The sequence below is a fragment of the Erythrobacter sp. JK5 genome (genome assembly GCF_018205975.1).
GTDB lineage: Bacteria > Pseudomonadota > Alphaproteobacteria > Sphingomonadales > Sphingomonadaceae > Erythrobacter.
Genome location: NZ_CP073577.1, coordinates 901,614 through 959,004 on the forward strand (window position 1 = coordinate 901,614; position 57,391 = coordinate 959,004).

At 63.7% G+C, this 57,391-nt stretch carries 52 protein-coding genes, 1 tRNA gene and 2 pseudogenes (2 of these 55 only partly in view); 33 read left to right on the forward strand and 22 right to left on the reverse strand.

Translation table 11 applies throughout. The annotated features are described in order from the left end of the window. The 13 genes and pseudogenes from nuoG to KDC96_RS04440 form a co-directional block, all read left to right on the forward strand. Positions 1-244, forward strand: a pseudogene (gene nuoG, locus KDC96_RS04380) (NADH-quinone oxidoreductase subunit NuoG) (it extends 1,774 nt beyond the left edge of the window). 100 nt (positions 245-344) lie between these two features. Continuing rightward, entirely contained in the window at positions 345-1,391 is a 1,047-nt protein-coding gene (gene nuoH / locus KDC96_RS04385) for an NADH-quinone oxidoreductase subunit NuoH (protein WP_212451011.1), read from the forward strand. After that, the gene (locus tag KDC96_RS04390) at positions 1,388-1,765 is read left to right on the forward strand and encodes a hypothetical protein (RefSeq protein ID WP_212451013.1); all 378 of its coding nucleotides are present in this window, start codon (positions 1,388-1,390) and stop codon (positions 1,763-1,765) included. The genes nuoH and KDC96_RS04390 overlap by 4 nt, the downstream gene beginning before the upstream one ends. Beyond that, positions 1,762-2,250, forward strand: coding sequence for an NADH-quinone oxidoreductase subunit NuoI (nuoI, locus tag KDC96_RS04395; protein WP_212451015.1), 489 nt, complete (start codon positions 1,762-1,764; stop codon positions 2,248-2,250). The genes KDC96_RS04390 and nuoI overlap by 4 nt, the downstream gene beginning before the upstream one ends. 144 nt (positions 2,251-2,394) lie before the next feature. Further along, the gene (locus tag KDC96_RS04400) at positions 2,395-3,018 is read left to right on the forward strand and encodes an NADH-quinone oxidoreductase subunit J (RefSeq protein ID WP_212451017.1); all 624 of its coding nucleotides are present in this window, start codon (positions 2,395-2,397) and stop codon (positions 3,016-3,018) included. Continuing rightward, the gene (gene nuoK, locus KDC96_RS04405) at positions 3,015-3,320 is read left to right on the forward strand and encodes an NADH-quinone oxidoreductase subunit NuoK (protein WP_212451019.1); all 306 of its coding nucleotides are present in this window, start codon (positions 3,015-3,017) and stop codon (positions 3,318-3,320) included. The genes KDC96_RS04400 and nuoK overlap by 4 nt, the downstream gene beginning before the upstream one ends. A gap of 6 nt (positions 3,321-3,326) precedes the next feature. Next, positions 3,327-5,321 carry an NADH-quinone oxidoreductase subunit L gene (gene nuoL / locus KDC96_RS04410; protein ID WP_212451021.1) on the forward strand — a complete coding sequence of 665 codons (1,995 nt, stop codon included), beginning with the start codon at positions 3,327-3,329 and terminating at the stop codon, positions 5,319-5,321. An 11-nt stretch (positions 5,322-5,332) separates the two neighbouring features. Then, on the forward strand, positions 5,333-6,868 hold the full coding sequence (locus tag KDC96_RS04415; RefSeq protein ID WP_212451023.1) for an NADH-quinone oxidoreductase subunit M: 1,536 nt from the start codon (positions 5,333-5,335) through the stop codon (positions 6,866-6,868). Beyond that, a complete protein-coding gene (gene nuoN, locus KDC96_RS04420; RefSeq protein WP_212451024.1) occupies positions 6,868-8,346 on the forward strand; it encodes an NADH-quinone oxidoreductase subunit NuoN in 1,479 nt (492 codons plus the stop codon). The genes KDC96_RS04415 and nuoN overlap by 1 nt, the downstream gene beginning before the upstream one ends. A gap of 10 nt (positions 8,347-8,356) precedes the next feature. Next, positions 8,357-9,079: a biotin--[acetyl-CoA-carboxylase] ligase gene (locus KDC96_RS04425; RefSeq protein WP_212451025.1), complete on the forward strand. Its 723-nt coding sequence runs from the start codon at positions 8,357-8,359 to the stop codon at positions 9,077-9,079. Between the two features lie 9 nt (positions 9,080-9,088). Further along, entirely contained in the window at positions 9,089-9,880 is a 792-nt protein-coding gene (locus KDC96_RS04430; protein ID WP_212451027.1) for a type III pantothenate kinase, read from the forward strand. Positions 9,881-9,908: 28 nt separating this feature from the next. Further along, entirely contained in the window at positions 9,909-11,564 is a 1,656-nt protein-coding gene (locus KDC96_RS04435) for a ribonuclease J (protein ID WP_212451029.1), read from the forward strand. Beyond that, positions 11,564-11,854, forward strand: coding sequence for a DUF1467 family protein (locus tag KDC96_RS04440; RefSeq protein WP_212451031.1), 291 nt, complete (start codon positions 11,564-11,566; stop codon positions 11,852-11,854). The genes KDC96_RS04435 and KDC96_RS04440 overlap by 1 nt, the downstream gene beginning before the upstream one ends. Positions 11,855-11,857: 3 nt before the next feature. Here KDC96_RS04440 and KDC96_RS04445 read toward each other — a convergent pair whose 3' ends face one another. Beyond that, positions 11,858-14,260 (reverse strand): ATPase, encoded by a 2,403-nt coding sequence (locus KDC96_RS04445; protein WP_249171919.1) that lies wholly within the window; start codon positions 14,258-14,260, stop codon positions 11,858-11,860. A gap of 254 nt (positions 14,261-14,514) precedes the next feature. On the opposite strand from KDC96_RS04445, the gene KDC96_RS04450 reads away from it, so the two are divergent. The 4 genes from KDC96_RS04450 to KDC96_RS04465 all read left to right on the forward strand — a co-directional run bounded on the left by KDC96_RS04450 (position 14,515) and on the right by KDC96_RS04465 (position 18,590). After that, positions 14,515-14,826 carry an Hpt domain-containing protein gene (locus KDC96_RS04450; RefSeq protein ID WP_212451035.1) on the forward strand — a complete coding sequence of 104 codons (312 nt, stop codon included), beginning with the start codon at positions 14,515-14,517 and terminating at the stop codon, positions 14,824-14,826. An 89-nt stretch (positions 14,827-14,915) separates the two neighbouring features. Next, the gene (locus KDC96_RS04455) at positions 14,916-16,115 is read left to right on the forward strand and encodes a hypothetical protein (RefSeq protein ID WP_212451037.1); all 1,200 of its coding nucleotides are present in this window, start codon (positions 14,916-14,918) and stop codon (positions 16,113-16,115) included. A 39-nt stretch (positions 16,116-16,154) separates the two neighbouring features. Next, positions 16,155-17,114, forward strand: a complete 960-nt coding sequence (locus KDC96_RS04460) for a hypothetical protein (protein ID WP_212451039.1) — start codon at positions 16,155-16,157, stop codon at positions 17,112-17,114. Positions 17,115-17,117: 3 nt separating this feature from the next. Further along, the gene (locus tag KDC96_RS04465; protein WP_212451041.1) at positions 17,118-18,590 is read left to right on the forward strand and encodes a sensor histidine kinase KdpD; all 1,473 of its coding nucleotides are present in this window, start codon (positions 17,118-17,120) and stop codon (positions 18,588-18,590) included. Between the two features lie 167 nt (positions 18,591-18,757). Here the strand turns inward: KDC96_RS04465 and KDC96_RS04470 are convergent, their stop codons facing one another. Then, positions 18,758-20,044, reverse strand: a complete 1,287-nt coding sequence (locus KDC96_RS04470) for a citrate synthase (RefSeq protein WP_212451043.1) — start codon at positions 20,042-20,044, stop codon at positions 18,758-18,760. Positions 20,045-20,073: 29 nt separating this feature from the next. Continuing rightward, on the reverse strand, positions 20,074-21,516 hold the full coding sequence (gene gltX / locus KDC96_RS04475) for a glutamate--tRNA ligase (protein WP_212451045.1): 1,443 nt from the start codon (positions 21,514-21,516) through the stop codon (positions 20,074-20,076). A gap of 231 nt (positions 21,517-21,747) precedes the next feature. On the opposite strand from gltX, the gene KDC96_RS16365 reads away from it, so the two are divergent. Both KDC96_RS16365 and KDC96_RS04480 read left to right on the forward strand, forming a co-directional pair. Beyond that, positions 21,748-21,969, forward strand: coding sequence for a hypothetical protein (locus KDC96_RS16365; protein WP_249171920.1), 222 nt, complete (start codon positions 21,748-21,750; stop codon positions 21,967-21,969). Next, positions 21,966-23,807, forward strand: a complete 1,842-nt coding sequence (locus tag KDC96_RS04480; protein ID WP_249171921.1) for a ComEC/Rec2 family competence protein — start codon at positions 21,966-21,968, stop codon at positions 23,805-23,807. The genes KDC96_RS16365 and KDC96_RS04480 overlap by 4 nt, the downstream gene beginning before the upstream one ends. 24 nt (positions 23,808-23,831) lie before the next feature. Here the strand turns inward: KDC96_RS04480 and lexA are convergent, their stop codons facing one another. The 9 genes from lexA to KDC96_RS04525 form a co-directional block, all read right to left on the reverse strand. Next, positions 23,832-24,521 carry a transcriptional repressor LexA gene (gene lexA / locus KDC96_RS04485; RefSeq protein ID WP_212451048.1) on the reverse strand — a complete coding sequence of 230 codons (690 nt, stop codon included), beginning with the start codon at positions 24,519-24,521 and terminating at the stop codon, positions 23,832-23,834. 224 nt (positions 24,522-24,745) lie between these two features. Next, positions 24,746-25,933, reverse strand: coding sequence for a molybdopterin molybdotransferase MoeA (locus tag KDC96_RS04490; RefSeq protein WP_212452399.1), 1,188 nt, complete (start codon positions 25,931-25,933; stop codon positions 24,746-24,748). A gap of 5 nt (positions 25,934-25,938) precedes the next feature. After that, the gene (gene moaC, locus KDC96_RS04495) at positions 25,939-26,415 is read right to left on the reverse strand and encodes a cyclic pyranopterin monophosphate synthase MoaC (RefSeq protein WP_212451050.1); all 477 of its coding nucleotides are present in this window, start codon (positions 26,413-26,415) and stop codon (positions 25,939-25,941) included. A gap of 156 nt (positions 26,416-26,571) precedes the next feature. Next, complete coding sequence (gene trpC / locus KDC96_RS04500; RefSeq protein ID WP_212451052.1) at positions 26,572-27,360, reverse strand: indole-3-glycerol phosphate synthase TrpC; 789 nt, start codon at positions 27,358-27,360, stop codon at positions 26,572-26,574. 4 nt (positions 27,361-27,364) lie between these two features. Beyond that, positions 27,365-28,357 carry an anthranilate phosphoribosyltransferase gene (gene trpD, locus KDC96_RS04505; protein ID WP_212451054.1) on the reverse strand — a complete coding sequence of 331 codons (993 nt, stop codon included), beginning with the start codon at positions 28,355-28,357 and terminating at the stop codon, positions 27,365-27,367. Beyond that, positions 28,354-28,965, reverse strand: a complete 612-nt coding sequence (locus KDC96_RS04510) for an aminodeoxychorismate/anthranilate synthase component II (protein ID WP_212451056.1) — start codon at positions 28,963-28,965, stop codon at positions 28,354-28,356. The genes trpD and KDC96_RS04510 overlap by 4 nt, the downstream gene beginning before the upstream one ends. Next, positions 28,962-29,804 (reverse strand): phosphodiester glycosidase family protein, encoded by an 843-nt coding sequence (locus KDC96_RS04515; RefSeq protein WP_249171922.1) that lies wholly within the window; start codon positions 29,802-29,804, stop codon positions 28,962-28,964. The genes KDC96_RS04510 and KDC96_RS04515 overlap by 4 nt, the downstream gene beginning before the upstream one ends. Next, positions 29,801-31,189, reverse strand: coding sequence for an anthranilate synthase component I (gene trpE, locus KDC96_RS04520; protein ID WP_249171992.1), 1,389 nt, complete (start codon positions 31,187-31,189; stop codon positions 29,801-29,803). Before trpE ends, KDC96_RS04515 begins: the two co-directional genes overlap by 4 nt. A gap of 163 nt (positions 31,190-31,352) precedes the next feature. Beyond that, positions 31,353-33,287: a SurA N-terminal domain-containing protein gene (locus KDC96_RS04525; RefSeq protein ID WP_212451062.1), complete on the reverse strand. Its 1,935-nt coding sequence runs from the start codon at positions 33,285-33,287 to the stop codon at positions 31,353-31,355. A gap of 213 nt (positions 33,288-33,500) precedes the next feature. Here KDC96_RS04525 and tpiA point away from each other — a divergent pair, with 213 nt between their 5' ends. The 3 genes from tpiA (at position 33,501) to KDC96_RS04540 (ending at position 36,481) form a co-directional block, all read left to right on the forward strand. Next, a complete protein-coding gene (gene tpiA, locus KDC96_RS04530) occupies positions 33,501-34,277 on the forward strand; it encodes a triose-phosphate isomerase (RefSeq protein WP_212451064.1) in 777 nt (258 codons plus the stop codon). 63 nt (positions 34,278-34,340) lie between these two features. Beyond that, complete coding sequence (gene secG / locus KDC96_RS04535; protein WP_212451066.1) at positions 34,341-34,745, forward strand: preprotein translocase subunit SecG; 405 nt, start codon at positions 34,341-34,343, stop codon at positions 34,743-34,745. Between the two features lie 101 nt (positions 34,746-34,846). Next, positions 34,847-36,481, forward strand: coding sequence for a CTP synthase (locus KDC96_RS04540; protein ID WP_212451068.1), 1,635 nt, complete (start codon positions 34,847-34,849; stop codon positions 36,479-36,481). 363 nt (positions 36,482-36,844) lie between these two features. Here the strand turns inward: KDC96_RS04540 and KDC96_RS04545 are convergent, their stop codons facing one another. Beyond that, complete coding sequence (locus KDC96_RS04545) at positions 36,845-37,324, reverse strand: Hsp20 family protein (protein ID WP_212451070.1); 480 nt, start codon at positions 37,322-37,324, stop codon at positions 36,845-36,847. 199 nt (positions 37,325-37,523) lie between these two features. On the opposite strand from KDC96_RS04545, the gene grxC reads away from it, so the two are divergent. The 4 genes from grxC to KDC96_RS04565 all read left to right on the forward strand — a co-directional run bounded on the left by grxC (position 37,524) and on the right by KDC96_RS04565 (position 39,218). Next, a complete protein-coding gene (grxC, locus tag KDC96_RS04550; protein ID WP_212451072.1) occupies positions 37,524-37,787 on the forward strand; it encodes a glutaredoxin 3 in 264 nt (87 codons plus the stop codon). A gap of 9 nt (positions 37,788-37,796) precedes the next feature. After that, positions 37,797-38,627 carry a carbon-nitrogen hydrolase family protein gene (locus KDC96_RS04555; protein WP_212451074.1) on the forward strand — a complete coding sequence of 277 codons (831 nt, stop codon included), beginning with the start codon at positions 37,797-37,799 and terminating at the stop codon, positions 38,625-38,627. Then, positions 38,624-39,106, forward strand: a complete 483-nt coding sequence (locus KDC96_RS04560) for a DUF1178 family protein (protein ID WP_212451076.1) — start codon at positions 38,624-38,626, stop codon at positions 39,104-39,106. Before KDC96_RS04555 ends, KDC96_RS04560 begins: the two co-directional genes overlap by 4 nt. Positions 39,107-39,142: 36 nt before the next feature. After that, positions 39,143-39,218: transfer RNA gene (locus tag KDC96_RS04565), tRNA-Arg, on the forward strand. 261 nt (positions 39,219-39,479) lie between these two features. Here the strand turns inward: KDC96_RS04565 and KDC96_RS04570 are convergent. The 3 genes from KDC96_RS04570 to KDC96_RS04580 are packed head-to-tail and all read right to left on the reverse strand — an operon-like array spanning position 39,480 to position 42,505. Further along, complete coding sequence (locus KDC96_RS04570; protein ID WP_249171923.1) at positions 39,480-40,676, reverse strand: MFS transporter; 1,197 nt, start codon at positions 40,674-40,676, stop codon at positions 39,480-39,482. After that, positions 40,673-41,587, reverse strand: coding sequence for a haloalkane dehalogenase (locus tag KDC96_RS04575; RefSeq protein ID WP_212451078.1), 915 nt, complete (start codon positions 41,585-41,587; stop codon positions 40,673-40,675). Before KDC96_RS04575 ends, KDC96_RS04570 begins: the two co-directional genes overlap by 4 nt. Before the next feature lie 45 nt (positions 41,588-41,632). Next, a complete protein-coding gene (locus tag KDC96_RS04580) occupies positions 41,633-42,505 on the reverse strand; it encodes a mechanosensitive ion channel family protein (protein ID WP_212451080.1) in 873 nt (290 codons plus the stop codon). Positions 42,506-42,702: 197 nt separating this feature from the next. Between KDC96_RS04580 and KDC96_RS04585 the strand changes: the two genes are divergently transcribed. The 3 genes from KDC96_RS04585 to KDC96_RS04595 all read left to right on the forward strand — a co-directional run bounded on the left by KDC96_RS04585 (position 42,703) and on the right by KDC96_RS04595 (position 45,605). Further along, positions 42,703-42,975, forward strand: a complete 273-nt coding sequence (locus tag KDC96_RS04585; RefSeq protein ID WP_249171924.1) for a septum formation initiator family protein — start codon at positions 42,703-42,705, stop codon at positions 42,973-42,975. 153 nt (positions 42,976-43,128) lie between these two features. Further along, positions 43,129-44,253, forward strand: a complete 1,125-nt coding sequence (pdhA, locus tag KDC96_RS04590) for a pyruvate dehydrogenase (acetyl-transferring) E1 component subunit alpha (RefSeq protein ID WP_212451084.1) — start codon at positions 43,129-43,131, stop codon at positions 44,251-44,253. After that, positions 44,253-45,605, forward strand: a complete 1,353-nt coding sequence (locus KDC96_RS04595; protein ID WP_212451086.1) for a pyruvate dehydrogenase complex E1 component subunit beta — start codon at positions 44,253-44,255, stop codon at positions 45,603-45,605. Before pdhA ends, KDC96_RS04595 begins: the two co-directional genes overlap by 1 nt. Positions 45,606-45,651: 46 nt before the next feature. Here the strand turns inward: KDC96_RS04595 and KDC96_RS04600 are convergent, their stop codons facing one another. Genes KDC96_RS04600 through KDC96_RS04610 form a run of 3 tightly spaced genes read right to left on the reverse strand, consistent with a single transcriptional unit; the run spans position 45,652 to position 48,937 of the window. Next, complete coding sequence (locus tag KDC96_RS04600; protein ID WP_212451088.1) at positions 45,652-46,353, reverse strand: TadE/TadG family type IV pilus assembly protein; 702 nt, start codon at positions 46,351-46,353, stop codon at positions 45,652-45,654. Further along, on the reverse strand, positions 46,350-46,949 hold the full coding sequence (locus KDC96_RS04605) for a TadE/TadG family type IV pilus assembly protein (RefSeq protein WP_212451090.1): 600 nt from the start codon (positions 46,947-46,949) through the stop codon (positions 46,350-46,352). The genes KDC96_RS04600 and KDC96_RS04605 overlap by 4 nt, the downstream gene beginning before the upstream one ends. Then, entirely contained in the window at positions 46,946-48,937 is a 1,992-nt protein-coding gene (locus tag KDC96_RS04610) for a Tad domain-containing protein (RefSeq protein ID WP_212451092.1), read from the reverse strand. The genes KDC96_RS04605 and KDC96_RS04610 overlap by 4 nt, the downstream gene beginning before the upstream one ends. Before the next feature lie 280 nt (positions 48,938-49,217). Between KDC96_RS04610 and KDC96_RS04615 the strand changes: the two genes are divergently transcribed. Further along, positions 49,218-49,808, forward strand: a complete 591-nt coding sequence (locus KDC96_RS04615) for a hypothetical protein (protein ID WP_212451094.1) — start codon at positions 49,218-49,220, stop codon at positions 49,806-49,808. A 39-nt stretch (positions 49,809-49,847) separates the two neighbouring features. After that, a complete protein-coding gene (locus tag KDC96_RS04620; protein WP_212451096.1) occupies positions 49,848-50,312 on the forward strand; it encodes an EF-hand domain-containing protein in 465 nt (154 codons plus the stop codon). On the opposite strand, the gene trmFO is transcribed toward KDC96_RS04620, so the two are convergent. Next, positions 50,313-51,698 (reverse strand): methylenetetrahydrofolate--tRNA-(uracil(54)-C(5))-methyltransferase (FADH(2)-oxidizing) TrmFO, encoded by a 1,386-nt coding sequence (gene trmFO, locus KDC96_RS04625; RefSeq protein WP_212451098.1) that lies wholly within the window; start codon positions 51,696-51,698, stop codon positions 50,313-50,315. Positions 51,699-51,749: 51 nt separating this feature from the next. Here trmFO and KDC96_RS04630 point away from each other — a divergent pair, with 51 nt between their 5' ends. Beyond that, positions 51,750-52,397 carry a lysoplasmalogenase family protein gene (locus KDC96_RS04630; RefSeq protein ID WP_212451100.1) on the forward strand — a complete coding sequence of 216 codons (648 nt, stop codon included), beginning with the start codon at positions 51,750-51,752 and terminating at the stop codon, positions 52,395-52,397. Here the strand turns inward: KDC96_RS04630 and KDC96_RS04635 are convergent. Next, positions 52,394-53,230, reverse strand: a complete 837-nt coding sequence (locus tag KDC96_RS04635) for a TauD/TfdA family dioxygenase (RefSeq protein ID WP_212451102.1) — start codon at positions 53,228-53,230, stop codon at positions 52,394-52,396. The two genes, KDC96_RS04630 and KDC96_RS04635, sit on opposite strands and share 4 nt — an antisense overlap. A gap of 2 nt (positions 53,231-53,232) precedes the next feature. Beyond that, positions 53,233-55,988: pseudogene (gene gyrA, locus KDC96_RS04640) on the reverse strand (DNA gyrase subunit A). Between the two features lie 373 nt (positions 55,989-56,361). Here gyrA and KDC96_RS04645 point away from each other — a divergent pair. Continuing rightward, positions 56,362-57,391: the 5' portion of a hypothetical protein gene (locus tag KDC96_RS04645; RefSeq protein WP_212451104.1), read on the forward strand. Its footprint extends 314 nt past the window's final position; the window shows 1,030 of its 1,344 coding nt (coding positions 1-1,030); the start codon lies at positions 56,362-56,364; its stop codon lies beyond the right edge, outside the window.

Here is a 57,391-nt window from a genome sequence, read left to right on the forward strand (position 1 = left end):
CGACAGCTTTGGCGAGTTGCAGAGCAAGATGATCGTAGAAGTCCCTGCGCTGGGTGAGGAAGGCCTGGCAGATTACGGAGCGCTGCCCAAGGCGGACAGCGGCGCAAAGTTCGAAGGCGCGATCAGCGCCTACCCGATCGCCGATTTCTACCTCACCAACCCGATCGCCCGTGCGAGCGCGGTGATGCAGCAATGCTCGGCCGAGCTGCTGCACGCCGACGAGATCAAGGAGGCGGCGGAGTGATTTCGATGCCCTGCACAATTTCCTGCGAACGCAGGAATCCAGCTTCCAACCTCGCAGCTAGGCTCCTGCTTTCGCAGGAGCTCACAAAGGGGAATTGCGAGTGACCGAATTCTTCCAATCCTTCGGCATGCCCTACGAATGGGCTTGGACCGTCGCGACGCTGACCGGGATTATCGTGATCTCGCTGCTGGTCATGTTCGCCGTCGCGATGGTGATCTATGTCGACCGCAAGGTGCTGGGCGCGATCATGTTGCGGCGCGGGCCGAACGTGGTCGGGCCGTTCGGGCTGCTCCAGTCGTTTGCGGACGGGCTCAAGGTGTTCCTGCAGGAAACCATCATCCCGAGCGCAGCGAACAAGGGCATCTTCCTGCTCGCGCCGATCATCACTTTCACCGTCGCGCTCGCCGCTTGGGCGGTGATCCCGTTCGATGCAGGCATGGTGCTGGCCGACATCAATGTCGGGCTGCTCTACATCCTCGCGATCTCCTCGCTCGGCGTTTACGGCGTGGTGATGAGCGGGTGGGCGTCGAACTCGAAATATCCGTTCTTCTCCGCCATGCGCGCCGCCGCGCAGATGATCTCCTACGAGGTCTCGATCGGCTTTGTGCTGGTTTGCGTCGTGCTGTTTGTCGGCTCGTTCAACATGAGCGAGATCGTGATGAGCCAGAAGGGCTTCGGCCTCGGCATCGTCAACGCGCATTTCGTGCACCCGCTGTTGTTCCCGATGTTCGTGGTGTTCTTCATCAGCGCGCTGGCCGAAACCGCGCGCGCGCCGTTCGACCTGACCGAGGCCGAATCCGAGCTCGTCGCCGGGTACCAGACCGAATATTCGAGCATGGCCTTCGCGCTGTTCTGGCTCGGCGAATACGCCAATATCCTGCTGATGTGCTCGCTGTGCACGCTGCTGTTCATGGGCGGATGGCTGCCCCCGATCGAGTGGGCGCCGCTGTATTATGTGCCTGGGATCGTGTGGTTCCTGCTCAAGACGTTTTTCTTCTTCTTCCTGTTCAGCTGGATATGGGCGACCGTCCCGCGGTACCGCTATGACCAGCTGATGCGGTTGGGCTGGAAAGTGTTCCTGCCGATGAGCCTTCTCTTCGTTGCGCTGATCAGCGGCTACCTGATGGCTACGGGGCATTTCGGATGATTGGCATCTCAATTCTCGCCTCGGCTGCCATTCTTTTGCAATGTAGCGGAACAGAGACATCGGGCGCTTTGCAGGATGAGCGTGAAGTCTCTTTTGCTCTTAGCGCAAAAGATCAGAAGTTCGCGGGAAAGGGCGGTCCTTTTGCAGGAACGATAGGGCAAAGGAGCCACCAACAGTCAAACGGGAACATGCTGGTCTTGGCTGACTATGCAGATATGCCCACTGCTCAACTTCAGCTCACTTTGGACTCTGATTGGTCGAAGGTCACTTGGATGCTGATCGACTATCGAGGAAGGAACGGCGAAGGTGTTGTTGCATCTCAAGGGCATGCCACTTGTGTGAATTCGAATAACGGGAAGGCCGATCAGGCATGACCACCGCAACCCAGCTCCTCAAATCGTTCACCCTGTGGGAATTCCTCAAGGCGCACGCCAAGACCTTGAAGTATTTCTTCAAGCCCAAGGTGACGATCAACTACCCGTTCGAGAAGAACGCTCTGAGCCCGCGCTTTCGCGGGGAGCATGCGCTGCGTCGCTATCCCAATGGCGAAGAGCGCTGCATCGCCTGCAAGCTGTGCGAAGCCGTCTGCCCCGCGCAGGCGATCACGATCGAGAGCGAACCGCGCGAAGACGGCAGCCGCCGCACCACGCGTTACGACATCGACATGACGAAGTGCATCTATTGCGGCTTCTGCCAGGAGGCCTGCCCGGTCGATGCGATCGTCGAGGGACCGAACTTCGAATACGCCACCGAAACCCGCGAGGAGCTGCTCTATGACAAGGCCAAACTGCTCGCGAATGGTGACAAATGGGAACGGGCCATCGCGGCCAATCTTGAAGCCGATGCGCCCTATCGCTAGGGGCGTGCGCAAGACGCAACAGGGGTACTCACGAGTCTTTCATCGTCATCCCGGCGCAGGCCGGGATCCAGCTAACCAGGGATCACATTGCCGCTTTCTGGACCCCGGCCTTCGCCGGGGTGACGGGACCGGCCAAGACACACCATGATACAGGCCATCGCCTTCTACCTTTTTGCAGGCCTCGTGATCGCCAGCGCGGTCATGGTCATCATGTCGCGCAACCCAGTGCACTCGGTGCTGTGGCTGATCCTGGCCTTCTTCAACGCGGCCGGGCTGATGGTGCTGGTTGGCGCAGAGTTCATCGCGATGCTGCTGGTGATCGTCTATGTCGGCGCGGTCGCGGTGCTGTTCCTGTTCGTGGTGATGATGCTCGATATCGACTTCGCCGCGATGCGCGCGGGGTTCGTGAAGAACTTTCCGTTGGGACTGGCTGTCGCAGCGATCCTGCTCGCCGAGCTGATGCTCGGTATCGGAGCTTACAGCGCGGGCGGACTGGAGCTGGGCTCCGCCGACAGCGTGGCGGTGCAAGGTCCGGGTGAAAGCAATATCGAGGCCATCGGGCGGTTGCTCTACGGCCCCTACATCTTCCTGTTCGAAGTCGCCGGGATCATCCTGCTGGTGGCGATGATCGGCGCGATCGTGCTGACCCACCGCGAACCCAAGCAGGGTGCCCGCGCGCGGCAGGATATCGGCAAGCAGATCAGCCGCCGCCCCGAAGATGCCACCGTCATGAAGAAGCCGGAAATCGGGCAGGGGGTCGAGCTGTGATCGGGATCGAGCACTACCTCGTCGTCGGCGCGATCCTGTTCGTGCTCGGCGTGCTGGGCATCTTCATCAACCGCAAGAACGTGATCGTGATCCTGATGTCGGTCGAGCTGATCTTGCTCGCGGTGAACATCAATCTCGTCGCGTTCAGCGCCTTCATGGACAATCTGATCGGTCAGGTGTTCGCGATGCTGGTTCTGACCGTCGCCGCAGCCGAAGCTGCCATCGGGCTGGCGATCCTTGTCATCTATTATCGCGGGCGCGGAACCATCGCGGTCGACGATGTGAACCGGATGAAGGGATAAGCACCGGTGCAGACCCAAATCCTCCTCATCGTCTTCCTGCCGCTCATCGCCTCGATCGTCGCAGGGCTGGGCAACCGGATGCTCGGCAATGTCGCGGCCAAGTCGATCACGACCGGCGCGCTGTTCGTTTCCGCGATCCTCAGCTGGCCGATCTTCCTCGGGTTCCTGGGCGGGACCCAGGCGGCCGAAGTGGTGCCGGTGCTCGAATGGGTGAAGTCGGGCACGCTGACTTTCGACTGGGCGCTGCGCGTGGATGCGCTCACCGCCGTGATGCTGGTCGTCATCAACACCGTCTCGGCGCTCGTGCACCTCTATTCGTGGGGATACATGGAGGAAGACCCGGATCAACCGCGCTTCTTCTCCTACCTCTCGCTGTTCACCTTCGCGATGCTGATGCTGGTGACCGCCGACAACCTCGTCCAGATGTTCTTCGGATGGGAAGGTGTGGGCCTCGCGAGCTACCTGCTGATCGGCTTCTGGTTCAAGAAGCCGAGCGCCGGGGCTGCCGCGATCAAGGCTTTCGTGGTCAACCGAGTGGGCGATCTCGGCTTCATGCTCGGTATTTTCGGCACCTATCTGGTATTCCAGACGACCTCGATCACCGAAATCCTCGAAGCCGCGCCTGCCATGTCGGGCGCGACCATCGGGTTCCTCGGCGTGCGCCTCTACACGATGGATATCCTGTGCATCCTGCTGTTCATCGGCGCGATGGGGAAATCGGCGCAGCTGTTCCTGCACACCTGGCTGCCCGATGCGATGGAAGGGCCGACGCCGGTTTCCGCGCTGATCCACGCAGCGACGATGGTGACCGCAGGCGTGTTCATGGTCTGCCGCCTTTCCCCGATGTTCGAAACCGCGCCGACCGCTCTGGCGATTGTGACGGTCATCGGAGCGGCCACCTGCTTCTTCGCCGCGACCATCGGCACGACGCAATGGGACATCAAGCGGGTGATCGCCTATTCGACCTGCTCGCAGCTGGGCTATATGTTCTTCGCCGCTGGTGTCGGTGCCTATGGCGTTGCGATGTTCCATCTGTTTACGCATGCATTCTTTAAGGCGCTGCTGTTCCTTGGTGCAGGCTCGGTCATCCACGCGATGCACCACGAGCAGGACATGCGGTATTACGGTGGCCTGCGTAAGCAGATTCCCTTCACCTTCTACGCCATGCTGGCGGGTACACTCGCGATCACCGGGCTGGGCGTTTATCACCTCGGCGTCGGTTTTGCGGGTTTCTGGTCGAAGGATGCTGTGCTCGAGGTCGCGTTTGCGCGCGGCACCGACATCTCGGTCATGTCGTTCTGGCTTGGCGTTACCGCCGCTCTGCTCACGAGCTTCTACAGCTGGCGGCTGATGTTCCTTACCTTCTGGGGCAAACCGCGCTGGATCGAGAGCGAGCATATCCAGCATTCGGTCCACAAGACGCCCGAAGAAGCGGGTGCGGACACGACCGGCGGCTACCACCCGCACGAAAGCCCATACTCGATGCTGGTCCCGCTCGCCCTGCTGGCGGTTGGCGCTGTCGCCGCCGGGCAGGTCTTCGCACCCAGCTTCCTCGACGATGCGGCATTCTGGGCCGGTTCGATTTTCTACAACGAGAACCTGATCCACGCGATGCATGCCGTGCCGTATTGGGTGAAGTACTCGGCGTTTGTGGTGATGATCCTCGGCTTCGCAGGCGCCTATTATGCCTATATCGCCAAGCCCGAGATCCCCGCGAAGTTCGTCGCGACCTTCCCGTGGCTGCACAAGTTCGTCTTCAACAAGTGGTACTTCGACGAACTCTACGACGCGATCTTCGTGAAGCCCGCATTCTGGATCGGTCGCCAGTTCTGGAAGCTCGGCGATATCGGCACGATCGATCGCTTCGGGCCCAACGGCGTCGCCTGGGCAGTGCAGCGTGGCTCGGTCGCGGCCAAGTCGATCCAGTCGGGCTATCTCTACACCTATGCGCTGATCATGCTGCTTGGGCTGATCGCCGCCGTCACCTACGTGCTGTTGTAGGGGGCGGGGCAATGGAAGGTCTTCCCATTCTTTCGGTCATGATGCTCGTTCCGCTGGCCGGTGCGCTGGCCTGCCTGTTCGCCGGGTCCGCCTCGCGCTGGATCGCGCTGGGCGCGACGCTGGTCACCTTCGTGCTCGGCTGCCTGCTGTGGGCGACTTACGAGATCGGCGGGGCGCAGTGGCAGTTTACCGAGCGCGCCGAGCTGTTCGCGGGCTTCAGCTATGCGCTGGGGATCGACGGGATCGCGCTGATGCTGATCATGCTCAGCGTGTTCCTGATGCCGATCTGCATCCTGGCCAGCTGGACATCGATCACCAAGCGCGTGGGCGAATACATGGCGGCGTTCCTGTTCATGGAAACGCTGATGATCGGCACCTTCGCCGCGCAGGACCTGTTCCTGTTCTATGTGTTCTTCGAGGCGGGCCTGATCCCGATGTACCTGATCATCGGCGTCTGGGGCGGCGATAACCGGATCTACGCGAGCTACAAGTTCTTCCTCTATACGCTGCTCGGATCGGTGCTGATGCTGATCGCGATGTTCTGGATGGTGGCCGAAGCGGGCACGTCCGACATTCCGACGCTGATGCAGTACGATTTCCCGGCGGGCGCGCAGACATGGCTGTGGCTGGCCTTCTTCGCGAGTTTCGCCGTGAAGGTGCCGATGTGGCCGTTCCACACCTGGCTGCCCGATGCGCACGTCCAGGCGCCGACTGCGGGTTCGGTGATCCTTGCCGGGGTGCTGCTGAAGCTGGGCGGATACGGCTTCATCCGCTTCAGCCTGCCGATGTTCCCGGAAGCTTCCGCGCAGCTCGCATGGTTCGTCTTCGCGCTGTCGATGGTAGCGGTGGTCTACACCTCGCTGGTGGCGCTGGTTCAGCACGACATGAAGAAGCTGATCGCCTATTCGAGCGTGGCGCACATGGCGATCGTGACGGTCGGCCTGTTCGCGTTCAACATTCAGGGGCTAGAGGGCGCGATGATCGTGATGCTGTCGCACGGCCTCGTGTCGGGCGCATTGTTCCTGTGCGTCGGCGTGATCTACGACCGGCTGCACACCCGCGAGATCGAGCGTTACGGCGGCCTGTCGATCAACATGCCGTATTACGCACTGTTCTTCATGCTGTTCACCATGGCGAGCATCGGCCTGCCGGGCACCAGCGGCTTCGTCGGCGAATTTCTGTCGCTGGCGGGCATCTACCAGGTCTCGACCTGGGTGGCGCTGATCTGCACCACCGGGATCATCCTGGGCGCGGCCTACATGCTCTATCTCTATCGCCGGGTCGCGTTCGGCATTCAGAAGAACGAGGATGCCGCCGCCATGCCCGACATTTCACCGCGCGAATGGGCGATGATGGCTCCCATTGCTGCGGTGGTGCTGTGGATGGGTGTCTATCCCGAGAGCTTCCTGGCCCCGATGCGCGCCGACATCGCCGCGCTCGACGCGCGGATCGCTTCGGCTGCTCCGCCGAGCGACAGTCAGCTCGCGCAGGGCGAGCCGCGTGCCGAAGCGGCAAATTTCATTGACCATGCGGAGGGAGACCACTGATGGACTTCGCCGCATCCTTCACGCTGATCGCGCCTGAATTGCTCATCACGGGCGCGGGCCTGATCCTGCTGCTCGCCACCGCATGGGGCGGGGACATGGCCGCTCGCCCGATCGCAATCGCCGCCGCTGCCGTGCTGTTCGGCGCGGGCTTCATGCTGGTTCCGGGTCTTCACTTCGGCACCGACGGCCCCGACACGATCGCGTTCGGCGGGCTGCTGACCGTCGACAGCTTTGCAATGTTCGCCAAGGCGCTGATCTATCTCGCCGCGATCGGCTGCCTGATGGTCGCCGCACCGTTCTTCGCCAGCCCGTCTGCCGGGCCGGAGCGCGGGATGCGCGCGGAGTATCCGGTGCTGATCCTGTTCGCGGTGCTGGGCATGAGCATCATGGTTTCGGCCACCGATTTCATGACGCTCTACATGGGCCTCGAACTCAACAGTCTTGCCGCCTATGTCCTCGCCGCGATCCTGCGCCGGGACACACGCTCTGCCGAAGCGGGTCTGAAATACTTTGTCCTCGGCGCGCTCGCATCGGGCATCCTGCTCTACGGCATGAGCCTGTTGTACGGGTTCACCGGCGGAACCGATTTCGCAACGGTGCGCGAAGGGCTCAGCGGCGAGCTCGCCACCGGTGCGCTGTTCGGGCTGATCTTCGTGCTGGCAGGCCTCGCGTTCAAGATCGCCGCAGTGCCGTTCCACATGTGGACCCCGGACGTATACGAAGGCGCACCGACGCCGGTCACCGCGTTCTTCTCGACCGCGCCCAAGGTGGCTGCCGTGGCGCTGACCGCGCGCGTAGTGTTCGACGTGTTCGGTGGGCAGACATTGGCATGGCAGCAAATCGTGATGTTCGCGGCGCTCGCTTCGATCGTGTTCGGTGCATTGGGAGCGATCGGTCAGGAAAACCTCAAGCGCCTGCTCGCCTATTCCTCAATCAACAATGTCGGCTTCATCCTGCTCGGACTCGCGGTCGCGAACGAGGCGGGGGCCAGCGCAATGCTGGTCTACCTGTTCATCTATGTCGCGATGAGCCTCGGCAGCTTCGTGGCATTGCTGATGTTACGCAGCGACTCGGGCGAACTGTTCGAGACCTTCGGCGATATCCGCGGCCTCGCGGTGACCCAGCCCGCGATCGCCTGGGCGCTGCTGCTGCTGATGTTCAGCCTCGCCGGCATCCCGCCGCTGCTCGGTTTCTACAGCAAGTTCGTGATCTTCCAGGCAACCGTCGAAGCGGGCCTGATCGCCTTTGCCGCGATTGCCATCGCCGCAAGCGTGATCGGCGCGTTCTATTACATCAAGTTTGTTAAGGTGATGTTCTTCGACGAACCCGTCGATCTCGTCACCGGCAAGAGCGGCCCCGCGCATTGGGTGCTGCTGTTCCTGACCGCCGCGATCATATCGCCGCTGGGATATCTGCTGACGCCGTCGCTGACCGATCTCGCCGACAAGGCCGCTGGCGCTTTGTTTCTCGCGGTGTAATCTGGAGCGCATGAGCACTCGCCAAAAGTACATTGCGGAAACGGGTTCGACCAATGCCGACCTGATGGCGGCGCTGCGCGCGCATCAGAAGCTCGAGGAAGGGTACTGGCTGATCTCCGACCGCCAGACCGCCGGGCGCGGACGGCAGGGGCGAGGTTGGGAAGATGGCGCGGGCAACTTCATGGGCTCGACCATAGTCACGCTGCAGAGCGGCGAATATCCCGGAACGTGGCTCAACCTGCCGATCAGCCTCGCGGTGCGCGAAACGCTGGCCGAATTCCTCGGTGACGCGAGCGAACTGATGATCAAATGGCCCAACGACGTGCTGCTGCGCGGGGCCAAAGTGTGCGGCATCCTGATGGAGCTGTTCGAATTTCAGGTCGTCATCGGGATCGGCGTCAACCTCGCGATTGCTCCGGACATCGCCGGGCGCAAGACCATCGCTCTGGCTCAGGTTTCAGAGGAACCGCCCTCGCGCGACCGGTTTGCCGCGCGGCTGATCCACCATGTCGGGCGCGAGCTGGAACGCTGGCGCACACTCGGGGCCGAAGCGATGCGGGTCCGCTGGCTCGGTCATGCCCATCCCAAGGGTACGCCGCTCGCCGTGCACGATGGCGATGGCAAGGTGATCGAAGGCGTGTTCGAGGGGATCACCGCCAACGGGGCCTTGCTGCTGGAAATGCCCGACGGCGCAATCCGGCAGGTCCATGCCGGCGACGTGGTTCTAGAATAGGATACAATCATGCTGCTCGCTGCCGATGTCGGAAACACCAATGTCGTGTTCGCACTGTTCGATCCCGATGGCGAAGGCGGCTATTCGGTCCGTGCCCGCTGGCGGATCGCGACCGATCCGCGCCGCACGGGTGACGAATACGCGGTGTGGTTGCTGCAACTTCTCACGATCGAAGGGATCAGTCGCGAAGCCATCACCCGGATCGTGTTCGCATCGGTTGTTCCGCGTGCCGATCACAACCTCACTGTTCTGGCGCAGAAATATTTCGGCATCACCCCGCTGTTCGCCGGCCAGGGCAAGGCGGCATGGCGGTTCGCCATTGATGTCGATCAGCCCAGCTCGCTCGGCGCCGACCGGGCGCTCAACATTCTCGCCGCGCATCACAAGTACGGCGGCGACCTGATCGTGATCGATTTCGGAACCGCGACCAAGTTCGAAGCGATCGATTTCAACGGCACCTACAAAGGCGGCTCGATTGCGCCCGGTATCAATCTTTCGCTCGATGCACTGGTGGGCAAGACCGCGAAGCTGCCGCGCATCGCGATCCGCGCGCCCGAGAGCAAGAGCGTGATCGGGCGCAACACCGAAGACCAGATGCTGATCGGGGTGTTCTGGGGCTATGTCGCGATGATGGAGGGCATGGTCGAGCGCATGAAGGCCGAAATAGGACGGCCGGCAAAGGTTGTAGCGACGGGCGGGCTCGCCATATTGTTCGATGACGCCACCGACATCTTCGATCATGTCGATGCGGATCTGACAATCGAGGGTCTCGGGATCATCGCTGCACAGGCGGCCGAATGAGACCTCCTCCTCTCACAATCGAGAACTCGTGAAAAAGAACTATACTCCTGAAAAAGAGCTGCTTTTCCTTGCACTAGGCGGCTCGGGAGAGATTGGCATGAACGTCAATCTCTATGGCTGCGATGGCAAGTGGCTGATGGTCGACCTCGGCATGACCTTCTCCGGAAACGAATATCCCGGAGTCGATCTCGTCTTCGCGGACCTCGAATTCATCGAGGAACGCAGCAAGGACCTGCTCGGCATCGTCCTTACCCACGCGCACGAGGATCATATCGGCGCGGTCCCCTATTTCGCGGGCGAGCTGGGCGTGCCGCTCTATGCCACGCCGTTCACCGCCGATCTCGTCGCCCGCAAGCTCGAGGAGGCGGGCCTGCTCGGCCAGGTCGAACTCAACATCATCGAGGAAGACCACGGGCATATCGAAATCGGCCCGTTCGACGTCACCTACATCCCGCTGGCGCACTCGATCGCGGAAGGCAACGCGCTGCTGATCGACACGCCCTATGGCCGTGTGTTCCACACCGGCGACTGGAAACTCGACGAAGACCCGATCATCGGCGAGCCGACCACCGAAAAGGAACTGCGCGAGATCGGCGACGAAGGCGTGCTGGCGCTGGTGTGCGATTCGACCAACGTGTTCAATCCCAACCCCTCCGGATCGGAAGGCGCGGTGCATCGCGCGTTGATGGAGGAAGTCGCCCGGCACGAGGGCAAGCGCGTGCTCGTCACGACCTTCGCCAGCAACGTCGCTCGGCTCCACACGCTGGGCGAAGTCGCGCGCGAAACCGGCCGGCAACTCTGCGTTGCGGGCCGATCGCTCGACCGCATCATCGAGGTCGCGCAGGACAATGGCTATCTCGCCGATTTCCCGACGCCGGTCGATTTCGACACGGCGATGGGCCTGCCGCGCGGCGAGGTTCTCATCCTCGCGACTGGCGGGCAGGGCGAGCCGCGCGCCGCGCTCGCCCGCATCGCCGAGCAGAACCACCCGCTCGAACTCGTCGGCGGCGACGTGGTGCTGTTCTCCTCGCGCCAGATTCCCGGCAACGAGATCGCGATCGGTAAGGTTCAGAACGCGCTCGCCGCGCGCGGCATCACCATGGTGACCGACCGGCAAAGCCTGATCCACGTCTCGGGCCACCCGGGTCGACCCGAGCTCGAGGCGTTGTATTCATGGCTGCGCCCCGAAGTGCTCGTTCCGGTCCATGGCGAGATGCGCCACATGCGCGAACAGGCGCAGCTCGGCAAAAGCTGCCAGATTCCGAGCGCGGTCGTGCAATCGAACGGCGATATCGTGCGCCTCGCACCCGGCGAACCCGGAAGGCTCGCACAGGTCAGGGCCGGGCGGCTCGTGCTGGATGGCGACATCATCGTGCCCGCTGACGGCGAAGCCGTGACAATGCGTCGCAGGATCGCGTTCGAAGGTGTGATGGTCGTGGTGCTGGCACGCGGCGAGCGACCCTATATCGAAGCGATCGGCCTACCGCTCGATGAAGACATGACCGATTTCATCGAGGAAACGCAGGACGATATCCTCAAGGCAATCGGCAAGCTGCGGGGCAAGGATGCGCGCGATCCCGCGGCGGTTCACGAGGCAGCGCGCCTTGCCGCGCGTCGGGCGGCGCGCCGCTGGGCCGGGAAAAGCCCGCAGGTGCGCGTGGTCATGCCGGGAGCCAGCAACTGATGCAGTGGACTTCGATCCTCGCGATCTATTTCCTGTTTTGGGTGATGAGCGCGTTCGTGTTGCTGCCCTTCGGGGTGCGCACCGCGGACGAGGCCGGCGTCGCAAAAGTCGCCGGTCAGGCCGAGAGCGCGCCGGTCAATTTCCGACCGGGCCGCTTGGTTATCCGCGCGACCGTGATCGCGACGGTGCTGACGACGCTGTTCGTGCTGAACTACGAATTCGGCTGGATCGGCGCGGATGATCTCGACATCCTGCCCAAACCGCCGAGCCAGACCGGGTCGCCCGGCTAGAGCCTAATTGCGGAACCGCTCGATCGATTGCGCCAGCGCCACGTAGAGCTTGCCCATGTCGGACCCGAGTATCGTGACGCTCAGCGCGTTGCCGTTGCGGGTTGACAGCATCGATCGGAGCATGGCTTCGAAATCGTGGATGTAGCGGCTGACATTGCCACGGAAGCTTTCGTCCGATTGATACAGCTCCGCGATTTCGCGCGCCTGGCCACTGTCCACCAGGCGTACGGCTCGGCGTGTAAAGATCCCGCGATCGCCCTTGAGATATGCGTCCCACGCGGTGTCGCTGATCTCGGCAGAAAGCGCGCTGGTAATATCGATCGCGTTCGAATTCAGGCTGTCAGTAATCAAGGCCATCCGCCGCGAGAAATCGTTGTTGACCTGTTCTTCGGCCAGTTCGCGTGCACGGAAGACGCGCTGTTCGAGGTTCCCGGTCAGCTCGTTCACCATCGCCAGCTGATCGCGCAACTGGATCGTGGCTTCGCGACCCACACCCGAAGCGTGCGCTGCCGCCTGTTCGAGCGCGCCGATCGTTTCGGCGGTTTCGTTGCGCAGCGATCGTTCGAATGCCTCGATCGCCTCGCCGCCGATCGTCTCCGCCAGCGCGCCGACCTTTTCGCGGGCGCCGGTGTCGAGCGCCTCGAACGCGGACTTCGTTGCCTGCTCAAGCGAATCGAGTGCCTCGCGCAGTCGTTCCAGCGTGTTCTCGGCAAAGCTTTCGCCCGAGGCAGCGAGCCGATCGAGCCCGCCGCGAAGCCCCTGCAGCTTGGCGAGCGTGTCCTCGGCCTGTTCCGAAAGGCGCGATTGCAGCATCTGGAGCGAACTGTCGGCGCTTTCGATTTCCTCGCGGGTCGTCGCAAGGTAATGCGACAGTTCCCCGCCATGCTGCGTGGTCTTGAGCATCATGCCTTCCAGCGTCGTCGCTCGCTTTTCGACCTTGCCGAGATCCATCGCGGCTTTCTCGATCGCCTGCGGCAGGTCTTCGCGGCTCTGCCGTGCGCCGGACTGGATGATTTCGAGCAACCGGATACTGGCATCGGTCAGCTCTGACAGCTGGGTTTCGGTTTCGGCCAGAGCGCTGCGTTTGGCAGCCAGTTGCTCTTCAAGCGCGGCGAGGCCTTCGCCCAGGCTCGACCGTGCGCCATCGCCCGCTTCCCCGATCCGGGCGATCAGATCGTTGAGTTCGCCCAGCTGCGCCCCCATCGCCGTGCTTTGCGCCACCAGCTTCTGGGTTTCGACGGTCTGCGCCTCGCGCCGTTCCGCCAGCGCTTCGTCGAGCTCGGCTAGGCGCTGCGACAGGATTTCGGTCGACTGTGCCTCACGGGTGTCGAATTCGTCCTGTCGGCGGGCAATTTCCTCCTGGAACTTGATGTTGCGCTGGGCCAGGCGATGGTCGAAGCGCGTGGCCTCCTCGTTCAGTTCACGCACGCGCTGTTGCGACGCGGTTACCGCATCGTGATCGAGCCGGGCGAGCGATTCGACCATCGCCGCGATCTCTTTGTGCATCGTCTGCTTTGAGCCGCGAATCTGCTCCATCGCCGCATTCTCGGCCTCGCTCAGCGCGACCCCGATCGCCTTCGTCTCGCTCTGCAGCAGAGCAATGCGCTCGTTCATTGCCGCCAGCGCCTGGTTCTCGCTTTCGCCGATGCTGGCGCGATATTCCTCGGCCTGCTGCGACAACGCTTCGAACCGGCCCGAAACCAGATTTTCGATCCGTGACAACTGGGTTTCGAACCGGGTCAGGATATCCGCCACCTGGCCGCCAAGCGCCGAGACCTGCGTTTCGCTGCTCTGGCCGAACGCATTGAGACGCTCGAACCCGTCCACCAGCTTCTCGAGCTGTTCCTGCGCCGTGCGCCCGGCATTGCCGACCTGGTTTGATACATCGCGGGCCGAATTGGCGATCACCGGAAGATCGTCGCGCAGGCTTGCCATGTTGGCGAGTGCGGTTTCGCTGGCGCTGCCAATGGCGTCGACCTGCGCGCCATTGCTCTGGATCAGCTGTTGCAGCTCGCCGGCATGCGTCGAGATCCTCTCGCTGGCGATGCGGCCCAGCGATTCCAGGTCGCGCGATTGCGAGGCAAGAAATTCACGCGCGAGGCTGAGTTCGCGGTTGACCACGGTGAGGCGGTTTTCGAGCTCGGCGCTTTCGCGGCTTAGCATCGCCGCCGTGGCACCGAAACGCGATGCTTCCGCGCGGGAGTTGCGCAAAAACAACAGCCATGCGACCCCGATCAGCAGGACCGGCACCGACCATTCGACCACCCAGGCGATCCAGTTGCGCGGTCCGGAACCGGTCGCGGCGAGCAGTTCTGCGTTGGTTCCCCAGAGGAAAAAGCCGGTCCAGGCCAGCACCGCGATACCGGCCAGTACCGGCGCGATCCAGGGCCGTGACGCATCCGGCATTTCATCGTAATATTCTAGGTTTAGCTCGGAGTCCTCATAATCCACGACAACATCGTCAAGCGCGGTGCCGGGCTCCGGTAACGGTTCCGATCCAGCTGTGGTTGGGGTCTCGACGTCCGCTGCCGCGTTCGCCTTGCTTTCGCTTCCGTCGCCAACGGCGCGAATATGATTTCCTCCGCTCATGAGCGGATAAATACCACACCCGGACTCAGGATAAACCCCGCTTTAACCCTTCCGGCTGTATCGCGGCACGCATGGTCTACGAAGCCGGAGCCCTCGATGCCACACTGGCCGCTGCCGCAGGCGATGATGCCGCGCTAATGCGCGAGCTGCGCGGCGCCTTCATGGAAAGCGCCGCCAAGCAGCTCGATCTGCTCAGGCGCTCGCGGTGCGACGGCAACTGGACCGTGGCGGCGATGCGGCTCAAGGGGCTGGCCGCGAGCTTTCACGCCGAAGACCTGTTGCATGCTGCGGAAGACGCGCTGCAATCCGCGCCGGGCGAACCCGCCGCGATCCGCAGCATTGAACAGGTCCTGGCCCGCTTTTCCGGCGCCGCCCGCGCTTAACCCCCCGATTTTCGCGACGATGGCAGCCCGCGCCGCTTGAATGACGCGGCATGCTGGCATTACCCATGCGCATCCATGGGAGAGCAGGCGTGCGCACGGCCTTGGTGGCGGCACTCAAACACAGCGAGAATGGCGATCGGCGCGCGTTGATGCCGTTGGCGGGGCGCACCGTGCTGGGCTGGCAGGTCGATTTCGCCCGGCGGATCGGTTGCGAACGGATCGTCTGCATCTGCGAGAGCACCGGCCCCGAAATCATCGCTCTGCAGCGCGAAACCGAACTGGCCGGTGGCGAATTCCTTGCGATCCGCGGCCACCTGCAGCTGGGTTCTCTGCTGCGCACAGATGAGAAGCTGGTTGTCCTGCTCGACGGATTGTTGATCGATCGGTCATGGGCGGAACGCCTGTGCCCGGAAGACGCCCGGTTATTGCAATGCGTCTATACCCTCGCGCCAGACCACTCGTTGGCCAAGAGCCACCCGGAGCATTTCGAACGGATCGACGCCGCACGAAGCTGGGCGGGGCTGGCGATCGTGCCGGGTTCGGTCGCGCAGCGGATTGCAGACTACCCGCCCGACGGCGAGGCCGCATCCCTGCTGGTGAGGCTGGCGCTGCAATCGGGTGTGCCCTGTGCTGAACTGCCGCTCGATAAAGGCGGCGCAAACGGCGGATGGCAGTTTGCCGAATCGCCCGACATGCTCGTGCGGCGCGAACGCGACCTGATCGATGGGCTCGTCAGCACAGCGAACTGGCTGGCGCCAGGCGATGCTTTAGCCGGCGAAGTGGTGCGCCGGTCGGCCTCCTGGGGCCTCGCGCATGGGAGGCTCTTGGCCGCGTCAGGAGCAGCGCTGCTGGCCATCGTCGGCATCGCACTGGCGTGGTTCGGTTATGGCGTAGCGGGCCTGGCGATGGTCGGTGTAGCCGCATTCGCAGCGTCTTTGGCGCAAGCATGGATTCGGCTTCGCGCGAGCCTGTTCGGGAACCGGCCTGGCGTCTGGGCATGGCTTGCATCGCGGGCGGTCATCGATACGGCTGCGATTACCGCGCTGATCGGTGCGCTGGGAGGACTTGCTGCGGCGCCTGAGCGCCTCGCGCTGCCAATATTCGTCATCGGGCTGGCACGGATCGCCGCCCGCGATCCTGATACGCGGCTCGGTCCGTTCTGGGCGGACCGGACGACGCATATCCTGGCGCTTGCGGTCTGCGCGGGATTCGGCGCGCTTTCTTATGCTCTGGTCGCATTCGGTCTCGCCGCGCTCGCCCATAAACTGCTCCCAATACGTCGGATTTGAGCTAACGCGGGCTTAACTATAGCGCTGTAAGGCAGCGGGATGGGCGAATTGGCGAGCGATCAGGCACCGGCTTCGCGCGAGGCACCGTATGTCGAGACTGTCCTGAAGGACGGGCTCGCACGCGGCGATCGCGCGCTCAGCGGCGTTGCGCCGGTGTTGGCGCATCTGCTCGCGAGCAATGGCCATTCGCTCGTCAGTGACGCTATCGTCGCGCGATTGAGCGGCATGCTTATGGATATCTCCCGGCAGCTGCTCACCACCGACGGCGGATCGCCGGACATGCCCGACGAGGCACTGCTCGATCAATTGTCTGATCATCTCGGAGGCGACAGCGCCGTTTTGAGCCATTGCTACGCCATCGCGATGGAAGGCCTGCTGACCGAGCGTTTCGAACATCGTTCCTCGATCGATCCCATTCTGACCCCGTTGCTGCAGGAGCTTATCGCATCCGATCAGCCTGCGGTGGCCGAATTGGCAATGGCGGCGCTCGCCGCACAATCGCGCTTCATGCAGAGCCAGCGCCGCATGGCCCTGCCGTTGAGCGAATTGCCTGCGGAACTGTTTCACGCGGTCCTGAAGCGCTGGCAAAGCTTCATGAAGCGGATCGGCCAACCTCCGTCGGGGGAGGTTATCCAGTCGATCAAGCAGAGTTTCGACGAGGGCGCGAGCCGGGTCGGAGTGCTCGCCCGCCTCGTATCATCGATGCGGGGCGGGGCTGCGGCTGCGCTCGAGCTCGACCATGCCGGCCTCGCACTGTTCGTTTCCGGGTTGAGTGCGCTGACCCGGCAGCCACGCGAGCTGGCGGTGCTGGCCTGCCACGAACAGCAAGCCGCGCGGCTCGCGCTCAGCCTGCGCGCTGCGGGCCTTGATCCGCCGGCAATCGAGCGCCAGTTCGCCGCAATTGAACCGCTTGAACGGCTTCCGCATGGGCTAGGCGACCTATCGCCGCAACGTGCGCTGGCACTGCTGCGCCATTCCAACGCGAGCGCGGCGGGCTAGACCATGGCGCTCGAGCCCAACCAGACCCTGCTTGCCGCGCGTGGGCTGACCGACGATCGCGATCGCTTGCTGACCGCAGACGAGCCTCTGGCGGACCTGCACGAGCGCTGCGGCGGCAGGATCCCCGGCACGCTCGCCGTGCCCGAACTGCTCGACCTGGTGCGCCAGGGCCGGGAAATGGGGTTGCGGATCGCGCGAGAATTCACCGCTTTCGACGGCGACGGAATGGTGAGCGGCTTCGTGCGCGTGCATCCGCTCGGCACCGAGGCCGGGGGCGGTTGCGAATTGCTGGTCGAAAACTGGCAGCGTGGGCCGCAATCCCCTGAGAATGCGCGCGACTTCGCCGAGCGGCTCGATGCGATTGACCGGGCCACCGCCGAAATCGTGGCGCGGCTGGATGCCCGGCAACGCGTGCAGGTTCTGAACGCGACCGCACCCGATGCGCGAGCGCTTCAAGAAGCCTTTCAAGAAGAACCGGGGAAATTCTGGTCGGACTATATCGAGCTCGTCGGGATCGCTTACCGACAGCCGCTGCACTGGCGGCTGATCGACGGGTCCCGCTGCCGGATTCCTGGCTCGGACCGTCAGTGGCGCCTGCGCCTGATGCCGCTCGGGCCGGTGAACGGCGGACCCCGCGGGTTCGAGATGCTGCTGATCGCCGAAGAACCGCTGACCCCCAGCGACGCCGATGGCGCGGATTCGCCGGAAGACGAACGCGCCGATGCTCGCATGATCGGGAGCGCGCTGACGCCGGTATTGCGCCAACCGATCGCGCGCATCGTCGCCAATGCCGAAACGATCCGATCTCGGCTCGCGGGGCCGCTTAAGCCGGAATACAGCGAGTATGCGGGCAACATTGCGACGGCCGGCAAGCACCTGTCGGCCATGCTCGATGATCTCGCCGACCTCGAAGTGGTCGAAGCGGCCGGGTTCACAACGATCGCGGAAAAGGTCGACCTCGGCGACGCGGCCCGGCGCGCAGCGGGAATTCTGGGCGTGCGGGCACAGGATCGATCGATCGTGCTCGACATCGTCGGCGAGGCGGATGGAATCGTCGCCGTCGCCGAATTTCGCCGCGTGCTTCAGATCCTCATCAACCTGATCGGCAATGCGATTGCCTATTCACCCGAGGACAGCACCGTCACCATCGCGGCGAAGCGGGCTGCCAATGGCCGAGTGGAAGTCAGCGTCAGCGACGAGGGGCCCGGCGTGGAGGCCGGCCAGGTCGAGCAGGTGTTCGAGAAGTTCGAGCGTCTGGGCCGCGACAACGATGGCGGTTCGGGGCTCGGACTCTATATTTCGCGCCGCCTCGCACGCGCGATGGACGGCGACCTGACGCTGGCGAGCCAGAGCGGGGCGGGGCGGAATTCACCCTGTCGCTGCCCGAGGCCGGGTAGCCGGGGTCAAGGCCGTGGCCCAAGCCGGGTTGCGGCCCAGACCAGTATCGCTCCGATAGCTGCAGTGATCGCGCCGTAGAGGCCCCATTCGCGCTGTGCGAGCATGAAGCTGCCCTCGGGCCACATCAGGATGCCGAGCCCCTGAAGCGCCCACATCACGCCCGAAAACAGCAACGCACCCCCGGTCACCGTCAGCAACAACCTGGCGAGGGACCGTCCCACTCCTGTTCGCCTGCGGGCGCGGATCTAGCGCTTGTCGACCGGCACGTAGTCGCGCTGCGTCGGGCCGGTGTAGAGCTGGCGGGGACGACCGATGACCTGTGCCGGGTCGGAGATCATCTCGTTCCACTGCGCCACCCAACCGACGGTGCGAGCGAGCGCGAACAGCGCGGTGAACATCGTGGTCGGGAACCCGATCGCCGACAGGATGATGCCGGAATAGAAGTCCACGTTCGGGAACAGCTTCTTTTCCTTGAAGTAATCGTCGTTGAGCGCGATTTCTTCAAGCTGCAGCGCAGTCTCGAATACCGGGTCCTTGACGTTGAGCGCCTCGAACACTTCGCGCACGGTCTTTTGCATGACGGTCGCGCGTGGATCGTAGTTCTTGTACACGCGGTGGCCGAAGCCCATCAGGCGGAACGGATCGTTCTTGTCCTTGGCGCGCTCGATATAGTGCGGGATCTTGTCGGGGGTGCCGATTTCGCGCAGCATGTTGAGCGCGGCCTCGTTGGCTCCACCATGCGCCGGACCCCACAGGCATGCGATACCGGCAGAGATGCAGGCGAACGGGTTCGCGCCCGACGAACCGGCAAGCCGCACGGTCGAAGTCGAGGCGTTCTGTTCGTGGTCGGCATGCAGGATGAAGATCCGATCCATCGCCTTTTCGACTGCCGGGATCACCTCGTATTCTTCGGCCGGAACGCCGAAGGTCATGCGCAGGAAATTGCCGGTGTAGCTGAGATCGTTCTTGGGCTGCATGAAGGGCTGCCCGATCGCATATTTGTAGGCCATCGCGGCGATCGTCGGCATCTTGGCGATGAGGCGATGCGAACTGATCTTGCGGTGCTCGGGATCGGAAATGTCGGTGCTGTCGTGGTAGAACGCCGACAGCGCGCCGACGACGCCGCACATGATCGCCATCGGGTGCGCATCGCGGCGGAAACCGCGGTACAGCACAGAAAGCTGCTCGTGCAGCATCGTGTGACGCGTAATCGTGTAGGTGAAATCGTCGAGCTCGTCCTTGTTCGGCAGCTCGCCGTTGAGCAGCAGATAGCTGACTTCCATGAAGCTCGAATGCTCGGCCAGCTGCCCGATCGGGTAGCCCCGATGCAGCAGAACGCCCTCGTTGCCGTCGATATAGGTCAGCGCGCTTTCGCAGCTGGCGGTCGACTTGTACCCGGGATCGAACGTGAACGCGCCGGTCTGGCCATAGAGCTTGCGGATATCGACTACGTCAGGGCCGGTGCTGCCTTCGAGCACGGGAAATTCGTAGGTTTTACCGCCGAGCTCCAGTTTGGCGTTCTTGTCTGACACAGATGGTCTCCTGTCCTATTCCTGCCCTCTCAGCTCGTCGCGGCTTGCGCGTCGAGCCGTGCGAGGGCCTCTTCCCGTCCCAGAAGGACCAGAACATCGAAAATTCCGGGCGAGGTCGTCGTTCCGGTAAGTGCAGCACGCATTGGCTGCGCCAGCTTTCCGAGACCCAATCCCAGGTCCTCGGCGAGCGCTTTCGTAGTGGCTTCGAGCGCTTCGATTGTCCAGTGATTTTCCTGCCCAAGCCGCTCCGAAATGGCTGCGAGCCGCGCGCGCCCTTCGTCGTCCAGAAGCGCGGCAGCCTTGTCGGTCATTTCCAATGGACGCTTGGCGAACAGGAATTGTCCCCCTTCAACCAGTTCGTCGACGTTCTTGGCACGTGTCTTGAGCACGGGGATCGCCCGTTCGAGGAGCTCTGGATCGGCTCGCTCAGGGAGTCTTGGTAGCATCAGATCGACCAGCGTGCGATCGTCGGCAGCCCGAATATAGTGGCCGTTGAGGTTCTCCAGCTTCTTCAGGTCGAACCGCGAAGGGCTCTTGCCTACGCCCGACAGGTCGAACAGTTCGATCGCTTCCGCGCGGCTGATCTCCTCGCGATCGCCGTGCGCCCAGCCCAGCCGCAGGAGGTAGTTGAACAGGGCATCGGGCAGGATCCCCATCTCGTCCCGGTACGCCTCGACCCCCAACGCCCCATGCCGCTTGGAAAGCTTGGCCCCGTCCGATCCGTGGATCAGCGGGATATGGGCATAGACCGGCCCCGCCCAGTCGCCTTCGATTTCGGCCATCGCGCGATAGATCGGCAATTGCCGGAACGCGTTGTTGAGATGGTCGTCGCCGCGGATGACATGGGTGACGCCCATGTCGCGATCGTCGACCACCACCGCGAGCATGTAGGTCGGTGTCCCATCGGCGCGCAGGATGACGTAATCGTCGAGCTCCTCGTTGCGCACGGTGACCTTGCCCTGGACCTCGTCGATGATCGTCGTCTCCCCCGTTTCCGGGGTCTTGAGCCGAACGACGAACGGTGATCCCGGGGGCGCTTCGGACGGATCGCGGTGGCGCCACCGCCCGTCGTAGCGGATCGGCTGCTTCGCGGCCCGCTGGGCAGCGCGCATCTCCTCGAGCTCTTCCTGGGTTGCGTAGCACTTGTACGCATGCCCGTGTTCGAGCAGCTTTTCCGCGACTTCGACATGGCGCGATCCGCGTTCCGACTGGAACACCGGCTGCTCGTCGTAATCGAGCCCGAGCCAGGCCAGCCCGTCGAGAATGGCGTCGATGGCTTCCTGGGTGGAGCGCTTGCGATCGGTGTCTTCGATCCTCAGCAGAGCCTTGCCGCCATGGTGGCGGGCATAGAGCCAATTGAACAAAGCCGTGCGTGCGCCGCCGATATGCAGGAAACCCGTGGGCGAAGGCGCGAACCGGGTGACGACACGGTTGGGAGTTTCAGAGCCGTTCGGGCCGGTTTCGCTTGCCATAAACCGTTAATTCCTTTTCATTTCGCGTCTCGCCGAATGACGGGCCGGGGGGAGTCGATGCGCGACGCGCCGATCATACCGATGGGGGAGGGGGCCGAAGCTGGACCCGCCAGCGGCGGTGGTGCGGCCCGTAAATCCGCAGCGCGCGCTTGGCAATGGGGCGTTCACCGGTCGAGAGTTTTCGACACTGGTCCCGAAGACCTCTCGGGACGTGCCGAAAGCTTCCTGCAAATGGCAGGATTCGATCGGGCTCCATGGCTCGCGGCGATATTCGCGGGCGGGATCCTGTGCTGGTTCGCGCTCGCAAATCCGTGGCAATGGGTGACGGCGATCGCCGGTGCGGTGCTGCTGGCGCTCGCGGCCCTCGCGCTGTGGCGCGATGTGGATGAACGGGCGCATCTGCGACGCGCGATCATCGCCGCCGCTCTGGTTTTCGCCGGGGGATCGCCGTGATCTGGCTGCGATCCGAAGTCGTCGGCGCCGATCCGATCGCGCGACCCGTGGTCGAGCGGGTGCAGGGGTTTTTGCTCGAACGCGAGGATCAACCAGCGCAGGATCGCACCCGCCTCACGCTGGCGGTGCGCGATGCGGAAAGCGGCGAGAGCCGCAAGATCAGGATCAACGTGCCGCTCGAACAGGCGGGCGAAGGGCTCGCCGAAGGGGCGATCGTGCGGGCGCGCGTGCGGCTGATGCCGCCGGCCAGCCCGATGCTGCCGGGTTCGTACGATTTCGCGCGCGCGGCGTGGTTCATGGGGCTTGCCGCGACCGGCAGCGTGATCGGCGAGGTGTCACTGGTAGAACCCGCGCCCGAAGCCAGCGGTCTTGCCACGATCCAGCGCGCGCTTTCGGGACATGTCCGCGAGCGGGTCGAGGGTTCGGCCGGCACCATCGCCGCCGCCTTTGCCAGCGGCGATCGCGGCTCGATCACCGAGGCCGATGAAGACGCGATGCGCGATGCGGGCCTCACGCACCTGCTTTCGATCAGCGGCCTGCATGTCAGCGCGGTGATAGCAGCGGCGTACCTGGTGGCGCTGAAACTGCTGGCCCTGTTCCCGGCGATTGCCCTGCGAGTGCGCCTGCCGATCCTCGCTGCGGCGGTCGGAGCGGTGGCCGGAATCGGCTATACGCTGCTGACAGGGGCGGAGGTGCCGACGGTGCGCAGCTGCGTTGCCGCGATGCTGGTGCTGATAGCGCTGGCGCTGGGACGCGATGCATTGTCCCTGCGGATGGTGGCGGTGGCGGCGATGTTCGTTCTGCTGTTGTGGCCCGAAAGCGTTGTCGGGCCGAGCTTTCAGATGAGTTTTTCGGCGGTGATCGCGATCGTGGCGTTGCATACCAGCGCGCCGGTGAAGTCGTTTCTGGCAGCGCGAGAGGAAAGCTGGCGGGCGCGCGGCGGGCGGCGGGTCGCGATGCTGTTCCTCACCGGGCTGGTGATCGAGATCGCGCTGATGCCGATCGTGCTGTTTCATTTCCACCGGGCCGGGGTCTACGGGGCCTTCGCCAATGTCGTGGCGATCCCGCTGGTCACTTTCATATCGATGCCGCTGATCGCGGTGGCACTGCTGCTCGACCTGGTCGGGCTGGGCGGTCCGGCCTGGTGGCTGGTGGAAGCCTCGCTCGAGCTGCTGCTTGCCATCGCGCATGTGACTTCTGCGCAGCCGGGGGCGGTGAAGCTGATGCCGCAGATGGGCACAGCCACGATCGCACTGTTCGTGACGGGTGGCCTGTGGCTGGCGCTGTGGAGCGGGCGGGCGAGGCTGCTCGGGTTTGTGCCTGCGGCAGTTGCAACCGCGATGCTGATCGCTACACCGATCCCCGATGTCCTGATCGGGCGGGAGGGACGCCACGTCGGGATCGTCCTCGATCGGCCCGGCGGAGGAAAGGAACTGCTCTCGCTGCGCGACACAAGGTCGGACTATGCGCGCGACAACCTGCTCGAACTGGCTGGCGTCACCAGCGATCCGATTCCGATCGCCGGATGGCAGGGTGCGGAGTGCTCGCCCGAATTCTGCCTCGTTACGATCGCGCGCGGCGGGCGGGACTGGCAGCTGCTGCTGGCCCGCAATCGCGATCTCGTGGAAGAACGGGCGCTCGCTGCCGCGTGCGAGCGCGCGGACATCGTTGTCGCCGACCGGTTTCTTCCGGCCTCATGCAAGCCGTTATGGCTCAAAGCCGACCGGCGGTTGCTACAGCGCACCGGCGGGCTGGCGATCGACCTCGAAAACGAGCGGATTGCGACCGTTGCCGCGGGGCAGGGCGAACATGGCTGGTGGCGCGGAACCGGCGACTGATCGCCAGCCCCGCGCCCCCCAGCGTCAATGATAACGCCGCAACAGCCCGGCCAGCTTGCCCTGGACCTGGACTTCGCCGGACGGGTAGACCTGCGGCGAATGCGTGGCGTTGGCCGGATCGAGCCGCACCATTCCGCCATCCTTGTGCAGATACTTGAGCGTGGCTTCCTCGCCCCGAACCAGCGCGACGACGATTTCGCCATCGCGCGCGGTGTCGGTGCGCTTCACCAGCGCAAAATCCCCGTCGAAAATACCCGCCTCGATCATCGAGTCGCCGGATACTTCGAGCGCGTAATGCTCTCCCGGGCCGAGCAGCGCCGCCGGGACCGGCAGCGAACTCTGTCCTTCCAGTGCCTCGATCGGCGCGCCGGCTGCGATCCGTCCATGGAGCGGAATCTCGATCACGTCGTTGGCCGGTTCCGGGGCGGACTTCATCACCGCCGACCCTCGCGCGACCGAATCGTTCGCGATCCGCGTTGCGCGCGGTGTTGGTGTCGCGTCTTCGGGTTGCCGGATTACCTCGAGCGCGCGCGCCCGGTTGGGCAGGCGGCGGATGAAGCCGCGTTCCTCGAGCGCGGAGATCAGGCGATGCACCCCCGATTTGCTCTTGAGGTCGAGCGCTTCCTTCATTTCCTCGAAACTCGGGGAAATGCCGGTCTCCTCCAGTCGCTGCTGGATGAACCGGATCAATTCGTGCTGCTTGGCTGTCAGCATGGATATCCTCCCATGGCCTGCCCGGAAGACCCGCCGCCCAGAGGCGTCGAGACCTGCGGGCAGCGCAGGATCAAATAGGCGTACCGCAAGAGGCATAGCGAACGCGGGAGCGCGTCGATGCGTTACCGGCACTGTTCCGCTCGCCGATATGGTGAACGAATGCGGAACAATTAGGCAACTGTTCGGACCGAGTCAAGCGGCTCGCACCGCCAGAACCCCGCAATTCAGCCATTCTGGAGCATGTACACCGGAACAGGCTCGCCCGCGCTCACCGCCGGAGCTCCTGCGGGCCGATCGATCAGGCAATTGGCCGCTGCCAGCGCCAGCAGGGCGGAGGAATCCTGCGACGCGGCGAGGCGCACCCTCGCACCGTCGCTCACCGCGCGCAGGAATTCGCGGCGAGAGCCGACCGCGGGCAGGTCCTCGGATGCGATACGGGTCTCCGCTTTGGGCAACGGATCGGAAACGCCCGCGACCGCGCGGACCAGGGGAAGCACGAACAGGAAGCAGGTGACGAAGCTCGACACCGGGTTGCCCGGCAGCCCGACAATCACCTGGATGCCCGACTCGCGCCGCCGGGTCGCCACCATCAGGGGCTTGCCCGGCTTGATCGCGACCTTCCAGAACGCCAGCTCCGCACCCCAGTCGATCAGCGCCCGCTGGATCAGGTCGTGATCGCCCACCGAAGCACCGCCCGAGGTCACGAGGATGGGGTGGTCCGCTTTCTCCAGCGCCGCCGCAAGGGCAGGGAGATCGTCCGGCACCGGGCCGAGCAGCTGGACCGATCCCACATGCGGGGCCAGCATGGCGGCGATCATCGTCCCGTTGCTCGCCGGGATCTGGTCGGCGCCGCATTGCGACCCGGGTCGAGCCAGCTCGTCGCCGCTGTCGAGCACCTGAACCGTCGCGGGTTTGACGATCGGCACCGTATCGTGCCCGGCAGCTATCGCCAGCGCGAGTTGTGCCGGTCCCAATCGGGTTCCCTTTGCCAGCACGGTGTCGCCCCGCCCGAAATCGAACCCGGCCTTGCGCACGTGTCGACCCGGGGGAGGTGGATCTTCGCCCTCGGCCAGTGCGATCAGGTTGCTGTCTGCTTTCGCGTTTTCCTGAATGAGCACCCGATCGGACCCGGTGGGCATGTGCGCCCCGGTCGAAATCCGCGTGCACTGGCCGGGCGCGAGCGATCCGGCGAAAGGCATACCGGCGCGGCTTTCGCCCACACGCTGCCAAGGGCCATCGCCGCAGACGGCGTAGCCATCCATGGCCGAAAGGTCGGCTGCCGGTTGCGTGCGCAGCGCCGTGAGGTCGCGAGACAGGTATCGACCCAGCGCCGATTGGCATTCGATCTCGATCGCTTCCTGCGCGGGATCCAGCGCCAGGAGTCGCGCCTGCGCCTCTTCGAGCGTCAGCATCGCGCTCACAGGTCGGCGGCTTTCCAGTGCCCCGACTTGCCGCCGCGCTTTTCGATCAGGCGGACCTCGCCGATCACCATGCCTTTGTCGATCGCCTTGGCCATGTCGTAGATCGTCAGCAGCGCGGTCGACACCGCGACCATCGCTTCCATCTCGACCCCGGTCTTGCCCGTCAGCGATGCGGTGGCAGTGGCCCGGATCGCGCCGGCTTCGAACGCGAAATCGAGCGTTACCGCGTCGAGCGCCAGCGGATGGCACAGCGGGATCAGCTCGCCGGTGCGCTTGGCGGCCATGATTCCCGCGATACGGGCGGTGCCGAGCACGTCGCCCTTGGGCGCGTCGCCCGCGCGGATCGCATCGAGCGCCTGCGCCGACATCGCAATCCTCCCCGAGGCCATCGCCACGCGCGCGCTTGGCGGTTTCCCGCCGACATCCACCATCCTTGCTGCACCGTCTTCGCCAAGATGAGTGAGGTCGCTCATGGTCGAAACCCTACCGGATGGAACGCGTGGAACACAGTCCTGACGTTCGGAATCCCGAACGCCAGCGGACACGGCGTGTCAAAGATGGCGAGAGGGAATCCGGCGGTCATTCCGCAGCTTCTGGCACGATTCCGACGAGCAGGACACTGGCGGATTTCACCCTTCGAGGAGGGAGCGCGTCGCCGCCGCCAGATCGTCCGCGCGCATCAGGCTTTCGCCGACCAGGAACGTGCGCACCCCCGCTTTGGCCAGGCGTTGGCAATCGGCGTGTGTCGCGATGCCGCTTTCGCCGACCAGCAGCGCACCCTCGGGCGCCAGCGGTGCCAGCCGTTCGGTGGTGGTAAGCGAAGTGGTAAAGGTTTTGAGATCGCGGTTGTTCACTCCGATCAGGCGTGATGCGAGGTGCTTGGCCGCGCGTTCGAGCTCCGCCTCGTCATGCACTTCCACCAGTACGTCCATATCGTGTTCGCGCGCCGCCGCTTCGATCTCTGCCATCAGGCCATCTTCGAGTGCGGCTACGATGATCAGGATCGCATCTGCTCCGATCGCGCGCGCCTCGAGGCATTGCCACGGATCGACCATGAAATCCTTGCGCAAGACCGGGAGCGAACACGCTGCGCGCGCTTCGACCAGATTATCCTCGTGACCCTGAAAGTAGGGCGCATCGGTCAGCACCGAAAGACACGCCGCGCCGCCTGCTTCGTAATCGCGGGCATGATCGGCAGGGCGGAAATCTTCGCGGATCAGACCCTTGGACGGGCTCGCGCGCTTGATCTCGGCGATCAGCGCAAAGCCGGATTCGGATCGGCGGCGCAGCGCATTTTCGAACCCGCGCGGCGCGGTCTGGATGCGCGCTGCCTGTGCCAGTTCGGCGAGTGGCACTGCCGCTTTCCGCGCGGCGACCACTTCGCGTTTTGCGGCGCATATTTCCTCGAGCTTGTTCACCGGTTCACACAGCCATCGCGATCCAGCGACCCAGCAGCTGTGCGGCGTCGCCGCTATCAAGCGCTCGTTCGGCCAGTGCGGCGCCCTCGATCCAGTCCTCCGTCTTGCCCGAAACCACCAGCGTTGCAGCAGCATTGAACACCACCGCGTCGCGATAGGGGCCGGGGGTCCCGCCCAACAGTGCCTTCAGCGCTTTCGCGTTGTGCAGGGCATCGCCACCTCGGATGGCTTCGACCGGGGCATGAGCGATATCGAATTCCGCTGCGTCCACGCGGCGCATTTCGAACTCGTTGCCGGTAACGTCCGCAAGCTCGTTGCCACCCGCAAGGCTCAGTTCGTCCAGACCTTCGTCGCCGGAGACGATGAATGTGCGGGTCGTACCCAGCCTTGCCTTTGCCTGGGCGTAAATCGGAACATAGCCGGGGCGAGCGATCCCGATCAGCTGCCGCTTCACGCCGGCGGGGTTCGACAGCGGTCCCATCAGGTTGAAGATCGTGCGTTTGCCGAGTCGCTGACGAATGGGCTGGATGCGGCCCATCGCCGGGTGGTGGTTTTTCGCGAACAGGAAGCAGATGCCGATTTCCGCCAGTGTCTTTTCGGCGGTGCGACCGGCGGCATCCATATCGAGCCCCAGCGCTTCGAGCGTATCGGCCGCGCCCGACTTGGACGACGCTGCGCGATTGCCATGTTTGGCCACCGGAACGCCGCAGGCCGCGACCACAAGGCTGACGGCGGTCGAGACGTTCAGTGTATGGTGGCCATCTCCGCCGGTACCGCAACAATCGACGGCATCATCGGGTGCCGCGATCGGAATCAGGCGCGCGCGCAACGCCCGCGCCGCGCCTGCGATTTCTTCGGCGGTTTCGCTGCGATCGGTCATCGCCAGCAGGAACCGGGCAATTTCCTCGTCGCTCGCCTCGCCATCGAGGATCCAGCCGAACACTTCCTCGGCCTCGGCCTCGGTCATGTGCGGCACGGCAAGCGGCAGGATTTTCATGCGCGGAGTCTTTCGGGCAGCTGGGTTTCGATGCCGCACAGCTTCAGGAAATTGGAGAGCAGCGCGTGGCCGTGTTCTGTGGCGATGCTTTCGGGATGAAACTGCACGCCGTGGATCGGCAGGGTCTCGTGCCGATAACCCATGATGCTCGCATGGTCGCCGCCCGGGGTTTCGGCATGGGCATTGGCGACCAGCGCGGCGGGCGTATCGACCACTTCGAGGCTGTGATAGCGCGTGGCGGTGAAGGGCGAGGGCAGACCGGCGAAGATACCCGTCCCGTCATGCGTTACCGGGGAGGTCTTGCCGTGCATCAATCCGCCGCGCACCACCGCGCCGCCGAAATGCTGCCCGATCGCCTGGTGGCCGAGACACACGCCCAGCAGCGGCTTTTCGGCATCGGCGCAGGCGGCGACCAGATCGAGGCTGATTCCGGCCTGGTTGGGCGTGCAGGGTCCCGGCGAAATCAGGAAACCGGCAGCGTTGCTAGCCACCGCCTCGCGGGCGCTGAGCGCATCGTTGCGTTCGACCCGAACCTCGACCCCGAGCTCCATCAGGTAGTGGACGAGGTTGAAGGTGAAGCTGTCGTAATTGTCGATGACGAGGATCATTCGGCAACCTCGCGCCTGGTCACGACGATCATCGGGCCGATCAGCCCGCGATCGAGCCGGTTCGTGGCCGGATCCCACAACGAGGACACGTTGCCATCGAGAAACAGCGCGTTCGGCGTTTTCAGCTCGTCGCGGAAATAGCGGGCGAACTGTCCGAAACTGATCGAGGCGTTCGAGATCACGAAATGCGCCTTTCCGTCAGCGCTCACGCCGACACCGTTGCGCACCGCCCGCGAAGGCCCGTCATCCTGGAAATCGGGATGCAATTTGCCGTCGATCACCAGCATCGGCCCGGATTGCGTGCCGAAATTCGGGCGATCGCGCACGCTCGAAAAGAACCGATCGGCGCTGAGCACGCTCCACGATCCGCCGGTGCCGTAGAACACTCCGTTGGGCTTCATGTGGAAGTTGCCGGGGCCATCGGCGCGATTGAGTTCCTTCAACCGCTCGCCGTCTTCGACGTAATAGCCGATCGGCTTGATATCGTCGCCGTACATCCCGGCATTCATGGCGAACGCAATCGTATTCTTGTCGACCGTATCGGCGAAGGCCGCAAGCGATCGGAACGGTCCGCTGCCCGCTTCACCGAGCCGGGTGACGATCCGATGCTGGGCCGGGTCGGCGACGCAGTGGGTCAGCGGGATGTTTTCGAACGTGACGTCGCTGCAGGCCGAAACGACTTGCGGTGCGTCCTCGGGGGCATCGGTCGGCGATGCATCGGGCGCGTTTTCGGTCGGCACGGCATCGCCCAGCTGGGTGCGGACGATCGGTTGCCCTTCGGGCTGCCGGTCGCAGGCGGCGAGCGCCAACACGCTCAAGACGATGGCAAGCCGCTTCACTGGCCGAAACCCGGCTCGCTCGCGACCCGCACCGCTTCGCGCGCGGCGGCGATCAGCGCGCCGGCCTTGGCGCGGCATTCGGCGAGTTCGTAATCGGGATCGCTGTCGGCGACGATCCCGGCACCGGCCTGAACATGCATGATTCCATCCTTTACCACCGCAGTGCGCAGCACGATGCACGAATCGACCGAACCATCGGGCGCGAAATATCCCACGCCGCCAGCATAGGCTCCGCGCGTTTCGGGCTCGAGCTCGGCAATGATCTCGCATGCCCGGATCTTGGGCGCGCCCGACACGGTGCCCGCAGGAAAGCCCGCGAACAGGGCGTCGAGCGCATCGCGCCCCTCGGCAAGCTCGCCGATCACGTTGCTGACGATATGCATGACGTGGCTGTAGCGTTCGATCGTGAAGCTGTCAGTGACTTCGACGCTGCCGCGCGCAGCCACCCGGCCGACATCGTTGCGACCCAGATCGAGCAGCATCAGGTGCTCGGCGCGTTCCTTGGGATCGGCCAGCAAGCTCGCTTCGTTGGCGCGATCCCCGGCAGCGTCCGCGCCGCGCGGGCGCGTCCCGGCGATCGGCCGGATGGTGATTTCGCCGTTGCGCACGCGCACGAGGATTTCCGGGCTCGACCCGACGATGGCGAATCCCGGCAGGTCGAGGAAGTACAGGAACGGCGACGGGTTGACCCGACGCAGCGCGCGATAGAGCGCCAGCGGCGGCAATTCGAACGGGCAGGTAAAACGCTGCGCGAGCACCACCTGAAAGATGTCGCCGGCAACGATGTAGTCCTTCGCGCGCGCCACCAGATCCTTGTAGTCTTGCTCCGCCATGACCGGCGCAAGCTCGGGTTCCTCCGCCGTGCCTTCGAGCCGGGGTTCCGGCGGTCGCGGCTGTCCGAGCGCACGCAGAGTCTCGTCGATCCGGTCTCCGGCGTGATCGATCGCAGCCCCGGGCTCGTCCGAGGCCCAGATCGGCGCGATGCAGAACAGCTCGTCGGTCAGCCCGTCGAACACCAGAATGATGGTCGGCCGCACGAATAGCATGTCGGGCAGCGCAAGCTCGCTCGGTGCGGCGCGGGGCAGGCTCTCGACCAGTCCGATCGTCTCGTAGCCGAAATAGCCGACCAGGCAGGCGAGGGCGGGAGGCAGCGCCTCGGGCACGTCGATCCGGCACGCAGCCGCCAGCGCCCGCAGTGCGCTCAGCGCATCGTCGGCGCACGGTGCGAAGGCAGCCACGTCGTGTTGCCACCGGCGATTGATCTCGGCGGTGCCATCGCTTGCGCGGAACACCAGATCGGGATCGAGCCCGAGCAGGCTGTAGCGCCCGCGCGTTTCCCCGCCTTCGACCGATTCGAGCAGAAAGTCCCCGCGCCCCGGCTTCATCAGACGCCGGGCCGCACCAACCGGCGTGTCGCTGTCGGCGATGGCCCGTCGCCATACGAGCGTCGGGGAGCCGCTCGCCAAGGCGTCGGCTGCTGCTGCTGCATTCTCCAGCGAAACTTTATCCCGATCGGGTTGGGTCACAGGCGGTCTGCGGACGGCCCGCTCAGGATTCGCCCGCCAGCTGCTTGCGCACCGCGTCGATCGCGGTGGCATTGAGCTCCACTTCGATGTCCTTGCGGATCGCAGTGGTCAGCTGGTCGGTGTATTCGTTGATCAGTGCGGGGGCGAGCTGTTGCCGCGTCTGCGCCAGGACCGGATTGTCCTCGGCCAGCGGTTCGGCCGAAATCTCGTCGAGATCGACCACATACCAGCCCAGATCGTTAGGGGCCTCGAGCAGCTTGGTCGATCCTTCGGCCATGCTGAACAGCAGCACCAGCGGCGCGGGCACGCCGCGGCCCTGCCTTGCGAGCAGCTGGCGGCGTTCCAGGTCGACCCGCTCGATCCCCGGGAACGGCCGGTCCTCGCCATCGAGCGCAGCGCTGAGCGTCGTGTCGCCGCGCACCGCCTTGAGCACCCGGTCGGCGGCGGCGCGCGCCGCCTTGCTGCCCTCGTAAAGCCGCCAAGCTGCCGCCACCTCTTCGCGCACTTCGGCGATCGGGGGGGCAGCCGCCTCGATAATCCGTTCGACATCGAACACGACGAATTGCGCACCGGGTACGATTTCCGCGAGTTGCGGCTCGCTCTCTTCCATCTGGAACGCGGTGTCGAGCGTGCTCGCCAAGGCCGGCCCGATATCGAGTTCGCCTTCGCCGAACACCCGCCCATCGGCCATCAGCTGCGGCGTGATCGTCACTTCCAGACCATAGGCGCGGGCGATTTCCGTCAGCGCGGTGCCGCTGTCCACTTCCTCTTCGATCCGCGCGCTCAGATCAGCGAGGGCGGCGGCGCGCTTTTCGGTGGTGAGCTGTTCGGTCAGTTCGGGACTCGCCTGCGCCAGCGTACGGGGCGGCGTGCGGGTCACGTTATCGACCCGCGCGATGTAGAAACCCAGCGCACTGCGCGCGGGATCGGCAACCTGGCCGCGCGGCGTCTTGAACACCGCCTCGGCGACCGCGGCGCTGGTCACCCCTGCGAGTTCCGCGCGGGTGCGGTTTTCCACACTTGTGACGCTGAACCCCGCCTGCTGGGCTGCGGCCTCCAGCGACATGCCGCCGCGAATCCGCGCGACAATCGAGCTGGCTGCATCCTGGGTGGGAACGAAGAACGACGAAACGCTGCGGGTCTCGCTCGCGGCGAAGCGCGCCGGTTCGGCGTCGTAGCGCGCTTTGATCTCGGCGGCGGTGGGCGTGAGGTTGGCCGTCAGCTTGTCGGCGCCGAAAGTCGCGAACCGGATCGTGCGGCGTTCAGGCCGCACGAAGCGGTTGCGGTTGTCGGAATAGAATTTCGTGAGCTGCGCCTGCGTCGGATCGGCCTTGGGCGCGAACGCTTCGCTCGGGATCAGCGCGATCTGTCCGCGCCGCCGTTCCAGCACCAGCGCGGCGTAATGCTTGGCAACCTTGGCCGGCATTTGCGGGGCCGCGAACGCGGGAATCAGCAGCTGCTGCGCCAGCATTCCGTCGGCAAGATCGCGTCGCAAAGCAGCATCGGTGACGCCCTGCTGACGCAGCGCGGCAAGATAGGTGTCACGATCGAATTCCCCGCTGACCCCGCGGAAGGCGGGAACCTGCAGGATTTCGCTGTTTACCAGATTGTCGCCCGCGCGCAGGCCGTACTTCTCGGCGTAACCACCGATGGCGTAGCGATCGATCAGCTGATCGAGCACTTCGTCGAACCCGCCCTGTTCGATCATGGCCGCCATCGTCAGCGTCGGGTTTTCCCGCTGCATCTGGCGCAGCGCCGAATTGGCGGTGCTGATGAGCTCGGCAGTCGAGATGCGATCGTCACCCACGATCGCCGCGCGATCGCCACCCGAAACCCCGCCGAACGTGCTGCCGGTGATGTCGCTCGCGGCAAAGGCCAGCGCGATCAGGCCGATGAACAGGAACGTGATGGCAAGGCCGATCTTCGACTGGAAGAACTTGCGAAATCCGGAAATCATATGTGCGCCTAATCCTGCCCGGAACGGGGCTGATGCTGGAAATGTCGAAAGCCGGCTCCGAAACGGGCCGGATTCAGCACGGCGCTTTATCGGCCCTGCGACCTCCCGGCAACAGGTAGACGCGCGTTTTGACTGCGGGGCCTTCCTCGGCTAGCCGACGCCGCCCCCCGACCCTACATCGGGTCGAGATTCGCAACCGCTCAGGATTTTTGCATGGCCCAGCGGCCCTACATCGTCGGAAACTGGAAAATGCATGGCACTCGCGCCATGCTGTCGGAAGCGCGCGCGATCGACCGTGCGGCGCAGCGGCACATGAAGGTCGAGGTGGCGATCGCGCCGCCCTTTACGCTTATTCACCCGGTGCATCGCGAAGCGGAGCAGATCGGGGTGGGCGCGCAGGATTGCCACCACGAGGCCGAAGGCGCGTTCACCGGCGATATCTCGGCGGCGATGATCGCCGATGCGGGTGCCAAGTTCGTCATCCTCGGGCACAGCGAACGGCGCGAAGCGCATGGCGAAACCGATGCGCTGGTAAGGGCAAAGGCCGAAACCGCGCTCGCGGCCGGGCTTCGGATCATCCTGTGCTGCGGGGAAAGCGCGAAGACCCGCGACAGCGGCAAGGCCGTGGCCTTCGTCAGGAAGCAGCTCAAGGCATCGCTGCCCGAACCGGACCAGGCGTTCGAGGATGCAAGCGAACGGATTACGGTCGCCTACGAACCGATCTGGGCGATCGGGAGCGGAAACGCCGCGACGATTGCCGACATCGTCGAGATGCATGCTGCGATCCGCGCTCTGCTGATCGATCTCTACGGCGAGGAACAGGGATCGGAAGTCCGGATCCTGTACGGAGGCTCGGTCAAGCCTGAGAACGCATCCGAGATCCTGACCGCGCCTGAAGTCGGCGGGGCGCTGGTCGGTGGAGCCAGCCTGACCGCAGACAGTTTCATGGGCATTGCGCTCGCCGCAGCCGTGGAAACCGAAGACTCGTAGCACCGCTTGCCCCATGGGTTCGGCGCGACTACATGCCAGCCAACGCAATTCGAGAAACCATTCATGTCGTTTTTTCTCTTTCTCACAGTAATCCAGACGATCGTGGCCGCTGCTCTGGTGGGGGTGGTGCTCATGCAACGCTCCGAAGGCGGCGGACTGGGGATCGGAGGCAGCCCGGGTGGCGCACTCGGCGCACGCGGCGCTGCCGATTTCCTCACCCGCGCGACGAAATGGCTGGCAGTCGCGTTTGTGGGACTGTCGATCGCGCTGGCGGCGGTTGCCGTCGACACGACGAGCGCCGATGAAATCACTTCCACGCTCGATCGCGGCGGTCCGCCGGCGGGCGGCGCCGCCGATTTGCTGGGTGAACCCGAAGTTCCTGCCGCTCCCGATCCGCTCGCCGATCCGGCTGCCCCCGCCACGCCCGAGGCACAGCCGACCGGCGACGTCGACCCGCTCGCCGAATAGTCGCGCCGTCGTCGCAACCCAACGGGGCTGTGGATGGCGTCCGCAGCACCTTTGCAATTCGCTTGCCCCGAATCCGAAAGCCCGCTTAAGGCTCAACTCCCATGGCGCGGTATATTTTCATCACCGGCGGCGTGGTCTCCTCGCTCGGCAAAGGATTGATGGCGGCTAGTCTGGCTGCCCTGTTGCAGGCGCGAGGCTACAAGGTCCGCATCCGGAAATTCGATCCCTACCTCAATGTCGATCCGGGCACGATGAGCCCGTATCAGCACGGCGAGGTCTACGTCACCGACGACGGGGCCGAGACCGATCTCGACCTTGGCCATTACGAGCGCTTCACCGGCGTATCGGCGCGGCAGAGCGACAACATCACCAGCGGGCGCGTGTATCGCGACATCATCGCCAAGGAACGGCGCGGCGACTATCTCGGCGCGACGGTGCAGGTGATCCCGCATGTGACCGATGCGATCAAGGAATTCGCGCTCGCCGACCAGGGCGACCACGATTTCATCCTGTGCGAGATCGGCGGCACGGTCGGCGACATCGAATCGCTGCCGTTCATGGAAGCGATCCGTCAGATGCGCAACGAGCTCGAACCGCTCCAGACGCTCAGCGTCCATGTCACGCTCGTCCCCTACATTGCGGCGGCGGGGGAATTGAAAACCAAACCGACCCAGCATTCGGTGCGCGAGCTCGCCAGCCTCGGGATCAAGCCTGACGTGCTTCTGTGCCGCGCCGAGCAACCGATTCCGGATGCCGAGCGGCAGAAGATCGCCAATTTCTGCAACGTGCGCAAATCCGCCGTGATCCCCGCGCTCGATGCGCCGTCGATCTATTCGGTCCCGCTGCAATACCATCAGGAGGGGCTCGATACCGAAGTGTTGCGTGGCTTCGGCATCACCGATGCGCCGGCACCCGACCTGTCTGCCTGGAATGACGTTACCGAGCGCTACTTCAATCCGGAAGGCGAGGTGACGATCGGGGTGGTGGGCAAATATGTCGGACTGCCCGATGCCTACAAGAGCCTGAACGAAGCGCTGGTCCACGGCGGGCTCGCAAACCGAGTCAAGGTCCAGATCAAGTGGATCGATGCCGAATTGTTCGAAGGCGACGAGAGCGAGATCGTATCGGAGCTCGAACCGCTGCACGGGATCCTCGTGCCCGGCGGGTTCGGCGAGCGCGGCAGCGAAGGCAAGATCGCCAGCGTCCGCTTCGCCCGCGAACGCAAGGTGCCGTTCTTCGGCATCTGCCTAGGCATGCAGATGGCCTGCATTGAGGGGGCACGCAACGCCGGGTTCGCCAGCGCGTCCTCGACCGAATTCGGGGAGACCAGCGAACCGGTCGTCGGGATCATTACCGAATGGATGAGCGAGGACGGACTCGAGCAACGCGAGGCGGGCGGCGATCTCGGCGGGACCATGCGGCTCGGCGCCTACGATGCGAAGCTTTCGGGCAACAGCCATGTCGCGCGCATGTATCACGGGGCTGAGGTGATTTCGGAGCGGCACCGCCACCGTTACGAGGTCAACAGCGCCTATATCGACCCGCTCGAAAAGCAGGGTCTGGTTTTCTCCGGCATGTCACCTGACGGGCTGCTGCCCGAAATCGTGGAACGGGCCGATCACCCCTGGTTCGTCGGCGTGCAGTTCCATCCGGAGCTCAAATCGAAGCCGTTCGATCCGCATCCTCTGTTTGCCGGCTTCATCGCCGCGGCGGTTGAGCAATCGCGCCTGGTGTGACCTGCGAAGGGGCGAAAAAGCGACATATGACGAATTGACGTCAATCAATGTCCGCAAACTGTCGCATTCTTACAAAGCCAAGAAATTAATCTTGCGCAATATATCATTCTAGCCTTACGCACCCGGGACCCTACAGGTTTTCGTAAGGGTGGGGTGGGCACCGCACGACGACACGATTGAAGGTAGGGCAATGGGGAAGAGCATTCTGCATTGCTGCAACAAGCTCGAACCGTAATTGACCGTCTTCTGCGACCCGGACGGTCAAGTGCGTTAGAGGCGGCTTAACAGTCGCGGGGGCGGATCAACGAATCCGCCCCCACTCTTATCAGATCATTGAATTTATGTGCGAATGCGCCGCATAGGTCAGGCTGCGTCGGCTTCGCTTTCGGCCTTGCCGCCTTCGACGGCCTTGAGCGTCGCGCTGCCATTGACCGCGATCTTCTTGGGCTTCATCGCCTCGGGCACCTCTCGCACGAGATCGATCAGCAGTAGCCCGTCGGCAAGGTCGGCATTCTCGACCCGGACGTAATCGGCCAGTTCGAATCGCCGTTCGAAACCGCGATTCGCGATTCCGACATGCAGCAGCTCGGACCCGTCATCGATATCATCGCGCTTCTTGCCCTGCACGACCAGCAGGTTCTGCTGCGCGGTAATGTCGATATCCTCAGGCCGGAAGCCGGCAACTGCCAGGGTGATGCGATACGAATCCTCTCCGCGCCGTGCGATGTTGAACGGGGGATAATTGTCACCCGAATTGGAGCGGGCCTGGCTTTCGAGCAGGTCGAACAGCCGGTCGAACCCGACGGTGCTGCGGCGGTAGGGGGTAAAATCAAGTCGTGACATAGTGGCAAATCCTCTTGTTTGAGCAATTTGAACATGGATGCAGGCCTGCACGATGCAGCGCCTGCAAGCGTCGCGAAGTGCGATCCCCGAACTGGCGGAACGCCGCGACAGGCTCTATTTGGGTCGCCGAAAGCGCCTTTCAAGGGTTTTGCGGCGAGGCTCCCAACGGAGAAAACGCTCGCTTTTTGGGGACACGGGAATGACCACACCGACGATCGACATCTACACCAAATTCGCCTGCCCGTTCTGCGTGCGCGCAAAGCGGCTGCTGAGCGGCAAGGGGGTGGAATTCAACGAATACGACATCACCATGGGCGGGCCAAAACGCGACGAGATGCGCACGCGTGCGCCCAACGCGCAAACGGTTCCGCAAATTTTCATCGGCGATTTGCATGTCGGCGGGTCCGACGAACTCGCCGCGCTCGACAGTGCGGGCAAGCTCGACGAACTGCTGGCAGGGTAGGGCGCTTCGTTGACCCGGATCGCCGTCCTGCAGATGACCTCGGGGATCGACCCCGAACGCAATTTCGCGACCATCGCCGACGCGGTGCGCGAGGCCGCATCGGGCGGAGCGCAGATGCTGTTCACGCCCGAGATGTCGATCCTGCTCGATCGCGACCGCAAACGCGCAGCATCCTGGATCGAGGGCGGCGGACCGGCGGATATGGAGACCCGACTTGCCGGACTGGCGGGTGACCACGCGATCGCGCTGGCGATCGGGTCGATGCCGGTTGCGGTGGACGCGGGCATGTGGGGTAACCGTTCCTACCTGTTTTCGTCCACAGGGGTACGGGCTGCGACGTATGACAAGATCCACATGTTCGATGTCGAGCTGGCAACTGGGGAATCATGGCGTGAAAGCGCGGCTTACCGACCGGGCGAAACGGTGGTGGCAGTCGAGGAGACACCGCTGGGGCGGCTTGGCCTGACGATCTGCTACGATCTGCGTTTCCCCGCGCTGTTCGAGGCTTTGGGGCAGGGGCGCTGCGATACGATAGCGGTTCCCGCCGCATTCACCGTCCCGACCGGCAGGGCGCATTGGCACGTCCTGTTGCGTGCCCGGGCGATCGAGGCGAGCGCCTTCGTCATCGCCGCGGCACAGGTGGGCAAGCACGAGGACGGGCGCGAAACCTACGGCCACAGCCTGGTGATCGATCCGTGGGGCGAGGTGCTGCTCGACATGGGCGGCGAGGAGGCGGGACTGGGCTTTTGCGAGCTCGATCTGACCACCGTCGAGCAGGTCCGCGCACAGCTTCCCAGCCTTGCCAATCGGCGCGAAATCCCCAAATGGATTCATCGATGATAGTGTTCGATCTTCACTGCGACGAAGGCCACCGGTTCGAAGGGTGGTTCGGATCGTCGGGCGACTATGAAAGCCAGCGGGAGCGGGGGCTGGTCGCGTGCCCTGAATGCGGATCGGGAGAAGTCGGAAAAGCGCCGATGGCGCCTGCCGTCCCGGTCAAGGGCAATCGCCGCCGCGAAGCCGGTCAGCCCGTTGCGCCCGAGACCGATGGGACGACGTCTGTGTCCAATCATGGGCTGACTCCCGAGGTGAAACGCGCGATGCAGGCGCTGGCCGAAGCGCAGGCCAAGGCATTGAAAGACAGCACTTATGTCGGTGACAAGTTCGCCGAGCAATCGCGGGCGATGCATTACGGCGAGCGTGACGAAGCCCCGATCCATGGCCGCGCCAGCCTGGAGGATGCGAAGGCGCTGGTGGACGAAGGCGTGCCGGTTGCGCCGCTGCCGTTTCCGGTTGCGCCACCCGACGAGTTGAATTGATTGATCGCCCACCAACGCCTGCTATTGGGGCCGTGGGTCCCGTAGCTCAGGTGGATAGAGCGTCGGATTCCTAATCCGAAGGCCACAGGTTCGAATCCTGTCGGGGACACCAGCTCAGCCTACGCAACAAGGAAAAGAGGCGCTCGGCATATCCGGAGCGACGCCATATCGGGGTCGTTCGGAAGAGCCGGAGCGCCTCATTCACGGCCTCTTGGGGAGAGGCCGGGGATGCGATCGAAGACGTTCGGAACAACCGGAGTAACCCAATCCTTGCGGAGGGATATTCGGCAAATCCCGTAGCGACTTCGGGAAAATGCCTAATCCGTCGTACCTAAGCAATCGTTAAGGCGTGCGAAATTTTGGCCTGCGCCGCTTAAATCCGGGCGCGCCGGTCCGTCCGCTGGGCCAGCCATGACAGCGCGACCACGCCCCCGGAAATTCCCAGCAGCAAGGCGCAGGTTCCGCCCCATCCGGCGGCATCGTAGATCGTGGTGCCGAGCACGCTCCCCAGCGCTCCGCCGGTGAACATGATGACGATGTAGCTGGTCGTGAGACGCGTGCGGATGTCCGGCTCAAGCGCGAGAAAGGTCATTCGCCCGGTCACATCGATCGTCGGGCCGACCAGGTTCACCAGTGTCAGAGGCACCAGCAACGTCCAGATGCTGAATCCCAGCGGATAGAACAGCGCAATCCCTGCCAGCTGGACCAGCGCGGCGATCGAACGCGCGCGCCGGGGACCGATCCGGTCCGCCCAGCGCCCTAGCCGCGGGGTCGCGAAAATGCTGACCGCTGCGATCCCGGCAAGATAGCCGACGGCGTCGACTCCATAGCCAAGCTCGGCGCTGGTGAGATGCAGCGCCAGGGCGAGCCAGGTCGCGGTAAAGGCGGCAAAGTTGAGCGCCTGGATGATCGCCGAGATCATGGTGTCGCGGTGCTGCGCCGCAAGGATGAACACCGAGCTGATGAGCGCGCCGTAACTGCCGCTGGGTCGCTTCGTCACGTCCGCGTCGCTGCGCATCGCGAGCGGCAGCGCGAGCGTGGTCACGGCCATGATGGCGAAGGCGCACCAGTAGACGGTGCGCCAACCGAAGTGTTCGGCGACGATCCCTGCGCCCACCCGCGCGACCAGAATTCCGAAGATCACCCCGGCGGTGAGCAGCGCGGTGACCTGTCCGAGCCGTTCGGGCGCCACGCGCTTCGAGGCGAATGCGGGGATGAGATAGGGCGCGATGGTGACGAAACCGAGCAGCGTCGATGACAGGGTGAAGAGCAGGAAACCTTGCGCCAGCGCCATGCCGAGCAGGAACAGGCTCTGCGCGGCGACGAAGACCAGACAGAGCAGCCGGTTCGAGAAACGGTCGCCGAGCGGCAACAGCAGCAGGATGCCGAGCGCCAGCGCCAGCTGGTTGAGCGCCGGGACAATCCCGATCCGGGCCTCGCCGACGTCGAAACCGACCGCGACCTCGCCGATGATCGGGTGGATGTAATACGCGTTGGCAGTCACCGCCGCGACCGTCACCGCAAGTGCATATTCCTGCGCGCGGCCAAGATAGCCGTCGGCCTCGCTCAAGCGAGAAAGCTCGCCGTCCTGGCGGTGTCGATGACGCCCTGCGCAAGTTCGGCCGGGCGATCCTCCTGACAGAAATGCCCGCAGGTCGAGAGCATAGCGTGCGGCATGCCCTGAGCCCCCGCGATGCGGCTTGCGAGCGTTTCGCCGAGCCCGCCGGTTACCGGGTCGTCCTCTCCGAACAGCGTCAGGAACGGCTTGTCGTACGCGGCCAGTCCAACCCATGCCCGTTTGTTCTGCGCGATCCCGTCCATACCGTCTTCGACCGGGACCAGCGCCGGGAATGCCCGCGCGCCCGCCTTGCTCGGCTCGTCGGGGAAGGGCGCGTCATAGGAGGCGATTTCGGCTTCGCTGCGCTCGGTCGCGGTGGCGCGTTGCAGCAGCTCGCCGATCATGAAATCGGGCGAGGTCTTGGCGAAGTGTCGCCACGCGAGGAATGCGGGCGAGGGGGTCCCGCCGGTCGGCAGGAAGGTGTTGCTGGCAACGACGCAGGCAAAGCGATCGGGTTCCTCGCCGACCATTCGCAGGCCGAGCAGCCCGCCCCAGTCTTGGCAGAACAGCGCTGCCGGCTGAGGCACCACGGCGTCGCGCCACTGCTTGAGCCAGCTGACGTGCCGATCGTAAGTGTAGAAGCCGATATCGTCGGGCTTGTCGCTCTTGCCGAACCCGATCAGGTCGGGCGCGAGACAGCGGAACCCGGCATCGACGAGGACCGGGATCATCTTGCGATAGAGGAAGCTCCAGCTCGGCTCGCCGTGGAACAGCAGGACGGGCGGCGCATCCTGCGGCCCTTCGTCGAGATAGTGCATCCGCCCGCTATAGCCGTCGCCAAGGTCGACGGCGATCCAGTGCTCTTCAAACGGATAATCGGGCAGATCGGTGAAGCGGGCCGGGTCGGATGTCAGTATCTTCATTGATCTCTTCTCCTGTCGAGGAGTCGAGTAGCATGAAAAAACCGATCAACCACCAGTGCTCGGCTCCCCCGGGTTCTCGCCCATCGGCACCTTCTCCTTGAACGTGTGCGTGATGTACGGGAACGGGATTTCGATGCCCGCCTCGTCGAGGCCGCGCTTGATCGCGCGAACAACCTGGTCCTTGCTCTCGCGTCCCGAACGCGGGGCCGATCCGGACCACCAGCGCACCAGGAAATCGACCGACGACGAATTGAATTCCTGCGCGAACACATCGACGCCCTTCTCGTCATCCACTTGCTCGATTACGCTCACTGCCGTGCGGATTACGTCTGCCGCCTCGTCGAGGTTGGTGTCGTAGGAAACGCCGATCACGACATCGTGCCGCCGCTGTTCCCGATCGGTCAGGATTTCGACCGGGTTCTTGAACAGCACCGAATTGGGCACGACGGTCAGTTCTCCCGATAGCGCGCGGATGTGGGTTTCGCGCAGGGTTATGTGCTCGACCTTGCCGATGATGCCCTCGCATTCGATCACGTCGCCGATCCGCATCTTTTCGCGGACCATGATCAGCACCCCTGCGAGGAAATTCTCGAAGATATCCTGAAACGCAAATCCGATCGCGACCGCGCCGATGCCCAGTCCCGCGATCAGGCTGCCGGGCGTCAGGTCGGGGAACACGACAATCGCGGCAATCATCAGGCCGAGAACCCACGTGCCCAGCTTCACGAGAGTCTCGATCAGCTGTCGCAGCGACGGACGGATATCGGTCTTGCCGATCAGCAGATCGGTGATTTTCGCGGTGAAGCGCGCGACGATCGCGGTGATGACGACGATAATGAGTGAGATCGCAATTTGCGGAAGCATGGCGACGAATCCGGTGGCCATGGCGTTGTTCTGGTTGGTCAGTGTCGTGAGCATGATTGTTTCGGCAAACCTCCTGTTTGTTGTTGAACGGCACTCGGCTATCCCAAGTTCCGAAAAATACCGCGATCCGATGGCCCGCCGGGCGCAATTCTGATCGCGCACGGCGTTTTGCGCTTGAACCGCGTCGTTAACTGTGATTCTAAGTGTTTCGGGGGCCACGGGACACGATGCGACAACCGCCGCGAGATCAGATGAAGCAGGGATTGGCGCTGATGGCGCTGCTGATCCTGACCGGACTGGCGATTGCCGGGCCGACCGGTCTGCTCGCCTGGAGCGAGAACTCCCAGCTGCTCGAACAGCGCGAGGCGCAGATTGCCGCGCTTACCGACAAGCGCGATGCGCTCAAGAACCGCGTCGAACTGCTCGATCCCGAAGCCGCCGATCCCGATCTCATCGGAGAATTGCTGCGGCATCAGAATGTCGTTCATCCCGATGAACTGGTCGTCACGCTCGAAGACGAGTGACACCCCGGATCGGCGCGCAAACCGAACGCTTCGATCTCGTCCATTCACACGGCTTTCCGTTGCGTAATGGAAATTTGCCCGCCAATAGGGATGCAGCGCATCCCCCTTTCCGGCGCGCTGTCATTCGACACCAGAGAACAAAGGAAACGAGCCTTGGCCAAACAGCCCAGCAAGGCAAAGAGCACGGCGAAAAAGCCGGCGAACCGCAAGCCTGCCGCCACCAAGCAGGCCGCGAAGTCGGCGCCGTCGGACGATCCGGATTTCGTCCTGCATTCGCTGCAAGAGGAATTCGAATCCAGCAAGCGGTTCAACGCCAGCATCGATCAGATGCTCGCATTCTACGAGCAGATGCTGCTGATCCGCCGCTTCGAGGAAAAGGCCGGGCAGCTTTACGGGCTCGGGCTGATTGGTGGATTCTGCCATCTGTACATCGGGCAGGAAGCGGTGGCGATCGGGCTGCAATCGGCGCTTGATGGCGACAAGGACAGCGTGATCACCGGCTATCGCGATCATGGTCACATGCTCGCCTACGGCATCGATCCCAAGGTCATCATGGCCGAGCTGACCGGTCGCGAAGCGGGCATTTCGAAGGGCAAGGGCGGCTCGATGCACATGTTCAGCACCGAGCACAAATTCTATGGCGGCCACGGCATCGTCGGCGCGCAGGTGGCACTGGGCGGCGGCCTCGCGCTGGCGCATCAGTACAAGGGCGACGGCGGTATCTGCCTCGCCTATTTTGGCGACGGCGCGGCCAACCAGGGGCAGGTCTACGAAACGTTCAACATGGCCGCGCTCTGGAACCTGCCGATCGTGTTCGTGGTCGAGGACAACCAGTACGCGATGGGCACGTCGACCAAGCGATCGTCGGCCGAAACGCGATTTTACCGGCGCGGTACGTCGTTCCGCATTCCCGGGATGGAAGTGAACGGAATGGACGTGCTCGAGGTTCGTGCTGCGGCCGAGGTCGCGTTCAAGCATGTGCGCGAGGGCAAGGGGCCGGTGCTGATGGAGCTCAACACCTACCGCTATCGCGGACATTCGATGTCCGACCCGGCAAAATACCGCACCCGAGAAGAAGTGCAGGACCAGCGCGACCACCACGACCCGATCGAGGGGCTGAAGAAGGTTCTGATCGAACAGGGCAAGAGCGAGGAAGACCTCAAGGCGATCGACAAGGAGATCCGCGCCCGCGTGGCCGAGGCTGCCGATTTCGCCGAAAATTCACCCGAGCCGGAACCGTCGGAACTCTACACCGACGTGCTGGTGGAGAGCTACTGATGGGTATCGAACTCAAGATGCCGGCGCTGTCGCCGACCATGGAAGAAGGCACGCTGGCCAAATGGCTCGTCAAGGAGGGCGACGAGATCGCTCCGGGTGACATCATCGCCGAGATCGAGACCGACAAGGCGACGATGGAATTCGAAGCCATCGACGATGGCGTGATCGGCAAGATCCTGGTGCCCGAGGGTACCGAGAACGTCGCGGTCGGCACCGTGATCGCGATGCTCGACGGGGAGGGGGATGCATCCCCCGCTCCCGCACCTGCGGCGAAGCCAGCGCCGGCTCCCGCGCCTGTTCCCAAACCGGCGGCGGAAAAGCCCAAACCTGCCGCGACAGCGCAAGATCCCGAAATTCCCGATGGCACCAGCTTCACCGCGGTCTCGGTCCGCGAGGCGTTGCGCGACGCGATGGCCGAGGAAATGCGCCGCGACGAACGTGTGTTCGTGATGGGCGAGGAAGTCGCCGAGTATCAGGGCGCTTACAAGGTGACGCAGGGCCTGCTCGACGAATTCGGCCCCAAACGCGTGATCGACACGCCGATCACCGAATACGGGTTTGCCGGTATCGGTGCAGGCGCGGCGATGGGCGGATTGCGTCCAATCGTCGAGTTCATGACCTTCAACTTCGCGATGCAGGCCATCGACCACATCATCAACTCGGCAGCCAAGACGAATTACATGTCGGGTGGCCAGATGCGGTGCCCGATCGTGTTCCGCGGCCCCAATGGTGCGGCTTCGCGCGTGGGTGCGCAGCACAGCCAGAATTACGGCCCGTGGTACGCCAGCGTCCCCGGCCTGATCGTCATCGCGCCCTACGACAGCGCCGATGCCAAGGGGCTGTTGAAAGCCGCGATCCGAAGCGAGGACCCGGTGGTCTTCCTGGAAAACGAGCTGGTCTATGGCCGCAGCTTCGATGTCCCCGACCTCGACGATCACGTCCTTCCCATCGGCAAGGCTCGGATCATGCGGGAAGGGTCAGACGCCACCATCGTCAGCTATTCGATCGGGGTCGGGCTAGCACTCGAAGCCGCGGAGACGCTGGCGGGCGAGGGCATCGACGCCGAAGTGATCGACCTGCGCACGCTGCGCCCGCTCGACAGGCAGGCGATCCTCACAAGTCTCGCCAAGACCAACCGTCTGGTGGTGGCAGAAGAGGGCTGGCCGACCTGCTCGATCGCGAGCGAGATCATCTCGATCTGTATGGAAGAGGGTTTTGACGATCTCGATGCGCCGGTGCTGCGGGTGTGCAACGAAGACGTGCCGCTGCCCTATGCCGCCAACCTCGAACATCTCGCGCTGATCGATGCCGAGAGGATCGTCGAAGCGGTGAAAAAGGTCTGTTACGTCTGATGCGGCTGAGGGGGGAGGGACGCCGTTGGCATCTCTCCCGCGAGGTTCAGGGGCGTTCGGACTTGAACTGGTTGCATCGCGCGGTGTTTTGTCCCGTCGGTGAGGCATACAGCTGCGTCAGGTCGCGATTGTCGCGAATGTTGAACGCAGCAGTGTAGCTGATCGTTTCGCCTTCGAGGTAATCGAACGGCGTGATCGGCTGGTAGTCGTAAACCACCTCGACGAACATCACGGCAGTCCCCGAACTCGCGGTGATTTCCTTGCCGCTTTCGCCCATGCCGGCAAACGAGGTTCCGGAGTCGCCGTCGCCTTGCGCTCCGAAGCTCGAGGTATGATTCTTCAGACCGCGACACCGCTGCCAGTGAATCCACTGACCGCCTTCGGAATTCTGTTCGAGGCTCGACAGGATGATCCGTCCGTGATCGAAGATGTCGAGCCGCTCGCCGAGCTTTTCCGCCCCGACAAACACCTGGTTGATGTCGTCTTCATAGACCTTGCGGGCCAGCAGAACGTCCTGTTCGCCAACGCGCGACGCGTTATCGGCCACCTGCATCGCAATCTGGCTCACTTCCATGTGGACCAGCGCGTAATAGGCAGTTTCCGTGCCGAGCAAGCCCAGCGACAGCATGATCGGCGCGGTGAACGCGAATTCGACCATCGCAACACCCGATTTGGCGCCGGGCAGATCACGCAAGCGGCGCTTGATGCCGGCGAAGCGGCCGGTCTTGGTTTTCGCTGCAGGAATCATGGGCAATTACCGATTTCGACGTTGCGGTTCTGTTGATCGTAGGGCTGGTTGCGCAACACGGTTGAGGCTTTGAGCGTCATGTTTTCGCTCATTCCCACCAGACCGGCCATCGGGAACAGGCGAGGCCATTCGACCGTGGCTTCGTACAGCACGGCGTCGCGCGCACCGCCGATGCCGGAAGCACCGCGGTTCGCGTCCCATTGGCCGTTGCCGTTTGCATCCTCGAAGGGTTCGCCATTGTTGCAGACCGAGTCTCCGTCGTCGTCGGTGAAGTTTTCCGCTTCGCCAACGTCGCTGAAATCGAAATGCGAAAGCTTTTGGAGCGTCACCGTCGCGTTGTTCGGGACCACGGTCTTGATCTGGTCGATCACCGCCTGATCGATCGTGCCCTGCCGGCTTCCGGCGGATTCGAGCGTCATGTCGCGCCCCGCCTTCTGCATCGCACCGTTGATCTGGGCCGCAGTGTATTGCGTGTGCGCCAGGTCGAAGATGCCCATGAGAAGCACGCACAGGACGGGGGCGACAAACCCGAATTCGGTCAGCGTCGCACCCCGCTCGTCGCGGCGCAGGCGTTTGAGGAGCCGGGGCCCGATCATGAAGTCAGCCTCAGGTCTGCAATTTGTTCCGCAATGTCGCGGAAGGTCTGCCGCAGTTCATCGGCATCGTCCGCCTGGAAGGCGCGGCCCGAAGTGGCGCAGTTGCGCAGGTTGGCGCTCAGATCGGTACCGAACGCGATGGTCCAGACCGAAATGTTCTTGTTGCGGGCTGCACGGCATGCCGCCTGGAAACGTTCGGCGTGGCGACTTGCCATCTGCGACGAGGAACCGTTGTCCGTAATCCGGCGATCCCACCATTCGATCCCGTAGAGTCCGTAGACGCGCTGGTTGGTCGCCTGCGTGCCGTCGGTCATGAAGATGATGTGGCGGGTGATTGCGTCACCGTTCGGCGCGGTCGCATTCGAGCCCGAGAAGATGCCGTCGGGCGAAATGAAGCGTGCGCCCCAGAGCATTCCGAAGTCGTGGTAGGTGTTGCCACGAGCGCGCAGCGAATCGACGTAGGTTTCAAGCGTTGATTCGGTCCACGCGTCCGACAGGCGGCGCGCAGCGACCGGGCAGACGTGCTGTCCGCGGCCGTTTACGCTATCGAGATTCTCGGTCGTTCCGACTTCCTCGTAGATCCATGAATCGTTGTCCCACAGACTGCCGTCGTCCGTGTGCCGGTAATACACCGCTCCCGGCAGCGCGGGCTTCCAGCGCTCCTCATCGGTCGAAGGCACGAGGTCGATATTGAGATCGTGGGCTCCGGCAGGGACCGGATTAAAGCTCGCCTGGGCGACCGTGTTCGCTTCCTGAATACACCCGTCCCAATTGTGCGTTACGGTCGAGCCGTTGTTGCCGGTCGGGGTCGTGACCGGGTTTCCGAGACCGGCTCCGGCATTGAAGTTCGACACATCGAAAGTAACCGGACGGTACTGCCACTGAGCGACCGTGATCGTTTCGGGTTCCTCGACGTCGTCCTCGTCGGCCTGACGATACTTGTCGATCCGGCCTACGCAGGCGGCACGCCACTGCGTGCTGGCACCGTAGCGGTTCCAGACGTTCAGCCAGTAATCCGAAGAGGTGACGCGCCACAGCTCGTCGCCAACCCGGTATTCTTCGCCTTCCATGCGGAGGCACTTGTTCCGCGCGGGGTTGTCCGCCTTGCCGGAATCGTTGTCCTTGTTCTTCCACTGGTAGCTGGAAATCCAGACGCCACCGCCGAAGTTATCAGGATCGCGCGGCATGTATTCGTAAGTCTGCCGGTCGAGAATCCAGTCGCCGATTTCGACGCCGCTGCCGGGCACTTCGGTAGTGGTTTCGACCCAGACACGCGATTGATACGTGGCCGAATCCGCCATCCAAGACTTGATCGACTGGCCGACATTCACCCCCTGCGAGTACGGCACGAAGCCATAACGCACCTGCGCCTGCGGCGACGTCGAACTTTCGACGATATCATAGAAATCGACCACCGCTTCGCGCACCGCCTGCAGGCGCGAACCGTTCACGCCGCCGCTGACATATTCGGTGTTGCCGTTGTTCGAACAGTCGTCGTCGATCCCCTGTTCGGCGGGGCAGTTCATCGAACCGGTGACGTCGAGCACGAACATCACATCGGTGTTGGCGATGTTGATATCGGCCGAACAGCTCACGCTGACGTTGAATTCATCGTAACCGAAAATATGCATCAGGCTCGTCGGCAGAGTGCCGGTCGCGGTTCCGCTCACCACGCCCGAATCGTTGGCGGAATAGGCGCGCGTCCTGTTTTCGAGGCCGAACAGGCCATCGTTGTAGTTCTGATCGAAGAACGCGTTGCCGACCTGTTCGTCCTCGGTCGAAAAGTCGCCGTCGTCCATTGCGCGCCGCGCGGCGAGCGCGCCGGCGTCGCAGGCTGCCTGTAGACGCGTGGTCGTCATGTAATAACGACTCGCGTCGACGGCGCCGCCGACCATGCCGATCAAGGGGACCAGCGCCGCCGCCGAAATGACGATGGTGTTGGCCGTGGGATCCGCGGCAAGCCGGCGGAAGAACGAGAGTATACCCATGCGTTTCGAGTCCCTGTTCGGAGTCGTTCGCGAAAGAGTGCGAGAAAACAGCTGCATGGACCGGACTTAGCGCAGTCTGGTAAGCGCATTGCGAAGGCGCATGGTTAACCTCAGGTAAAAGCGCGCTCGGCCCCAAAAAACCTCGTCATCTGCGCCGATATGGGACGATCAGCTTGACAATTGTTTGCTCGCAGCAGCTAGCACTGCCCGTTGTGAAAGGTTCTCCCAGCGAATCCCTGCCCCCGAACTCGTACTGGCCGTCGCCCACACTCCGGGATCGGTGCGTGCCCGACTGTCCGCAGCGCTGGCGCTGGATCAGAGGCTGGCGCGCATAGTTTCCGCAACCACCGAACCGATGCTGGGGCAAATGCGCCTCGCCTGGTGGCGCGACATGCTCGCGCTACGCACGCCGGATCGCCCCGCCGGAGACGCGGCTCTCAGCGCAATCGGAGCGCATTGGTCGGGGGACGAGCAGGCGTTGATCGACGTCGTCGATGGCTGGGAAGTGCTGCTGGTGTCGGTTGCGCTCGCAGACGCCGATCTGGTTCGGATTGCAAGAGGTCGCGGCGCGCCGTTTGTGGCCCTGTTCGGCGGGGCTTCGCTTCGGTCCGCCGCGCGCGTCTCCGCCGCTGCGACCCGGTTCGTTTGCGCCGATCTCGCCATTCGTCTGAGCGATGCCGAGGAGCGCCGCAGGGCGATCCGTCTGGGGCTCGACCAGACCGATGACGGAGAACGCCTGCCGCGCGAGGCGCGCGGTCTCCGCGTACTCGAGGCGCTGGCGCTGCGCGCCCTGGAACGCGGCGGAAAGCCCTTGATGGAAGGACGCGGGGCCGCGCTCACCGCATTGAAGGCGGGTTTCTTCGGCCGTTGAATACGTGTAATCCCCGATGAATATTGCAACGGGGCCAAGATGCGTCAAACTGTACTCGGAGTATTCGTCGGATTGATACTTGCCGGTGTCGGCGTGTTCTGGTGGCAGGGCAGGGCGCAAGTCGAGGTCAATGCGCCTCCGCCTCCCGCAGCCGAGAACATCGCGAAGACCCCCGACGAATTGCCGCAAGCCGATCCCGGCGAACTGACCGGCCCGGCGCCACCCGAGGCAAGCGAGTTGACGCGGGAGGAAAAGCGGTTCTTCCGCTACGATCGCAATCGCGACCGGAAGATCACCCGCAACGAGATGCTTTCAAGCCGTTCGGATGCCTTCCGGAAACTCGATGTCGACGGCAACAACCTGCTGACGTTCGAGGAATGGGCGGTCACCACCGCGCAGCGCTTCGACGGAGCCGACGCCGACAGGAACGGTGAGCTTTCGCCGAAGGAATTCGCGACAACCGCGCCAAAGCGCCCAGCACGCAAGCCCGCCTGCCGCTGCTGATCAGGCGGGTACCGGTTCGCGCGTGTCGTTGACCCAGGCGGCCAGGTCTGCCTTGGCGCGGCTGGTATAGGCTTCCTTGCGCGCCTTCTTCCTGACCTCGTGCAGCGGCGGAAACAGCCCGAAGTTGACGTTCATGGGCTGGAACGTGTCCGCCTCGGCGTCTCCCGTGATGTGGCTCAGCAGCGCACCCATCGCGGTCGTCGCGGGCAAGGGCTTCCATGCCCGCCCTGCGAGTTCGCCGGCAGTCATGATCCCGGCAACGAGCCCGATCGCCGCGCTTTCGACATAGCCTTCGCATCCGGTCACCTGCCCGGCGAAGCGGATATGCGGCGCGGCTTTCAACCGCAGCTGTCGATCGAGCACGTGAGGCGAATTCAGGAACGTGTTGCGGTGCAATCCCCCGAGCCTCGCGAACTCGGCATTTTCCAGCCCCGGGATGGTGCGGAAGAGCTCCACCTGCGCAGCGTATTTGAGCTTGGTCTGGAACCCGACCATGTTCCACAGCGTGCCCAGCTTGTTGTCCTGCCGCAGTTGCACCACCGCGTAAGGCCAGCGTCCCTGCGGGAATTCGGGCGTTGCATCGCGGGGATTGTCGAGCCCGACCGGCTTCATCGGACCGAACCGGAGCGTGTCGACACCGCGCGCCGCCATCACCTCGATCGGCATGCAGCCGTCGAAATAGGGCGTATCCTTCTCCCACTCCTTGAATTCGGTCTTCTCGCCATCGATCAACCCCTGGTGAAAGGCGAGGTACTGTTCCTGCGTCATCGGGCAGTTGATGTAGTCGCCGCCTTCGTTCGAGGCTTCGGTCCGTTTGTTCCAGCGCGACTGGATCCATGCGATCTCCATATCGATGCTGTCGCGGTGGACGATCGGGGCGATTGCATCGAAAAACGCGAGCCGTTCCTCGCCCGTTGCACCGACGATGCTTTCCGCCAGCGCCGTGGCCGTCAGCGGTCCGGTGGCAACGATGGTCAGCCCGGCATCGGGCAGCCGGTCGATCCGCTCGCGCGCGATCGTGACATTTGGGTGCTCGCGCAGCGCCTTTTCCACCTCGGCAGAAAACACGTTGCGATCGACCGCCATCGCACTGCCCGCCGGGACCCGGGCGATTTCGCCGGCGCGCATCACCAGACTGTCGAGCGCGCGCATTTCGTGGTGCAGCAGACCGACCGCGTTGGCTTCGTCGTTGTCCGAACGGAAGCTGTTCGAGCACACCAGCTCCGCCAGACCGTCGGTCTGGTGCGCCGGAGTCATCTCACCGGAGCCACGCATTTCGGACAGGCGCACCTTTACTCCGCGCCGGGCCAGCTGCCAGGCAGCCTCGCTACCGGCGAGTCCACCGCCGATGATGTGAACGTCGTGGGTTTTCGTCGTGCCTGTCATGGAGCGGGCGGTAATTGCGTGCTAGCGCGACCGCAAGAGGGAGCGGGACAGATGCCCAAACGCGCATTGGTGGAACATCGGCCCTGGATTCTGGCGAGCCTGGCCGCCGCCACCGTATATTACCTGGTCTGGGACGACCCGATCGGCGAGCTTTACCTGACGTTCCTGAAAGGAGCGGGCGTCGGCTTGCTGGCGGTCTATGCGATGCGGCGCACGAGCGGCTTCGACGGGGCGATCCTGGTGATTGCGCTGGCGCTGGCTGCGGCGGCCGACATGGTTCTGATTCACGATTTCCGACTGGGCGGCGCCTTGTTCCTTGCCTCGCATATTGCTGCGATCGTGCTGTACCTGCGCAATCTGAGACCAACCACAACGTTCAGCCAGAAACTGCTCGCGGCCGGATTGCTGGTTGGGGCGCCGGCGATTGCCTATCTGCTGAGCCTGCGGGCCGATATCGCGCTCTACGCCGTCGGTCTGGGGGCGATGGCCGCCACCGCCTGGATGAGCCGCTTCTCCCGCTATCGCGTCGGTTTAGGCGCGGTGCTGTTCGTCATCAGCGACTGGCTGATCTTCAGCCGCGAGGGTCCGATCGACCTCGCGCCGCTACCCAATCTGCTGATCTGGCCGCTATACTATATCGGCCAGCTGCTGATCGCGACCGGGATCGTCCAGACGCTCCGCGCCGATCACGAAATCTAGGCTGAAACGGCGGCGATGGTGGTGCGGTGCAATTCGCGCCGGTGCCCTTCGTAGCCGCCGGTGGCCTTGTGGTTGACACTGCGATTGTCCCACATCACGAGCATGCCCGGTTCCCAGCGGTGGCGGTAGACGAAGCGGTCCTGTTCGCACCATTGATGCAGTTCCATCACCATTTGCAGCGACTCGGCATCGCTCATCCCCTCGATCCCGACCGTGTAGCTGATGCTGCAGAACAGCGCGTCCTCGCCGGTTTCCGGGTGCCGTTTCACCAGCGGGTGGGCCTGGCGCGCACGGGCGCTTTCGCCGGGCCTGATGGCCATCGAACGGTTTGAATCGTGATCGCCGTACACCCCGTCGGGCGCATATCCGCGCGCCGCAGAATGGATCGCGGTGAGGCTGCGCAGATGATCCTTGCGCTCGTCGGGCAGGGCGGCAAACGCGGCGATCTGGTCGGAAAAGAGCGTGTCTCCGCCCAAGGGCGGGATTTCGATGGCAAGCAGGCATGTGCCCGAGGGCGGTCGGGGCAGGAAACTCCAGTCCGAATGCCAGTTCTCGGCAAACAGCGGGCTGGTTTCGTCGGCTTCGCGTGTGATCGCGGCGATATTCTTGCGCCCGGGGATCGGATCGAAGAACGGATCCTCGCCGAATTCACCCATCGCGAGAGTGAAGCGTTCCAGCGCATCGTCGTCCATTCGCTGACCGGTGAACGCCAAAACCCTGTGCTCAAGCCACGCCGAGCGGATCGCCGCGATGGTCTGAGGGTCGAGCGCCTCCGAGAGGTCGACGCCCGTAACCCGCGCGCCGCATGCCTGGCCGGAGGATTCGATCCGCATTCCTATCCGCCCGGTTCGCCGTCGATATTCTTGTCCGAATGGGCCGTCGTATCGGGCGAGGTCTCGTCGTCCCCGCCGCGCCGATCGACCATCTCCTCGACAACCGCTTCCTCGGCCTCGTTCTCCGGTTCTTCGGTTTCGTCGATCTTGACTGCGCTGACGATGTGTTCGTTCTTGGACACATCGAACAGCCGGACGCCCGCCGTGTTGCGACCGAGCACCCGCAGACTTTCGAGCCCGATACGGATCAGCTTGGCCTGATCGGTCACCAGCATCAACTGTTCGCCCGTCTTGACCGGGAAACTGGCGACGACTGGTCCGTTGCGATCGATGTTGTCGATATTAATCAGGCCCTGGCCGCCGCGCCCGATGCGGCGGTATTCGAACGCCGACGAAACCTTGCCGTAGCCGTTGGCGCACACAGTGAGGATGAACTGTTCGCGTTCCTTGAGCAGGTCGTAGCGATCGCCATCAAGGTCGGGATTTCCTTCCTTTTCACCCTTCCACGGCGCATACTTGAGATATTCTGCCCGCTCATCGGCGGTCGTACCGGTCGCTCCCAGCGTGGAGAGCGAGACGACCTCGTCGCCTTCGGCCAGCTTCATCCCGCGCACACCGGTGGAGGTGCGCGAGGTGAATTCGCGCACGTCCTCGGCGGCGAAGCGAATGGCCTTCCCCTGGCGCGAGGCGAGCAGCACGTCGTCGGTCGAGTTGAGCACGGCCACGCCGATCAGCTTGTCCTCGCTGTCCTCGTCGAACTTCATCGCGAACTTGCCGTTCGACGGGATATTGGTGAAGGCGTCCATGCTGTTGCGACGGACATTGCCCTTCGCAGTCGCGAACACCACCGACAGCGCCCCCATTCGTCCTCGTCTTCGGGGAGGGGGAGCACGGTGCGGATCGTTTCGCCTTCGTCGAGCGCTGGCAGCATGTTGATGATCGGTCGTCCGCGCGTGGTCGGGCCACCTTCGGGCAGTTTCCAGACCTTGAGGCGGTAGACCTTGCCGGCAGTCGAGAAGAACAGCACCGGATTGTGCGTCGAGGTGACGAACAGCTCGGCAATCGCATCCTCGTCCTTGGTCGACATACCCGCACGGCCCTTGCCCCCGCGGTTCTGCGCGCGGAAGGTCGAAAGCGGGGTACGCTTGATGTAACCGTCGAGGGTTACCGTAACGACCATGTCGTCGCGCTCGATCAGGTCTTCATCCTCGAGCCCGTCCCATGCGGGCGCAATTTCGGACACGCGCGGCGTGGCGTAACTCGCGCGCACTTCCTCAAGCTCGTCGCGCATCAATCCGTAAAGCTTGACCCGGTCGGCAAGGATCGAGAGCAGTTCCGCGATCTCGTCGGCGAGGTGTTGCAACTCGTCGCCGATCTCGTCGCGGCCCATCGCGGTGAGACGGTGGAGCCGCAGTTCGAGGATCGCCTTCACCTGCCGCTCGGACAGTTTGTAGGTGCCGTCCGCTTCGTCGGCAGAGGGCTCGATAGCCTCGACCAGCTGGATGTATTGGGCGATGTCGCCAATCGGCCATTCCTTGGCGAGCAGCTTGGCACGCGCGTCGGCCGGGTTCGCCGCGCCCCGGATCATCGCCACCACTTCGTCGAGGTTCGAGACCGCGACCACCAGGCCCAGCAACAGATGGGCACGTTCGCGCGCCTTGTTGAGCTCGAATTTGGTGCGCCGGGTGATGACCTCTTCGCGGAAGGCGATAAAGCTTTGGATGATATCGCGCAGCGTCAGCGTTTCGGGGCGACCGCCCCGGATCGCCAGCATGTTCGCCGGGAAAGAGGATTGCGCCGGGGTATAGCGCCACAGCTGGTTGAGCACGACCTCGGCGCTGGCATCGCGCTTGAGATCGATCACGACCCGCACGCCTTCGCGCGAGCTTTCGTCGCGGATGTCGGAAATGCCCTCGATCCGCTTGTCCTTCGCCGCCTCGGCGATCTTTTCAACCAGGCCTGATTTCCCGACCTGATAGGGCATCGATGTGAGCACGATGGACTGGCGATCGCCGCGCTTTTCCTCAATCTCGTGGCGGCTGCGCATCAGGACCGACCCGCGCCCGGTGGTGTAGGCGGCTCTCGCGCCGCTGGTGCCGAGGATCAGCGGAGCGGTGGGGAAATCAGGCCCCGGAATGTATTCGATCAGTTCCTCGGAGGTGATCCCGGGGTTCGCGATGAAGGCCAGGCAACCGTCGATCACTTCGCCGAGATTGTGTGGCGGCACGTTGGTGGCCATGCCGACCGCGATCCCGCCCGCTCCGTTGACCAGCAGGTTGGGAAACCGCGCCGGAAGAACGACCGGTTCCTTGTTCTCGCCATCGTAATTCGGGACGAAATCGACCGTATCCTTGTCGAGATCGTCGAGCAGGGTGTTCGTGACCCGGGCCAGGCGCGCCTCGGTATAGCGCATCGAGGCGGGCGGATCGGGGTCCATCGACCCGAAATTGCCCTGGCCATCGACCAGCGGAACCCGCATCGACCAGTCTTGCGTCATGCGCGCCAGCGCATCGTAGATCGCGGCGTCACCGTGGGGGTGGTAGTTGCCCATCACGTCGCCGACGATCTTCGCACTCTTGCGATACTTGCGCCCGGCGACATAGCCGCCTTCCTGGCTCGCATAGAGGATCCGGCGGTGCACGGGCTTCAGCCCGTCGCGCACATCGGGCAGCGCGCGCGCCACGATCACGCTCATCGCGTAATCGAGGTAACTGGTCTTCATTTCATCGACGATATCGATGCGTTCGTAATCGCCCATCGGAGAAGGCGGAGTGGAATCGAGAATGTCGCTGTCGTCGCTCAAAATACGGGCCGTTTCTGGTTATCGTTGAGGGCTGGTGCTTGGTTACCAGGAAGGTAGGCGCTCGGTAGGGAAATCACCACTCGAACTCGGAACAAAGCACGATTCTCCGTCCGTTTTTCCACATTTGCCGCCCCCGGTCGAGAATCCCGGGCATCAGGCAGAATTTCCCTCGATGAACGGCGCGGCCTGGCTCCATTCAAAGGCCGTTCAGCCCGGTTCGCCTAGGACGAATTGCAAATCTGGCCGATCGCGTTCACATGCGGAGGTAAAGATGAATCCGGCAGCGCGGATTGCAGGGCGCTGTATCAACCGTTTTTGGAGGTACCCGATGAAAGGTTTTCACCTGCGCAAGCGCGCATCCGGAATGGCGCTGGCGATCGCGCTCGCAACCGGAGCCGTTGTCGCCACTGGCGCGATCTATGCCGAGCCGGCGCACGCCCAGAAGAAAAAGAAGAAGGACAAGGAACAGGCTTCGGCATATTCGAAGGAATTCGTCGATGCCTACCAGCCGCTCAACGAAGCTGCGAATGCCGAGGGTGCCGACGTGAATGCGCTCAAGCCGCAGCTGCTGGCGCTGGTTCCGCTGGCGCAGAGCGACGATGAGAAGATCGCTGCGGGCGGCATGATCTACAACGCCGCGATCAAGGTCAACGATCCTGCGCTGCAACTGGCCGGGATGGAGCTCATGCTCGCCAGCAACAAGGTCCCGCTGGAGCAGGTCGGTCGCTACAATTTCATCGCTTACCAGCTGGCCGACGGGCAGAAGCAGTACGCGAAATCGCGCCAGTTCCTGCAGCAGGCGATCACCACCAATTTCTCTGCGCAGGGCGTGACGGTGGCCGACCTCCGGATCGCGATGGCCGAAAGTTTCTTTCAGGAAAAACTTTTCAAGGAAGGCCTCGCCTATCTCGACGGGGCGATCAAGGATCGCCAGCGCATGAACCAGCCGGTCGAGGAACGCTGGTATCGTCGCGGACTGACGGTGGCCTACAACAACCGGATCGTTCCCGAAGTCTACGATTTCACGCTGGGCTGGCTCACAAGCTTCCCATCGAACGAGAACTGGCGCGACGCGATCAACCTCACCCGCAATCTCAATGAATTCGGGGATCAGGAAATCCTCGACCTATTGCGCCTTAGCGCCAAGGTCGATGCGCTGCAGAACAAGCAGGACTACATCATCTACGTCGAGGCGGCAGATGCGCGACGTCTTCCGTTCGAGGTCAAGAACCTGATCGAGCAGGGCTACGCGTCGGGCAGCCTGAGCCGTGACGATATCTTTCTTGCGGATTCGCTTTCCACCGCCACTGGACGGATTGCCGTCGACAGGCGCGAATTGCCCTCGCTTGAAAGAGATG

Coding starts and splice junctions, on each gene's coding strand:
- KDC96_RS04390 (WP_212451013.1), top strand. CDS start 1,388: ATGATTGGCATCTCAATTCTCGCCTCGGCTGCCATTCTTTTGCAATGT.
- nuoI (WP_212451015.1), top strand. CDS start 1,762: ATGACCACCGCAACCCAGCTCCTCAAATCGTTCACCCTGTGGGAATTC.
- KDC96_RS04400 (WP_212451017.1), top strand. CDS start 2,395: ATGATACAGGCCATCGCCTTCTACCTTTTTGCAGGCCTCGTGATCGCC.
- KDC96_RS04415 (WP_212451023.1), top strand. CDS start 5,333: ATGGAAGGTCTTCCCATTCTTTCGGTCATGATGCTCGTTCCGCTGGCC.
- nuoN (WP_212451024.1), top strand. CDS start 6,868: ATGGACTTCGCCGCATCCTTCACGCTGATCGCGCCTGAATTGCTCATC.
- KDC96_RS04425 (WP_212451025.1), top strand. CDS start 8,357: ATGAGCACTCGCCAAAAGTACATTGCGGAAACGGGTTCGACCAATGCC.
- KDC96_RS04430 (WP_212451027.1), top strand. CDS start 9,089: ATGCTGCTCGCTGCCGATGTCGGAAACACCAATGTCGTGTTCGCACTG.
- KDC96_RS04440 (WP_212451031.1), top strand. CDS start 11,564: ATGCAGTGGACTTCGATCCTCGCGATCTATTTCCTGTTTTGGGTGATG.
- KDC96_RS04445 (WP_249171919.1), bottom strand. CDS start 14,260: ATGCCGGATGCGTCACGGCCCTGGATCGCGCCGGTACTGGCCGGTATC.
- KDC96_RS04450 (WP_212451035.1), top strand. CDS start 14,515: ATGGTCTACGAAGCCGGAGCCCTCGATGCCACACTGGCCGCTGCCGCA.
- KDC96_RS04460 (WP_212451039.1), top strand. CDS start 16,155: ATGGGCGAATTGGCGAGCGATCAGGCACCGGCTTCGCGCGAGGCACCG.
- KDC96_RS04465 (WP_212451041.1), top strand. CDS start 17,118: ATGGCGCTCGAGCCCAACCAGACCCTGCTTGCCGCGCGTGGGCTGACC.
- gltX (WP_212451045.1), bottom strand. CDS start 21,516: ATGGCAAGCGAAACCGGCCCGAACGGCTCTGAAACTCCCAACCGTGTC.
- KDC96_RS16365 (WP_249171920.1), top strand. CDS start 21,748: ATGGCAGGATTCGATCGGGCTCCATGGCTCGCGGCGATATTCGCGGGC.
- lexA (WP_212451048.1), bottom strand. CDS start 24,521: ATGCTGACAGCCAAGCAGCACGAATTGATCCGGTTCATCCAGCAGCGA.
- KDC96_RS04490 (WP_212452399.1), bottom strand. CDS start 25,933: ATGCTGACGCTCGAAGAGGCGCAGGCGCGACTCCTGGCGCTGGATCCC.
- moaC (WP_212451050.1), bottom strand. CDS start 26,415: ATGAGCGACCTCACTCATCTTGGCGAAGACGGTGCAGCAAGGATGGTG.
- trpD (WP_212451054.1), bottom strand. CDS start 28,357: ATGAAAATCCTGCCGCTTGCCGTGCCGCACATGACCGAGGCCGAGGCC.
- KDC96_RS04510 (WP_212451056.1), bottom strand. CDS start 28,965: ATGATCCTCGTCATCGACAATTACGACAGCTTCACCTTCAACCTCGTC.
- trpE (WP_249171992.1), bottom strand. CDS start 31,189: ATGAAGCCGGGGCGCGGGGACTTTCTGCTCGAATCGGTCGAAGGCGGG.
- KDC96_RS04525 (WP_212451062.1), bottom strand. CDS start 33,287: ATGATTTCCGGATTTCGCAAGTTCTTCCAGTCGAAGATCGGCCTTGCC.
- tpiA (WP_212451064.1), top strand. CDS start 33,501: ATGGCCCAGCGGCCCTACATCGTCGGAAACTGGAAAATGCATGGCACT.
- secG (WP_212451066.1), top strand. CDS start 34,341: ATGTCGTTTTTTCTCTTTCTCACAGTAATCCAGACGATCGTGGCCGCT.
- KDC96_RS04540 (WP_212451068.1), top strand. CDS start 34,847: ATGGCGCGGTATATTTTCATCACCGGCGGCGTGGTCTCCTCGCTCGGC.
- KDC96_RS04545 (WP_212451070.1), bottom strand. CDS start 37,324: ATGTCACGACTTGATTTTACCCCCTACCGCCGCAGCACCGTCGGGTTC.
- grxC (WP_212451072.1), top strand. CDS start 37,524: ATGACCACACCGACGATCGACATCTACACCAAATTCGCCTGCCCGTTC.
- KDC96_RS04560 (WP_212451076.1), top strand. CDS start 38,624: ATGATAGTGTTCGATCTTCACTGCGACGAAGGCCACCGGTTCGAAGGG.
- KDC96_RS04575 (WP_212451078.1), bottom strand. CDS start 41,587: ATGAAGATACTGACATCCGACCCGGCCCGCTTCACCGATCTGCCCGAT.
- KDC96_RS04580 (WP_212451080.1), bottom strand. CDS start 42,505: ATGCTCACGACACTGACCAACCAGAACAACGCCATGGCCACCGGATTC.
- KDC96_RS04585 (WP_249171924.1), top strand. CDS start 42,703: ATGAAGCAGGGATTGGCGCTGATGGCGCTGCTGATCCTGACCGGACTG.
- KDC96_RS04595 (WP_212451086.1), top strand. CDS start 44,253: ATGGGTATCGAACTCAAGATGCCGGCGCTGTCGCCGACCATGGAAGAA.
- KDC96_RS04600 (WP_212451088.1), bottom strand. CDS start 46,353: ATGATTCCTGCAGCGAAAACCAAGACCGGCCGCTTCGCCGGCATCAAG.
- KDC96_RS04605 (WP_212451090.1), bottom strand. CDS start 46,949: ATGATCGGGCCCCGGCTCCTCAAACGCCTGCGCCGCGACGAGCGGGGT.
- KDC96_RS04610 (WP_212451092.1), bottom strand. CDS start 48,937: ATGGGTATACTCTCGTTCTTCCGCCGGCTTGCCGCGGATCCCACGGCC.
- KDC96_RS04620 (WP_212451096.1), top strand. CDS start 49,848: ATGCGTCAAACTGTACTCGGAGTATTCGTCGGATTGATACTTGCCGGT.
- trmFO (WP_212451098.1), bottom strand. CDS start 51,698: ATGACAGGCACGACGAAAACCCACGACGTTCACATCATCGGCGGTGGA.
- KDC96_RS04630 (WP_212451100.1), top strand. CDS start 51,750: ATGCCCAAACGCGCATTGGTGGAACATCGGCCCTGGATTCTGGCGAGC.
- KDC96_RS04635 (WP_212451102.1), bottom strand. CDS start 53,230: ATGCGGATCGAATCCTCCGGCCAGGCATGCGGCGCGCGGGTTACGGGC.